At 70.9% G+C, this 53530-nt stretch carries 47 protein-coding genes (1 of these 47 running past the window's edge); 24 read left to right on the plus strand and 23 right to left on the minus strand.

Annotated features, from left to right (window positions below):
- Positions 1-1213: the 5' portion of a gamma-glutamyltransferase gene (locus AFL01nite_RS05295; protein WP_246119594.1), read on the minus strand. Its footprint begins 254 nt before the window's first position; the window shows 1213 of its 1467 coding nt (coding positions 1-1213); the start codon lies at positions 1211-1213; the stop codon falls past the left edge of the window.
- A 45-nt stretch (positions 1214-1258) separates the two neighbouring features.
- Positions 1259-1831: a dihydrofolate reductase family protein gene (locus tag AFL01nite_RS05300; RefSeq protein ID WP_146826160.1), complete on the minus strand. Its 573-nt coding sequence runs from the start codon at positions 1829-1831 to the stop codon at positions 1259-1261.
- Between the two features lie 147 nt (positions 1832-1978).
- Between AFL01nite_RS05300 and AFL01nite_RS05305 the strand changes: the two genes are divergently transcribed.
- Positions 1979-3154 carry an MFS transporter gene (locus AFL01nite_RS05305; RefSeq protein WP_186813821.1) on the plus strand — a complete coding sequence of 392 codons (1176 nt, stop codon included), beginning with the start codon at positions 1979-1981 and terminating at the stop codon, positions 3152-3154.
- Between the two features lie 160 nt (positions 3155-3314).
- Here the strand turns inward: AFL01nite_RS05305 and AFL01nite_RS05310 are convergent, their stop codons facing one another.
- The 4 genes from AFL01nite_RS05310 to AFL01nite_RS05325 are packed head-to-tail and all read right to left on the minus strand — an operon-like array spanning position 3315 to position 7084.
- On the minus strand, positions 3315-4280 hold the full coding sequence (locus tag AFL01nite_RS05310) for a sulfate/molybdate ABC transporter ATP-binding protein (RefSeq protein WP_146826162.1): 966 nt from the start codon (positions 4278-4280) through the stop codon (positions 3315-3317).
- Between the two features lie 11 nt (positions 4281-4291).
- Positions 4292-5155 (minus strand): sulfate ABC transporter permease, encoded by an 864-nt coding sequence (locus tag AFL01nite_RS05315; RefSeq protein WP_246119595.1) that lies wholly within the window; start codon positions 5153-5155, stop codon positions 4292-4294.
- Positions 5148-5984: a sulfate ABC transporter permease subunit CysT gene (gene cysT, locus AFL01nite_RS05320; RefSeq protein ID WP_246119596.1), complete on the minus strand. Its 837-nt coding sequence runs from the start codon at positions 5982-5984 to the stop codon at positions 5148-5150. The genes AFL01nite_RS05315 and cysT overlap by 8 nt, the downstream gene beginning before the upstream one ends.
- A 17-nt stretch (positions 5985-6001) precedes the next feature.
- Positions 6002-7084, minus strand: a complete 1083-nt coding sequence (locus AFL01nite_RS05325; RefSeq protein WP_146826164.1) for a sulfate ABC transporter substrate-binding protein — start codon at positions 7082-7084, stop codon at positions 6002-6004.
- Between the two features lie 184 nt (positions 7085-7268).
- On the opposite strand from AFL01nite_RS05325, the gene AFL01nite_RS05330 reads away from it, so the two are divergent.
- Entirely contained in the window at positions 7269-9485 is a 2217-nt protein-coding gene (locus AFL01nite_RS05330; protein ID WP_146826166.1) for an NADP-dependent isocitrate dehydrogenase, read from the plus strand.
- 59 nt (positions 9486-9544) lie between these two features.
- On the opposite strand, the gene AFL01nite_RS05335 is transcribed toward AFL01nite_RS05330, so the two are convergent.
- The 5 genes from AFL01nite_RS05335 to galK all read right to left on the minus strand — a co-directional run bounded on the left by AFL01nite_RS05335 (position 9545) and on the right by galK (position 15158).
- The gene (locus AFL01nite_RS05335; RefSeq protein WP_146826277.1) at positions 9545-10966 is read right to left on the minus strand and encodes a DHA2 family efflux MFS transporter permease subunit; all 1422 of its coding nucleotides are present in this window, start codon (positions 10964-10966) and stop codon (positions 9545-9547) included.
- 83 nt (positions 10967-11049) lie between these two features.
- A complete protein-coding gene (locus AFL01nite_RS05340; protein WP_146826168.1) occupies positions 11050-12150 on the minus strand; it encodes a GNAT family N-acetyltransferase in 1101 nt (366 codons plus the stop codon).
- Positions 12147-12986, minus strand: coding sequence for a prephenate dehydratase (locus AFL01nite_RS05345; protein ID WP_146826170.1), 840 nt, complete (start codon positions 12984-12986; stop codon positions 12147-12149). Before AFL01nite_RS05345 ends, AFL01nite_RS05340 begins: the two co-directional genes overlap by 4 nt.
- On the minus strand, positions 12983-13969 hold the full coding sequence (locus AFL01nite_RS05350) for a hypothetical protein (protein WP_146826172.1): 987 nt from the start codon (positions 13967-13969) through the stop codon (positions 12983-12985). Before AFL01nite_RS05350 ends, AFL01nite_RS05345 begins: the two co-directional genes overlap by 4 nt.
- A gap of 100 nt (positions 13970-14069) precedes the next feature.
- A complete protein-coding gene (gene galK / locus AFL01nite_RS05355; protein WP_186813822.1) occupies positions 14070-15158 on the minus strand; it encodes a galactokinase in 1089 nt (362 codons plus the stop codon).
- 62 nt (positions 15159-15220) lie between these two features.
- On the opposite strand from galK, the gene trpS reads away from it, so the two are divergent.
- Positions 15221-16240 (plus strand): tryptophan--tRNA ligase, encoded by a 1020-nt coding sequence (gene trpS / locus AFL01nite_RS05360; protein WP_146826175.1) that lies wholly within the window; start codon positions 15221-15223, stop codon positions 16238-16240.
- Complete coding sequence (locus tag AFL01nite_RS05365; protein WP_246119597.1) at positions 16237-16749, plus strand: 2'-5' RNA ligase family protein; 513 nt, start codon at positions 16237-16239, stop codon at positions 16747-16749. Before trpS ends, AFL01nite_RS05365 begins: the two co-directional genes overlap by 4 nt.
- 1 nt (position 16750) lies before the next feature.
- Here the strand turns inward: AFL01nite_RS05365 and AFL01nite_RS05370 are convergent, their stop codons facing one another.
- A complete protein-coding gene (locus AFL01nite_RS05370) occupies positions 16751-17629 on the minus strand; it encodes a LysR family transcriptional regulator (protein WP_146826177.1) in 879 nt (292 codons plus the stop codon).
- 81 nt (positions 17630-17710) lie between these two features.
- On the opposite strand from AFL01nite_RS05370, the gene AFL01nite_RS05375 reads away from it, so the two are divergent.
- From AFL01nite_RS05375 to AFL01nite_RS05410, 8 genes are all read left to right on the plus strand, one after another.
- Positions 17711-18427, plus strand: coding sequence for a succinate dehydrogenase cytochrome b subunit (locus tag AFL01nite_RS05375; RefSeq protein WP_246119598.1), 717 nt, complete (start codon positions 17711-17713; stop codon positions 18425-18427).
- A gap of 7 nt (positions 18428-18434) precedes the next feature.
- The gene (locus AFL01nite_RS05380) at positions 18435-20393 is read left to right on the plus strand and encodes a fumarate reductase/succinate dehydrogenase flavoprotein subunit (RefSeq protein ID WP_222593398.1); all 1959 of its coding nucleotides are present in this window, start codon (positions 18435-18437) and stop codon (positions 20391-20393) included.
- Complete coding sequence (locus AFL01nite_RS05385; RefSeq protein ID WP_146826181.1) at positions 20390-21130, plus strand: succinate dehydrogenase/fumarate reductase iron-sulfur subunit; 741 nt, start codon at positions 20390-20392, stop codon at positions 21128-21130. Before AFL01nite_RS05380 ends, AFL01nite_RS05385 begins: the two co-directional genes overlap by 4 nt.
- 136 nt (positions 21131-21266) lie before the next feature.
- Positions 21267-22574 (plus strand): hypothetical protein, encoded by a 1308-nt coding sequence (locus tag AFL01nite_RS05390; protein WP_146826183.1) that lies wholly within the window; start codon positions 21267-21269, stop codon positions 22572-22574.
- A gap of 248 nt (positions 22575-22822) precedes the next feature.
- The gene (locus tag AFL01nite_RS05395) at positions 22823-25612 is read left to right on the plus strand and encodes a carboxypeptidase-like regulatory domain-containing protein (RefSeq protein ID WP_146826185.1); all 2790 of its coding nucleotides are present in this window, start codon (positions 22823-22825) and stop codon (positions 25610-25612) included.
- A gap of 78 nt (positions 25613-25690) precedes the next feature.
- Complete coding sequence (locus AFL01nite_RS05400; protein ID WP_146826187.1) at positions 25691-27361, plus strand: O-antigen ligase family protein; 1671 nt, start codon at positions 25691-25693, stop codon at positions 27359-27361.
- A gap of 79 nt (positions 27362-27440) precedes the next feature.
- Complete coding sequence (locus AFL01nite_RS05405; RefSeq protein WP_186813823.1) at positions 27441-27857, plus strand: MarR family transcriptional regulator; 417 nt, start codon at positions 27441-27443, stop codon at positions 27855-27857.
- Complete coding sequence (locus tag AFL01nite_RS05410; protein ID WP_146826191.1) at positions 27854-29152, plus strand: MFS transporter; 1299 nt, start codon at positions 27854-27856, stop codon at positions 29150-29152. Before AFL01nite_RS05405 ends, AFL01nite_RS05410 begins: the two co-directional genes overlap by 4 nt.
- Here the strand turns inward: AFL01nite_RS05410 and AFL01nite_RS05415 are convergent.
- The gene (locus AFL01nite_RS05415; protein ID WP_146826193.1) at positions 29084-30088 is read right to left on the minus strand and encodes an EamA family transporter; all 1005 of its coding nucleotides are present in this window, start codon (positions 30086-30088) and stop codon (positions 29084-29086) included. The two genes, AFL01nite_RS05410 and AFL01nite_RS05415, sit on opposite strands and share 69 nt — an antisense overlap.
- A gap of 39 nt (positions 30089-30127) precedes the next feature.
- Here AFL01nite_RS05415 and AFL01nite_RS05420 point away from each other — a divergent pair, with 39 nt between their 5' ends.
- The gene (locus AFL01nite_RS05420; RefSeq protein WP_146826195.1) at positions 30128-30658 is read left to right on the plus strand and encodes a CGNR zinc finger domain-containing protein; all 531 of its coding nucleotides are present in this window, start codon (positions 30128-30130) and stop codon (positions 30656-30658) included.
- Between the two features lie 16 nt (positions 30659-30674).
- On the opposite strand, the gene AFL01nite_RS05425 is transcribed toward AFL01nite_RS05420, so the two are convergent.
- Positions 30675-31283, minus strand: a complete 609-nt coding sequence (locus AFL01nite_RS05425; RefSeq protein WP_186813824.1) for a vitamin K epoxide reductase family protein — start codon at positions 31281-31283, stop codon at positions 30675-30677.
- A gap of 103 nt (positions 31284-31386) precedes the next feature.
- Between AFL01nite_RS05425 and AFL01nite_RS05430 the strand changes: the two genes are divergently transcribed.
- Both AFL01nite_RS05430 and AFL01nite_RS05435 read left to right on the plus strand, forming a co-directional pair.
- Complete coding sequence (locus AFL01nite_RS05430; RefSeq protein WP_146826199.1) at positions 31387-32553, plus strand: amidohydrolase; 1167 nt, start codon at positions 31387-31389, stop codon at positions 32551-32553.
- Between the two features lie 42 nt (positions 32554-32595).
- Positions 32596-33060 (plus strand): hypothetical protein, encoded by a 465-nt coding sequence (locus tag AFL01nite_RS05435; RefSeq protein WP_146826201.1) that lies wholly within the window; start codon positions 32596-32598, stop codon positions 33058-33060.
- Here AFL01nite_RS05435 and AFL01nite_RS05440 read toward each other — a convergent pair whose 3' ends face one another.
- Positions 33061-33531 carry a universal stress protein gene (locus tag AFL01nite_RS05440; protein ID WP_146826203.1) on the minus strand — a complete coding sequence of 157 codons (471 nt, stop codon included), beginning with the start codon at positions 33529-33531 and terminating at the stop codon, positions 33061-33063.
- Positions 33532-33684: 153 nt separating this feature from the next.
- Between AFL01nite_RS05440 and AFL01nite_RS05445 the strand changes: the two genes are divergently transcribed.
- From AFL01nite_RS05445 to AFL01nite_RS05485, 9 genes are all read left to right on the plus strand, one after another.
- The gene (locus AFL01nite_RS05445) at positions 33685-34731 is read left to right on the plus strand and encodes a BMP family lipoprotein (RefSeq protein ID WP_246119599.1); all 1047 of its coding nucleotides are present in this window, start codon (positions 33685-33687) and stop codon (positions 34729-34731) included.
- 101 nt (positions 34732-34832) lie between these two features.
- Positions 34833-36395 (plus strand): ABC transporter ATP-binding protein, encoded by a 1563-nt coding sequence (locus AFL01nite_RS05450; protein WP_222593399.1) that lies wholly within the window; start codon positions 34833-34835, stop codon positions 36393-36395.
- Complete coding sequence (locus tag AFL01nite_RS05455; RefSeq protein ID WP_146826207.1) at positions 36392-37489, plus strand: ABC transporter permease; 1098 nt, start codon at positions 36392-36394, stop codon at positions 37487-37489. The genes AFL01nite_RS05450 and AFL01nite_RS05455 overlap by 4 nt, the downstream gene beginning before the upstream one ends.
- A gap of 76 nt (positions 37490-37565) precedes the next feature.
- On the plus strand, positions 37566-38825 hold the full coding sequence (locus AFL01nite_RS05460) for an ABC transporter permease (RefSeq protein WP_146826209.1): 1260 nt from the start codon (positions 37566-37568) through the stop codon (positions 38823-38825).
- Complete coding sequence (locus tag AFL01nite_RS05465; RefSeq protein ID WP_146826211.1) at positions 38822-39244, plus strand: cytidine deaminase; 423 nt, start codon at positions 38822-38824, stop codon at positions 39242-39244. Before AFL01nite_RS05460 ends, AFL01nite_RS05465 begins: the two co-directional genes overlap by 4 nt.
- Positions 39241-40419 carry a cytochrome P450 gene (locus AFL01nite_RS05470; protein WP_146826213.1) on the plus strand — a complete coding sequence of 393 codons (1179 nt, stop codon included), beginning with the start codon at positions 39241-39243 and terminating at the stop codon, positions 40417-40419. The genes AFL01nite_RS05465 and AFL01nite_RS05470 overlap by 4 nt, the downstream gene beginning before the upstream one ends.
- Before the next feature lie 17 nt (positions 40420-40436).
- Positions 40437-41720 carry a thymidine phosphorylase gene (locus AFL01nite_RS05475; protein WP_146826285.1) on the plus strand — a complete coding sequence of 428 codons (1284 nt, stop codon included), beginning with the start codon at positions 40437-40439 and terminating at the stop codon, positions 41718-41720.
- 72 nt (positions 41721-41792) lie between these two features.
- Entirely contained in the window at positions 41793-42248 is a 456-nt protein-coding gene (locus AFL01nite_RS05480; RefSeq protein ID WP_146826215.1) for a MaoC family dehydratase, read from the plus strand.
- A gap of 1 nt (position 42249) precedes the next feature.
- Positions 42250-43335, plus strand: a complete 1086-nt coding sequence (locus AFL01nite_RS05485; RefSeq protein ID WP_146826216.1) for an adenosine deaminase — start codon at positions 42250-42252, stop codon at positions 43333-43335.
- A 2-nt stretch (positions 43336-43337) separates the two neighbouring features.
- Here AFL01nite_RS05485 and AFL01nite_RS05490 read toward each other — a convergent pair whose 3' ends face one another.
- From AFL01nite_RS05490 to AFL01nite_RS05525, 8 genes are all read right to left on the minus strand, one after another.
- Complete coding sequence (locus tag AFL01nite_RS05490) at positions 43338-43910, minus strand: uridine kinase family protein (protein ID WP_146826219.1); 573 nt, start codon at positions 43908-43910, stop codon at positions 43338-43340.
- Positions 43911-43953: 43 nt separating this feature from the next.
- A complete protein-coding gene (locus tag AFL01nite_RS05495; protein WP_146826221.1) occupies positions 43954-44808 on the minus strand; it encodes an aldehyde dehydrogenase family protein in 855 nt (284 codons plus the stop codon).
- Between the two features lie 76 nt (positions 44809-44884).
- The gene (locus tag AFL01nite_RS05500; RefSeq protein WP_146826223.1) at positions 44885-46324 is read right to left on the minus strand and encodes an aldehyde dehydrogenase family protein; all 1440 of its coding nucleotides are present in this window, start codon (positions 46322-46324) and stop codon (positions 44885-44887) included.
- Positions 46325-46329: 5 nt separating this feature from the next.
- Complete coding sequence (deoC, locus tag AFL01nite_RS05505; RefSeq protein ID WP_146826225.1) at positions 46330-47235, minus strand: deoxyribose-phosphate aldolase; 906 nt, start codon at positions 47233-47235, stop codon at positions 46330-46332.
- Positions 47232-49340, minus strand: a complete 2109-nt coding sequence (tkt, locus tag AFL01nite_RS05510) for a transketolase (RefSeq protein ID WP_146826227.1) — start codon at positions 49338-49340, stop codon at positions 47232-47234. Before tkt ends, deoC begins: the two co-directional genes overlap by 4 nt.
- 67 nt (positions 49341-49407) lie before the next feature.
- Positions 49408-50559, minus strand: coding sequence for an ROK family transcriptional regulator (locus AFL01nite_RS05515; RefSeq protein ID WP_186813825.1), 1152 nt, complete (start codon positions 50557-50559; stop codon positions 49408-49410).
- Positions 50560-50931: 372 nt separating this feature from the next.
- Positions 50932-52548: a phospho-sugar mutase gene (locus AFL01nite_RS05520; RefSeq protein ID WP_146826231.1), complete on the minus strand. Its 1617-nt coding sequence runs from the start codon at positions 52546-52548 to the stop codon at positions 50932-50934.
- 104 nt (positions 52549-52652) lie between these two features.
- Positions 52653-53444, minus strand: a complete 792-nt coding sequence (locus AFL01nite_RS05525; RefSeq protein WP_146826233.1) for a purine-nucleoside phosphorylase — start codon at positions 53442-53444, stop codon at positions 52653-52655.
- Positions 53445-53530: the final 86 nt, after the last annotated feature.

Below are 53530 nucleotides of genomic sequence, written 5' to 3' on the forward strand. Positions count from 1 at the left end.
CGGCGCCGGGGGACCCGATCGCGAGGATGCCGCCGTCGACGTGGCGCCCGACCGTGGGCGCCATGTTCGAGAGCAGCCGCGACCCGAAGGGCAGGCCGTGCAGGCCGCGCGGGTTGAGCTCCTGCTCGCCGAGGCAGTTGTTCAGCCAGATGCCGGTGTCGCGGGCGATCATCCCCGAGCTGTAACCCGACGAGATGGTCACGGCGCACGCCGTGCCGTCGGTGTCCGTCGTCGAGACGTGCGCGGTGGAGCCGGACTCGAGCGCGCCGAGAGCGTCGCGATCGACCAGGTCGAGGAACGCCGCGGCGTCGCGCTCGAGGTCGTCGGTGTGGTCGAAGACCCGGAGCCGCTCGCCCAGGACGCGCCGCTGGACCCGCAGGAGGTGGTCGCGCTCACTCAGGCCGTGGCCCGCCATGAGCCGCAGCATCGCCGCGACGCAGACGCCCCCGACGGCCGGCGGCGGGTTCGTGCCGAGGGTCCAGCCCTCCATCCGCGCCGTCAGGGCGGGACGCACGACGGGTGCGTAGGCGGCGAGGTCGGACGGCCCGAGGAGCCCGCCGCGCTCCAGCACGTCCGCCGCGATGGCGTGGCCGAGCTCGCCGGTGTAGAACTCCTGCGGGCCGCGACGGGCGACCAGGTCGAGCGAGTCGGCCAGGTGGGGCAGCACGAGGTGGTGGTCGGCGACCTGCCCGTCGGGGCCGTGGACGACCGCGTGACTCGTCTCGTCCCAGCCGAAGATCGCCTCGTGCACGTAGTCGAGGTAGTACCGCGAGGCGGCGCTCAGCCAGAAGCCGTTGCGGGCGACGTCGACGGCCGGAGCGACGAGCTCGGCCCAGGGCAGCTGGCCCCAGCGCCGGTGAGCCTCGCCGAACGCCGCGATGGCTCCGTGGGTCGCGACGGACCCGGGGCCGATCGTGATCGTGACGCCGCCGCCGTAGGGGTTGTGCACGTCCCACGTGCCCTGACCCAGCCGCTCGGGCACGTCGCGCCCGGGCATGTCCATCCAGCCGTCGATCGTCACGGGGGAAGAGCCGTCGGGCGGCTGGATCGTCAGGAACCCGCCCGCGCTGGGCGACACCATCCCCACCTCGTTCGCCATCGTGACGAAGGCGGCCGCAAGGGCCGCGTCGATGGCGTTGCCGCCGGCCCGGACCATCGCCTCACCCGCATCCGCCGCAGCGGTGTTCGGGGCGGCGATGGCGACGCTGGTCACGCGCTCAGGGTACGGGTCCGGCGCCGGGTCGGCGCGCTGCGCGGCTCAGCCACCCACGCGGTAGGTCAGGTGGGCGAACTGACCGCGCTGCTCGACGCTCGTCAGGTGCAGCCGGTCGGCGCCGAGTCGGCGGGGCAGCAGCGGCTGCCCGGCGCCCAGCGTGACGGGCGCGACGCTGATCTGGATCTCGTCCAGCGCGCCGGCGTCGGCGAACTGTCCCACGAGGTCGCCGCCGCCCATGACCCACACGTCTCGGTCGCCGGCCCGGTCGCGGATGGCGTCGAGGTGGCGCGTCACGTCGCCGGACACCACCGTCAGGTCGGCGCCCGGGGGAGTGGGCAGGTCGCGGGAGGTGAACAGGAAGGCAGGCTTGGTCGAGATCGCGCTCGTCCAGGCGGCAGGGTCCTTCAGGGCGCCGGTCTCGCGCAGCAGCCACTCGTACGTCGACGAGCCGAGCACCGTCACGCCGATCCCCTCGAGGAACGCGCTGAAGTGATCGGCGTGCTCGGGAGCGTCGGGGGTGCCGCCGTCGACCTCGAACAGCCAGGACAGGGAGTGGTCGCGGTCGGCCAGGTAGCCGTCCAGGGTCGCGGCCGTGTTGAAGACGAAGCGGGTCATGTGTCGATCCTCGCGGCCGGGTCCGACGGTTCGCAAGGACGTCCGCAGGGCCGCGGCCCGACGGGCGTGACGTGATTCGCACGCCGGTCGCGGAATGGTCCCGGGGCCGGGAGCCTTGGAAGAGAAGTGGCGACCCAGACCGACGTGATGACCCGACCCCGCCATGTGGCGCTCGCCCTGCTGGCCCTCGCGCTGGGCGGCTTCGCCATCGGCACCACGGAGTTCGTGACGATGGGCCTGCTGCCCGACGTCGCGGCCGGCATCGACGAGGACATCCCCACGACCGGCCACATCATCTCCTCCTACGCGCTCGGCGTGGTGGTGGGAGCGCCGCTCATCGTGTCCCTGGCCGCACGGATGCCCAAGCGGGCCCTGCTGCTGTGGCTGCTCGCCGGCCTCGCGCTCGGCAACGCGCTGACGGCCGTCGCGAGCGGGTACGTCCCCGTCCTGCTGGCGCGCTTCGTCGCCGGCCTTCCGCACGGCGCGTACTTCGGTGTCGCGTCGCTGGTGGCGGCCTCGCTGGTCCCCGCGGGGCGCCGTGGCCGAGCGATCAGCATGGTGATGATGGGCCTGTCGGTGGCCACCGTCGTCGGCGTCCCCGCCAGCACGTGGCTGGGCCAGGCGCTGTCCTGGCGCGCCGCCTACGCCCTGGTCGTCGTGATCGCCGTGGCCGCGGCAGCCCTCGTGGTGGCGTTCGTGCCGGTGGTGCCCGGCGATCCGCGCGCCACCATCCTCAGCGAGCTGTTCGCCCTGCGGGAGCCCGCCGTGATCGCCGCGTTCCTCACCGGCGTCGTCGGCTTCGGCGGCGTGTTCGCGATGTACAGCTACATCGCGCCGATCGTCACCGACGAGGTCGGCCTCGCGTCCGGCGTCATCCCGCTGTTCCTGCTGGTCTTCGGCTTCGGTTCCGTCACCGGCACGTGGGCGGCCGGCCGGCTGGCCGACTGGGACAACGTCCGCCAGGTCGTCGGCGGTCTCGTCGCGACCGTCGTGGTCCTGGTGCTGTTCCACCAGTTCGTCGAGCTGGTCGCCGTGGCCCTGCTCGGCGTCTTCCTCATCGGCGCGCTCGGCAGCATCATCGCGGTCGGCCTGCAGATCCGGCTGATGACGGCGGCCGGCGACGCCCAGATGCTCGGCGCCGCCCTCAACCACGCGAGCCTCAACATCGCGAACGGGCTGGGGGCCTGGCTCGGCGGTTTGGTGATCGCCGCCGGCCACGGGTACGCCGCGCCGGCCCTCGTGGGTGTCGCTCTGGCGGCGGCCGGCCTCGTGGTGTTCCTGCTGGGCCTGCGGTGGGCCCCGGTGCGCCGACTCCCGCAGTGAGGGCGGCCGGGCGGTGACCCGACCGCCCTCGTCTCCACCGTCCCGTGGAGATCGCGATCGCCGGAGCAGGGATCCGGCGAGCGTCTGCGGTCCAGAGCTGGGCTCTGAGACGTGGGTCACACTGTAACCGGGAGTTGCCGCGCCGTCGAGCGTCTTTCCGTCAGACGAGGGTGAGCGCGCCGTCCATCGGGCGGAGCCACACGAGCGAGCCCTCGCCCACGCCCAGTCCCGACGCCTCGGCCCGCGTCAGCGAGACCAGCACCCGGTCCTCGAACCGCGGATCGGTGGGCGTGACCTCGAGCCGGACCTCGAAGCCCACGCGGGTCCAGCGGGTGATCCGGCCCTCCACCGCCGAGGAGATCTCGATCGGCGACACCGCGATGTCGTGCGGCCGGATCGAGCGGTCGCCGAGCTGGGTGACGGGGCCGAGGAAGCTGAGCACGAACTCGTTGGCGGGTCGGTCGTAGAGGTCGTCGGGCGAGCCGATTTGCTCGATGCGTCCCTCGTTGATCACGACGATCGAGTCGGAGACCTCGAGCGCCTCCTCCTGGTCGTGGGTGACGAACACGGTCGTCACGTGGACCTCGTCGTGCAGCCGGCGCAGCCAGTCACGCAGCTCCTTGCGGACCTTCGCGTCCAGCGCGCCGAACGGCTCGTCCAGCAGCAGCACGCTCGGCTCGATCGCGAGCGCGCGGGCCAGGGCCATGCGCTGGCGCTGGCCGCCCGAGAGCTGCGACGGGAGGCGGTCGGCGAACTGGCTCAGGTGCACCAGCTCGAGCAGCTCGGCGACCTTGGCCTTGATCTCGTGCTTGGGTCGCTTGCGGATCTCGAGCCCGAACGCCACGTTCTTGGCGACGGTCATGTGCTTGAACGCGGCGTAGTGCTGGAAGACGAAGCCGACGTTGCGCTTCTGCGGCGGCAGCTGGGTGGCGTTGACGCCCTCGATCTCGACGGTGCCCTCGTCGGCGTTCTCCAGGCCCGCGATGATCCGCAGCAGGGTGGACTTGCCGCCGCCCGAGGGGCCCAGCAGTGCCGTCAGCTGGCCCGTCGGGATCGACAGGTCGATGTTCTCGAGCGCGACGAAGTCGCCGAACCGCTTGCCGACGCCCTGGATCTCAATGCTCATGGGGTGACCTTTCAGTGCCCCGCCGCGCGCGCACGCAGGATGGAGACGACGATGATGCACGCGACCGAGACGGAGGCGAGGAGGAAGGCGATCGCGTACGCGCCCTCCTGGTTGAAGTTCAGGTAGCTCTCCTCGACCGCGAGGGTCGCTGTGCGGGTCTCGCCGAGGATGTTGCCCGAGACGACCTTGACCGCACCGAACTCGCCCAGCGAGCGCGCCAGGGTGAGGACGACGCCGTAGACGATCGCCCAGCGGATGCCCGGCAGCGTGATGCGCCAGAACGTCTGCCAGCCATTGGCCCCGAGTGACTGCGCCGCCTGCTCCTGCTCGATGCCGACCTCGCCGAGCACGGGCACGACCTCGCGGATCACCAGGGGCAGGGCGACGAACGCCGTCGCCAGGATGATGCCCGGGGTCGAGAAGATGATCTGCAGGCCCCAGCTCTCCAAGGTGGGCCCGAACCAGCCGCCACGCCCGCCGTAGACCAGCACGAGGGCCAGGCCGACCACGATCGGCGAGATCGCCAGCGGCAGGTCGAGCAGCGCGCTCAGCACCCGCTTGCCGGGGAACTCGGTGCGGACCAGCAGCAGCGAGACGCTGACGCCGAAGACCGTGTTGATGACGGTGGCGACGACGGCGGCGACGACGGTGAGCCGCATCGCGTGGACGATGTCGGGGTCCTCGAAGAGGGTGCGCAGGGCGTCCAGCCCGTTCTCGAAGGTGTGGGTGACGACGAGCGACACCGGCCACGCGACGAGCAGGAACAGGTACGCGACGACGAGGAGCCGGACGAGGTAGGTGACCGGTCCCTTCCGGGCCCGGCGCTGTCGCGTCGGGGCGGACGGCTCGGGGGGTGCCACGATCGTGTCAATCACGCCGGGCCACCCGTCGCTGGATGACGTCTAGGGCGACGATGACGAGCAGCGACACGACCAGCAGCAGCGTCGCCACCGAGGCGGCCGCCGCCGGGTTGTCGTTCTCGATCGCGCCGAGGATGCGCACGGAGGCGACCTCGGACTCGAACGGCAGGTTGCCCGAGAGCAGGACCAGCGAGCCGTACTCGCCGACGCCGCGGGCGAAGGACAACGTGGCACCGGCGGCGATCGCCGGGGCCAGGCTCGGCAGGATGATCCGGCGGAAGGTCGTGAAGCGGCTCGCGCCCAGCGACGCGGCGGCCTCCTCGATGTCGAGGTCGAGCGACTCGAGCACCGGCTGGACCATGCGCACGATGAACGGCAGCGTGACGAACAGGAACGCCAGGTACACCGACCACGAGGTGTTGGCGACGTTGATGCCCAGCGGGCTGTCGTTGCCGTAGAGGGACAGCAGGACGAGGCCGGCGACGATCGTCGGCAGGGCGAAGGGGATGTCGATCAGCACGTCCAGGGCGGACCTGCCCCAGAACCGGTCGCGCACGAGCACCCAGGCGATCGCGGTGCCCATGAACACGTTGACGACGGTGACCGCCGTCGCGGCCAGCAGGGTCAGGACGATGGCCCGCGACGTCTGCTCGTTCGTGATCGCGGACCAGAAGTTCGTCCATCCGCCCTCGGTGGCGGTGACGATGACCGCCGCGAGCGGGATCAGGACCAGCAGGCTGAACCAGGTCATGGTCAGGCCCAGCCCGATACCCGAGGTGCGCGTCAGGGTGACGGAGCCGGCTGGCCGGGAGAGGCCCGGCCAGCCGGTCGTGGTGGTGCTCACGAGAGTGTCCTCATCTCTCAGCCGGCAGCCTTGCCGGACTTGGAGATGGACTTCGTGACGATGCCGACGGGCTTGCCGTCCTTGCCGTCGCCGAAGAGCTTGTCCTTGACCTCGCCCCAGCCGGGTCCGCCGAAGTTCTTCTCCAGCGTGATCAGGTTCTTGACGGCGGGGAAGGGGTCGTCGGCGCTCGGCGCGCCCTTGATGTCGGCCGGCTTCACGCCCACCGCGTCGAGGTCGGCGACGCCGGGCTGGGCGGTGTTCAGCGGACGGAAGCCCTTGAGCGCGAACTGCTTCTGGCCCTCGGTGCTCAGCACGAAGTCGAGCCAGTCGGAAGCGACCGGGGACGCCTCCTTGAGGACGGCACCGGGGTTCTCGATCAGCAGCGTGGTCTCGGGGATGACGTACTCGAAGCCCTCGCCGTTCTGTGCGGCCAGGATCGCCTCGTTCTCGTAGGCGAGCAGGACGTCGCCGGTGCCGCTGAGGAACGACTGCGTCGCGTCGCGGCCGCTGTTGGTCAGCGAGACCACGTTGGCGAACACGTCGTCGATGAACTGCGTGGCCTCCTGCTCGGAGCCGCCGTTCTCGGTGATGTGGCCCCAGGCGGCGAGCGCGTTCCAGCGGGCGGCGCCGGACGAGGCCGGGTTGGCCGTGACGATCTCGACGCCCGGCTTGGTCAGGTCGTCCCAGCCCTGGATGTTCTTCGGGTTGCCCTCGCGGACGCCGAGCACGACGACCGAGGTCGAGACGATGCCCTGGTTGGCGCCGTCGTCCCACGTCTCGTCGACGAGGCCCTCGTCGACCAGGCGGTCGACGTCGGTGCCGACCGACAGGTGGACGTAGTCGGCCTTGAGGCCGTCGACGACCGCGCGGCTCTGGTCGCCCGAGGGTCCGTACGACGTCTTGAACCTCGTGCCCTCGCCCTCGTCGGTCTTCGTGAACTTCGCGGCGATGGCCTTGTTGGCGGCCTCCGGCACGGCGAAGCCGACCAGGTTGATGGTCTCCCCGGAGTCGGAGGCGTCCGATGCGCAGCTGGCGAGCAGGGCGGCCAGGGTCAGGCCCACGGCCGTGGTGAGCAGGCGGGGGTGCGTGAGCCGAGTCATCGGCGTTCTCCTGTCGTGTCGGGCACCGGACGGTGCGTCGAGAAGTCACCGTAGGCCGACGGGAGCCGATTCAGGAGCATGTTCATATTGTGGACCGGTTAACTACACAATGAGCGGTCCGCTAGGGGTCGCCGAGCGCCGGGCGACCCGAGCGGTGACCGGCCGACCCGGTAGTTTGGGGGGCGTGACGGACTCGACGATCATCTACACGCACACCGACGAGGCTCCCGCCCTCGCCACCTACTCCTTCCTGCCGATCCTCGAGGCGTACGCCTCGCAGGCCGGCGTCAAGGTCGAGACCCGGGACATCTCGCTCGCCGGCCGCCTCATCGCGGCCGTCAGTGACCTGTTGCCCGAGAGCCAGCGCGGGGCCGACGCCCTCGCCGAGCTCGGCGACCTGGCGCAGCGGCCCGAGGCGAACATCATCAAGCTGCCGAACGTCTCGGCCTCGGTCCCGCAGCTCAAGGCGGCGATCGCCGAGCTGCGCGAGCAGGGCTACGAGATGCCGGAGTACCCCGAGGACCCGCAGACCGACGAGGAGCGCGACATCCGCGCCCGCTACGACAAGGTCAAGGGCTCGGCGGTCAACCCGGTCCTGCGCGAGGGCAACTCCGACCGCCGCGCGCCCGTCTCGGTCAAGAACTACGCCAAGCAGCACCCGCACTCGATGGGTGCCTGGTCGGCGGACTCGAAGACCAACGTGGCCACCATGGGCGTCGACGACTTCCGTGACAACGAGAAGTCCGTGATCCTCGACGCCGACGACACGCTCCGCATCGAGCTGGTCGGCCAGGACGGCACGACCACGGTGCTCAAGGAGTCGCTGCCGGTCATCGCCGACGAGATCGTCGACGCCACGAAGATCAACGTGGCCGCGCTGCAGGAGTTCCTGACGGCACAGATCGCGAAGGCCAAGGCCGACGGTGTGCTGTTCTCGGTGCACCTCAAGGCCACGATGATGAAGGTCTCCGACCCGATCATCTTCGGCCACGTCGTGCGCGCCTTCTTCCCGAAGACGTTCGCGCAGTACGGCGCCGACCTCGCCGCTGCGGGCCTGAGCCCCAACGACGGTCTCGGCGGCATCCTGGCCGGCCTCGCGTCGCTGCCGAACGCCGCGGAGATCAAGGCGTCGTTCGACGCCGAGCTGGCCGACGGCCCGGAGCTGGCGATGGTCGATTCCGACAAGGGCATCACCAACCTGCACGTGCCGAGCGACGTCATCGTCGACGCCTCGATGCCGGCGATGATCCGCACCTCGGGTCACATGTGGGGCCCGGACGGCCAGGAGGCCGACACCCTCGCGGTGATCCCCGACAGCTCGTACGCGGGCGTCTACCAGGTCGTCATCGACGACTGCCGCGCCCACGGCGCGTTCGACCCGTCGACGATGGGCACGGTCCCGAACGTCGGCCTCATGGCGCAGAAGGCCGAGGAGTACGGCTCCCACGACAAGACCTTCGAGATCCCCGCAGCCGGCACGGTGCGCGTGGTCAACGCCGCCGGCGACGTGCTGATGGAGCACGCGGTCGAGCAGGGCGACATCTGGCGCGCCTGCCAGACCAAGGACGTCCCGGTCCGCGACTGGGTCAAGCTGGCCGTCAACCGCGCCCGCGCCACGGGCGACCCGGCGATCTTCTGGCTCGACGAGTCGCGCGCCCACGACGCCAACCTGATCGCCAAGGTCAACGAGTACCTGGCCGATCACGACACCGACGGCCTCGACATCCGCGTCATGTCGCCGGTCGAGGCCACGAAGGTCACGGTCGAGCGCCTGCGTCAGGGCCTCAACACGATCAGCGTCACCGGCAACGTGCTGCGCGACTACAACACCGACCTGTTCCCGATCCTCGAGCTCGGCACCAGCGCCAAGATGCTGTCGGTCGTGCCGCTGATCAACGGCGGTGGCCTGTTCGAGACCGGTGCCGGCGGTTCGGCGCCCAAGCACGTGCAGCAGCTCGTCAAGGAGAACTACCTGCGCTGGGACTCGCTCGGTGAGTTCTTCGCCCTCGTCCCGAGCCTGGAGCACTACGCCACGACGACGGGCAACGCGAAGGCGCAGGTCCTGGCCGACGCGCTCGACCGCGCGACCGCGAGCTTCCTCGAGCACGACCGCTCGCCGGGCCGCAAGCTCGGCACGATCGACAACCGTGGGTCGCACTTCTACGTGGCGCTCTACTGGGCCCAGGAGCTGGCGCAGCAGGGCGACGACGCCGAGCTGGCGTCCGCCTTCGGTCCGCTGGCCGAGAAGCTGGCGAGCCAGGAGCAGACGATCGTCGACGAGCTGCTCGCCGTGCAGGGCCAGCCCGCCGACATCGGCGGCTACTACCAGCCCGACCCGCAGAAGGCCGAGAAGATCATGCGGCCGAGCACGACGTTCAACGAGGCGCTCGCCTCGCTCTGAGCCTGATCACACGAAGGGGCGGCCGGGATCTCCCGGCCGCCCCTTTCGTCTGTCCGCGCTCAGGGCTCGGTCGGTCGCGCGTGGCTCGGCGGAGCGAAGAACTGCACGACGACCAGGCCCACGGCGAACGCCAGCGCCGGGACGAGGATCGCCTCGGACATGGCGTCCGAGAACGGGCCGGCCAGCTCGGCGGGCAGGCGCGCGTCGCCGGTGCCCCGGGACGCGGCCTCGCCGGCGCCGGGCAGGTGCACCGCCAGCCGGCTCGAGATGGCCGCGGCGATCGCGGCGGAGCCGAGCACCGCGCCGACCTGACGGGTGGTGTTGTAGACGCCCGAGCCGGCGCCGGCCGAGGACATCGGCAGGTTGCGCGTGGCGGTGGAGGCCAGCGGCGCCCACAGGAACGCGTTGCCGAGGCCCAGCAGCGCGTTCAGCGCCAGCAACTGCCACAGCGGGGTGTCGGGCGCGATCACCCAGGTCGTGCCGAGCAGCGCGATCGCGGAGGTGGCGAACCCGACCGAGGCCAGGCGGCGCGGGGGCAGGCGGTCGCTCATCCTGCCGACGACCGGCGCCATCGCCGCGGTCACGACCGCCATGGGCACGAAGAGCAGGCCCGACTGGGTGGCGTCGTAGCCCAGCACCGTCTGCGTCCAGAGCATGAACGGGAACGCCATCGCCGTCACCGAGAACGAGACGGTGGAGATGGCGACGTTGGAGACCGAGAAGTTGCGGTCGCGGAACAGCGCCAGCGGCACCAGCGGCTCGCGCCGGTTGCGCGCCTGCCACCCCACGAAGACGGCCAGCACCGCCAGGCCGGCCCCGATCAGCAGCGGCACGGAGATCCAGCCGGTGACCGTGCCCCAGTCGTACTCCTCGCCCTCCTGGATGCCGAAGACGATGAGGAACATCGCCACCGCGCTCAGGGCCACACCAAGCCAGTCGAAGCTGTGCGTGTGCGTGCCGAGGTCGGGCACGAGCCGCATCGCCAGCACGAAGCCGACGACGCCGACGGGGACGTTGATGAAGAAGATCCACTCCCAGCCGGCCGTGTCGACCAGCACGCCGCCGAGGACCGGGCCGACGAGCGTCGCGACGCCGGCGGTGGCGCCCCACAGCGCCATCGCGCGGCCGCGGCTGTCGGCCGGGAAGGTGCGCGTGATGACGGCCATCGTCTGGGGCGTCATCATCGACGCGCCCAGGCCCTGGAACACGCGGGCGATGATGAGTCCCTCGACCGAGCCGGTCAGGCCGCACCACAGCGACGACAGCGTGAAGACGGTCAGGCCGACGAGGTAGACGCGCTTGGGTCCGAAGCGGTCGCCCAGCCGGCCGGTGATCAGCAGCGGCACGGCGTAGGCCAGCAGGTAGGCGCTGGTGACCCAGATGACCGAGTTGTAGTCGGTGGCCAGGTCGTCGCGGATGGCCGGCGTCGCCACCGACACGATGGTCGAGTCGACCAGGATCATGAAGAAGCCGATGACCATCGCCCACAGGGCGGGCCAGGGGTTGTCGGGGAGCGTCCGGTCGGGCGCGCCGGGGGAACTCACCCGGGGAATCTACGCCCGGTTCAGCGGAGCCGCTCGTGGAGGTGGTGGTCGGTGACCGTGCCGTCGGCCAGCCGGGCGGTGCCGTGCTCGGTGCCGTAGTGCGCGAAGCCGAGGGACTCCGCGATGCGCCGGCTGCCGGTGTTGCCCTCGGCCGCCACGATCGCGAGGCGCCGGCGATCGAGTCCGTCCGGATCGAAGGCGTGGTCGACGACGGCTCGCGCGGCCTCGGTCATCACGCCCTGGCGTCGCGCGTCGGGGTGGGTCCAGTAGCCGATCTCGCCGACTCCGCCGGCGGGGTCGTCCAGCCCCATGACGTTGATCGTGCCGAGGAGGCGGTCGTCACCGTCGGCGATCGCCCAGGTCTCGTTGCGCCCGATCGCGGCCTTCCACCATGCGTCGTGGATGTACGCGAGGGCGTCCGCGGGGCCGTACGGCTCGGGCAGGTGCGACAGGAAGTGCCGGGTGCTGGGGTCGGTGCACGCCTCGACGATGCGGGGCGCGTCGGCCGTGCGGAGGGGACGCAGCGTGAACCGGTCGGTGCGCAGGGTCGACTCGCGCCACGTCGTGCGGGGCACCGGGGCGTCACCGAACCGGATTGATCCGGTCCACCCGTCGAGGATCCGGCCGCGCTCCAGCAGCAGGTCGGGCTGGGTGCCGTGCAGACGGAACCCGCACGCGTGCGCGACGCGCAGGCTGCCCAGGTTGCCGACGTGGGCGTGCCACTGCACGGCCTCCTTGCCGGCCTCGACGAAGGCATGGTCGATCGCGAGCGCGACAGCGGCGGTCATGACCCCGTGGCCGCGGCAGTCGGGGTGCAGGCCGAAGCCGATGTCGGCCAGGACGCCCTTGCCGCGGACGTCGACGTTGCCCGCGTACCGGCCCTCGAACTCGATCGCCCAGCACATCGCCACGCCGTCGTTCCAGTTCTTCGGGACGACCTCGAGCGCGAACTGCTCGCTCATGCTGCGCGAGTGCGGCGTGGGCACGGCGGTCCAGCGGACGAACTCGGGGTCCTGCGCCATCTCCAGCGCGCGGTCGACGTCGGCCGGGGTGTGGGCGCGGAGCGTGACGACCCCGTCGCTGAGGACCGGGACGTTGAGCGGCCAGCCGGGGCCCGTCACGTGTTCGTGGCCCGGAACGGGTCGGCGGGGTAGGCCCCCAGCACCTTGATCTCGGTGGTGAAGAACTGCAGCTCCTCCAAGGCGCGCGCCAGCCCGGGGTCGTCGGGGTGTCCGTCGACCTCGGCGAGGAACATCGTGGCCGCGAACTCGCCGCCGACCATGTAGCTCTCGAGCTTGGTCATGTTGATGCCGTTGGTCGCGAAGCCGCCGAGGGCCTTGTAGAGGGCGGCGGGCAGGTTGCGGACGTTGAAGATGAAGGTCGTGACGACCGGGCCGTTGCCGGCGGGTGCGCGGCGGTCCTCGCGCGACAGCAGCACGAAGCGGGTCGTGTTGTGGGCCTCGTCCTCGAGGTCGGTCGCGAGGACCTCGAGACCGTAGATGCCCGCGGCCAGCGGGGGAGAGATCGCGGCGGCCGAGACGTCGTTCGCCTCGGCGATCTCGCGGGCGGCGCCGGCGGTGTCGCCCGAGACCAGCGGCGTCCACCCGTGCTCACGGATGATCCGGCGGCACTGGCCGAGGGCGTGCACGTGGCTGTGCACGGTCTTGATCGTGTCGAGCGTCGTGCCGGCCGTGCCCATGAGGGCGTACTTGATCGGCAGGAAGTGCTCGCCGACGATGTGCAGCCCGCTGGTGGGCAGGAAGTGGTGGATGTCGGCCACCCGGCCGGCGAGCGAGTTGTCGATCGGGATCATCGCGAGGTCGCACTGCCCCGAGCTGACGGCCGCGAACGCGTCCTCGAACGATGCGCACGGCACCGCCTCGGCGTCGGGGTGGTGGAGGTCGATGACCAGGTGGGAGTTCGAGCCGGGCTCTCCCTGGTAGGCAATGCGCGTCACCGGCCCAGCGTACGGCCGCCGCTCGCCGGGTCCGACCCGGTGGGGACGGATCTTTCGACCTTTGGCCCACCTCGGGCCCGGATCTTGGGTCGGTTCGGCCCATATGTGGGCTGAACCGACCCAAGATCGACGCGGTGCAGTCCTGCCGCGCGCCGCAGTTGATCGATGACGACCTGCCGCTCGTGGCGAATCGCGAAGGAGGAGAACGCGAGGGTGCGTCGGCCGTCGATGACGATCTCGTTGGCCCGGTGCAGGTCGTCGCTCCACTGTTGGACCGAGAGGTGGGGAATGCCGTGGATCTCGATGGCCAGGTTGAGCTGGGGCAGCCACACGTCGAGGTAGTACCGCCCCTCCGGGCCTCGCATCGGCGCCTGCCGCTCAGGGGCCGGCAAGCCGGCCAGGACCCGGATCTCGTCGAAGTCGCGTTCGGGCAGTGACTGGATCCCGCCGTGCGCGTCGACGATCGACTGGATGATCACCGCGCGATACCTGCAGGGCCCCCGCCGGCTCAGGGCGTCGCGCATCCGGCGCAGGACCGTCAGGCGCTGCTGAAACGCCGCCAGGACCAGAAGTCGCGCGCGCGATTTCGACTCCGACCAGCTCGCCGCGTCGACGATGCTGCGCTCGAGCGTGGTGACGCGTGGCTCGCGATCCATGACGTCACGGGAGTCGAGCATCGTGCTCCAGTGGAAGACCGCGTCCAGGTCCGGTGCTTTCGACCCCGCCGGGAGGACGACGTGGACGCGGTCAGGCGGGAAGTCGGTGAAGCCGAGCCGGCGCGCCGCGGTGAGCCCGCCCAACGCCGATCCCGCCGGGCTTGCGGCCAGGACCACGCGCTCGAGTTGGTCCTGCGTCAGCGGCCCGTTGTGCGTGACGATGACGCCGCGGGCGGGTCGTCGCCACGTCCCGGCGCGGAGGTGGCGTCGGACGGTCGCGCGGTCGAACCTCGCGATGGCTTGGGCAGTGGTGAGGACGTCGGGCATGGACCGACACTCGGCTGCGCCGCCGCCGCTGGCCATGGCTCAGGTCAGGCTGTGGATGAGGGAGGTCGACGTGGGCCAAAGGTCGAAAGATCCGTCCTCGTCAGGGGAGGCGGGCGGCGGCGGGGGAGGAGTGGACGGTGAAGACGTCCGGGGCGGCCCAGGAGCGGGCGGCGAAGGCGGCCTCGACGCGGGCGCGGAGGTGGTCGACGCGCTTGGGGGGGAGGAGGGCGATCGCGCTGCCGCCGAAGCCGCCGCCGGTCATGCGGGCGCCGAGGGCGTCGGAGGCGAGGGCCGCCTCGACGGCGACGTCGAGCTCCTCGCAGGAGACGGCGAAGTCGTCGCGCAGCGAGGCGTGCGAGGAGGTCAGCATGGCGCCGAACGCCGTCCAGTCGCGGCGGCGCAGCGCGGTGACGGCGCCGCGGACGCGGGTGGACTCGGTCAGCACGTGCCGGGCCCGGGCCTTGGCCGTCTCGTCCGTCAGCGACAGCAGGCCGTCGAGCCCGATCGCGGCCAGCCGCTCGAGGCCCAGCTCGGACGCGATCTCCGCGCACTCGCGTCGCCGCTCGGCGTACTCGCCGGCCGCCAGCTCGTGGTGCACGCCGGTGTCGATGACGGCCAGGACGAGTCCGTCGTCGCCCCAGTCGGCCGGCACGGGCTCGGCCGCGGGCGGGTCGGACCCGAAGTCGAGGTGCACGGCATGGCCGGCCTCGGCGAACAGCACGGCGTACTGGTCCATGAGGCCGGTCGGGGCGCCGACGAAGTCGTTCTCGGCGCGCTGCGCGATCCGGGCCAGCTCCTCGCGCGAGCGGCTCGCGCCGGCGAGGTCGTCCAGGGCGAGGGCGACGCCGCAGGTCAGCGCCGCTGACGAGGACAGGCCCGCGCCCACGGGCAGCGTGGACTCCAGCACGAGGTCGGCACCGGTCACGGCGACGCCTGCGTCCCGCAGCGCCCAGACGACGCCGGCGGCGTACGCGGACCAGTCCGAGAGGTCTCCGGGAGCGACGTCGACGGCGAAGGAGGCACGCTCGCCGCGGCTCCAGACGTTGACCGTCCCGTCCGTGCGGAGGCGGGCCTTGACCAGCAGGGAGCGGTCGATCGCGATGGGCAGCGTGGCCCCGCCGTTGTGGTCGAGGTGCTCGCCGATCAGGTTGACCCGGCCGGGAACCCGCCACCGGCGCACGTCGTCCACGCGCTTCACCCTACTCACAGGCGTCTCCCGCCCCCACGGTGGCGGCTGGCACAATCGTCCCCATGTCACGCCTCCCCCGAGCGTTGTCCGGCGCCCAGCCGACGGCCGATTCGTACCACCTCGGCAACTACATCGGCGCGTTCATGAACTGGGTGACGCTGCAGGACGACTTCGAGGCGTTCTACTTCATCCCCGACATGCACGCGATCACCGTCGACTACGACCCGGCGATGCTGGCGCAGCGCACGTACGTGGCCGCCGCGCAGATGATCGCCGCGGGCGTCGACCCCGAGCGCAGCGCCCTGTTCGTGCAGAGCCACGTGCCCGAGCACGCCCAGCTGGCGTGGATCCTCAACGGCGTCACGGGCTTCGGCGAGGCCAGCCGCATGACCCAGTTCAAGGACAAGAGCGCCAAGTCCGGCACCGAGTTCGCCAGCGTCGGCCTCTTCACCTACCCGATCCTCATGGCGGCCGACATCCTCGTCTACCAGGCCGACAAGGTCCCGGTCGGCGAGGACCAGCGCCAGCACGTCGAGCTCACCCGCAATCTCGCGCAGCGGTTCAACCACCGCTTCGGTGAGACCTTCACCGTCCCCGAGGCGCACATCGTCAAGGAGACCGCGAAGATCTACGACCTGCAGGAGCCCACCAACAAGATGAGCGGGTCGAACCCGGTGCACACCGGCGTCATTGACCTCACGGACACGCCGAAGCAGGCCGCGAAGAAGATCAAGTCGGCCGTCACCGACTCCGAGACCGAGATCCGGTTCGACCCGAAGGCCAAGCCGGGCGTGTCGAACCTGCTGACGATCTACTCGGTGCTCACCGGTCGCACGATCGACGACATCGTCGTCGAGTACGCGGGCAAGCAGTACGGCCACCTGAAGGTCGACCTCGCCGAGATCGTCGGCCAGCTCGTGGGCGACTTCGGCGCCCGCACGCGCGAGCTGCTGGAGGACAGGGGCGAGCTCGACCGCATCCTGGCCGCGGGCGCGTCCCGGGCCCGCGAGGTCGCCTCGCCCACGCTCGACCTCGTCTACGAGCGCTCGGGCTTCGCCCAGCCGCTGGGCGGTCGTCCGTGACCGTCACCGTCGGCGTCTCGATCGCCATCCCGGAGCCGTTCGGCGAGGCGCTGCGCGAGAAGCGGCGCTCGTTCGGCGACATGATGGCCGACCGCATCCCCAGCCACATCACGCTCGCGCCGCCGCTGGTGGTGGAGGAGTCGGGGATCGATGCGATCGGTGCCGACCTGGGTGAGCTCGCCGCGGGCTTCTCGCCGTTCACCGTCAGCCTGCTGGGCACGGGCACGTTCCGCCCGATCAGTCCGGTGGTGTTCGTCGCGGTCAGCGAGGGCATCGCCCAGATCGAGATCCTCGCCCAGGGGGTCCGGGGGGCCATCGGCGCGCCCGACCCGGAGTTCCCGTTCCACCCGCACGTCACGATCGCGCACAACGTCGACGACGCCTCGCTCGACCGCGCGCTGGAGGAGCTGATCGACTTCCGCTGCTCCTTCGAGGTCGACGCGATCCACCTCTACGTCGACGACGCCGACCGCGGCTGGGTGCCCACCGCGTCCTTCCCGCTGGGCTGAGTCAGCCCTCGAGGGCCTCGACCAGCACGGCGCGGAACGCCCGAGCGGCCAGCGGCAGCGTGTCGAGCGGCCGGTGCGCGACGGCGATGCTGCGCGACAGCGGCGGGTTCTCGAGGCGCGTGCGGCGCAGGCCGGTGCGGGTGCCCATGACGATGTCGGGGACGACGGCATGGCCCAGGCCCGACTCGACGAACCGCAGCACCGAGCCCATCTCGCCGCCCTCGACCGACAGCCGGGGCTCGAACCCGGCGGCGTGGCAGGCGCGGAACGTGACGTCGCGCAGGTCGTACCCCTCGCGGAACATGACCAGCGGCAGGTCCTCGAGTTCGGCCACGTCCATCTGGTCGGGCATGTCGGCCTCGGCGGGGCTGGCCAGCACGAGGCGCTCGGTGTAGACGACCGCGGTCTCCAGGTCGGGGATCTGCGAGGCCAGCGGCACGATCAGCAGGGCGAGGTCGATCCGCCCCGTCGAGAGCTCGGCGGTGAGGTCGCGCGACCCCGCCTCGTGCACCTCGAGGTCGATCGCCGGGTGCTCGGCGCGGAACTGCCGCAGCACCGGCGCGAGCAGGCCCTCGACCATCGACGGGGTGGCGCCCATCCGCACCCGCCCGCGCTGCAGCGAGGCGACCTCGTGCACCGACCGGGTGGCGTTCTCGGCCTCGATCAGGATGCGCTGGGCGTGGGGGAGGAGGGCCTCGCCGGCGCTGGTCAGCTCGACCCCGGCCCGGGCCCTCACGAGCAGCCGGGTGCCGAGCGAGTTCTCCAGGGCGAGGATCTGCTTGGACAGTGTGGGCTGCGAGACGCCGAGCGAATCGGCGGCTCGCGTGAAGCTCTTCTCGTCGGCGACGGCCACGAAGTAGGCCAGGTGGCGCAGTTGCACCGACCCATCATAGCCGTCGTCTATGAATGTCGGCCTTACTTCGACTTCGCGTGAATCGTCGAACGGGCCTAACCTGTCGCCGTGGCCACTTCCCAGATGACGCGCCTGCCCGCACAGCGGAGCACGGTCGCGCTGAAGTTTCTGATGGCGGTGACCGGCCTGATCATGGTCGGGTACCTGCTCCTGCACATGTACGGCAACCTCAAGGTCTTCGCGGGCCAGGAGGCGCTGGACGACTACTCGCACCACCTGCGCACCCTGGGCCAGCCGTACCTGCCCTTCGGTGGTGCGCTGTGGATCATCCGCGTCCTGCTGCTGGCCTCGATCATCGGCCACGCCTACGCGGCCGTGATGCTGTGGCGCCGCAACCGCAAGGCGGCGGGGTTCGTCGGCGGCAAGCGCTACCACTCGCCGCGCGGCTCGCGCGGCATCCAGCGCAGTTACGCCTCGTTCACCCTGCGCTGGGGCGGCGTCGTGATCCTGCTGTTCGTGATCTACCACCTGCTGCACCTCACCGGGAACCAGATCCACCCCGGCGGCGCGAGCGACAGCCCCTACGAGCGCCTCGTCAACGGCTTCGAGATCTGGTGGGTCGTGCTGTCCTACACGATCGCGCTGCTGGCCGTCGGCCTGCACCTGTGGCACGGCGTGTGGAGCGCCCTCACCACGCTGGGCGCCAACCACAGCGGCACCCGCGTCGGCTCGCGCCTGACGCCGCTGTCGTGGATCGTCGCGGGCGTCATCACCATCGGCTTCCTGATTCCCCCCTGGGCGATCCTGCTCGGGATCGTCGACTGAGAGAGACATGAACATGGCTTTGGACTTTCACGTCGTCGGCGACGAGATCCGCGACACCGCCGCTCCGGCGGGCCCCATCGAGAAGCGCTGGGACGAGCACCGGGCGCACATGAACCTGGTCAACCCGGCCAACCGCCGCAAGCTCAGCGTGATCATGGTCGGCACCGGCCTGGCCGGGGCGTCCGCCGCGGCCACGCTCGGCGAGGCCGGCTACCACGTCAAGGCGTTCTGCTACCAGGACAGCCCGCGCCGCGCCCACTCGATCGCCGCCCAGGGCGGCATCAACGCGGCGAAGAACTACCGCAACGACGGCGACTCGATCTACCGCCTCTTCTACGACACGGTCAAGGGCGGCGACTTCCGCGCCCGCGAGTCGAACGTCTACCGCCTCGCGCAGGTCTCGGTGAACATCATCGACCAGTGCGTCGCGCAGGGCGTCCCGTTCGCCCGCGAGTACGGCGGCCTGCTCGACAACCGCTCCTTCGGCGGCGTCCAGGTGTCGCGCACGTTCTACGCCCGCGGTCAGACGGGTCAGCAGCTGCTGATCGGCGCCTACCAGGCCCTCGAGCGCCAGATCGGCCTCGGCACGGTCGAGATGAACACGCGGCACGAGATGCTCGAGCTGATCATGGTGCCCGACGCCGACGGCACCGAGCGTGCCCGCGGCATCATCGTGCGCGACATGGTCACCGGCGACATCGAGACCCACCTGGCCGACGCGGTCGTGCTGGCCACCGGCGGCTACGGAAACGTCTTCTTCCTCTCGACGAACGCCATGGGCAGCAACGTCACGGCCACGTGGCGCGCGCACCGCAAGGGCGCCTACTTCGCGAACCCCTGCTACACGCAGATCCACCCCACCTGCATCCCCGTCTCGGGCGACTACCAGAGCAAGCTCACGCTGATGAGCGAGTCGCTGCGCAACGACGGCCGCATCTGGGTGCCGAAGAAGGCCGGCGACGACCGCCTCCCCTCGGACATCCCCGAGGACGAGCGCGACTACTACCTCGAGCGCATCTACCCGGCGTTCGGCAACCTGGTCCCGCGCGACATCGCCTCGCGTGCGGCCAAGTACCAGTGCGACGCCGGCAAGGGCGTGGGCCCGGGCGGACTCGGTGTCTTCCTGGACTTCGCCGAGGCCATCGAGCGCCTCGGTCGCCCGGCCGTCGAGGCCAAGTACGGCAACCTCTTCGACATGTACGCCCGGATCACCGGCGAGGACCCGTACACGCAGCCGATGCGCATCTACCCGGCCGTGCACTACACGATGGGCGGCCTGTGGGTCGACTACGACCTGCAGAGCAACCTGACCGGGCTGTTCGTCGCCGGTGAGGCCAACTTCTCGGACCACGGCGCCAACCGCCTCGGCGCCTCGGCGCTGATGCAGGGCCTGGCCGACGGCTACTTCGTGCTGCCGTACACGCTGGCCAACTACCTGTCGCACGCGCCGTACGAGAAGGTCCCCGAGGACCACCCGCGCGTCGTCGAGGCCCAGCAGGCCGTCGAGGAGCGGGTGCAGAAGCTGCTCTCGATCAACGGCACCCGCACGGTCGACTCCTTCCACAAGGAGCTCGGCCAGATCATGTGGGACTACTGCGGCATGGAGCGCACGGAGGAGGGCCTGATCAAGGCCATCCAGATGATCCGCGACCTCAAGGCGGAGTTCTGGAGCAACGTCAAGGTCACCGGCGAGGCCGAGGAGTTCAACCAGACGCTCGAGCGGGCCAACCGCGTGGGCGACTTCTTCGAGCTCGGTGAGCTGATGTGCATCGACGCGCTGAACCGCCGCGAGTCCTGCGGCGGCCACTTCCGTGGCGAGAGCCAGACCGAGGACGGCGAAGCCCTCCGCCACGACGACGAGTTCGCCTACGTCGCCGCGTGGGAGTTCGCCGACAGCCAGCCCATCCTGCACAAGGAGCCGCTGGAATACGAGTACGTCGAGATGAAGGCCAGGAGCTACAAGTGAAGATCACCGTTCGTGTCTGGCGCCAGAAGAACGCCGAGTCCAAGGGTGAGATGGTCACCTACGGCCTGGAGGACGTCAGTGAGCACATGTCGTTCCTCGAGATGCTCGACGTCCTCAATGAGCAGCTGACCCTCGCCGGCGATGAGCCCGTCGCGTTCGACTCCGACTGTCGCGAGGGCATCTGCGGCACGTGCGGCGTCGTGATCAACGGCATCCCGCACGGTCCCGAGGTCACCACGACGTGCCAGCTGCACATGCGCACGTTCCACGACGGCGACGTCATCGACATCGAGCCGTGGCGTGCCGGGGCCTTCCCCGTCGTCAAGGACCTCGTCGTCGACCGCGGCGCGTTCGACCGGATCATCCAGGCCGGTGGCTACATCACCGCGCCCACCGGCTCGGCGCCCGAGGCCAACAACATCGCGGTGCCGAAGGAGGACGCCGACCACGCGTTCGAGGCGGCCACGTGCATCGGCTGCGGTGCGTGCGTCGCGGCGTGCCCCAACGGCTCGGCGATGCTGTTTACCGCTGCGAAGATCACCCACCTGGGTCTGCTGCCGCAGGGCCAGCCCGAGCGCGACTCCCGCGTCCTGGGCATGGTCGAGCAGATGGACTTCGAGGGCTTCGGCGGCTGCACGAACATCGGCGAGTGCACCGCGGCGTGCCCCAAGGGCATCCCGCTCGACGTCATCAGCCACCTGTACCGCGACATGCGCAACGCCCTCACCAAGGCGTGAGCTGACGCAGTACCGATCGAAGGGGTCCACCGCGAGGTGGGCCCCTTCGTCGTCGGTGGATCGGTTCCCAACGTCACGCGTGTGACGTAGGGTGCCGGAAGTCGGTACGAACGTGTCACTTTCTTTCGGGGGAACCATGAATCACTCGCTACGGCGCATCGCGCTCGTGTTGCTGGGGCTGGTCGCCGGCCTGCTGATCGCACCGGTCGGCGCCGCGCAGGCGGCCACCGCCGGGACGGTCTCCGGCACCGTCACGGCGGCGCCGGGACTCCCGGCGGACGCCGACGTCTGGGTCGGCGTGCAGCGCCGGCTGGCGTCCGGCCACTGGGTGACGGTCAACCGCGGCACGGCCGCGAAGGTCGGCGGCACGTACTCCCTGCCGCTCGCCGATGCGGGCACCTACCGGGTGCAGGCGCAGGTCTTCGACCAGAGCAGCTCGGACTTCCGCACCGTCTCGGTGTCGAAGGGGGTCAAGCGGACGGGGGTGAACCTGCAGCTCCTGCCGAACCGCGAGATCTCCGGGCGCGTCTCGACCGAGGGCTTCACCCTTGCCGGCTTGGATCCCGATGGACCGCTGCTCGTCTCGGCCGACACCACGCGTGAGCCGTCGTGGTCGACGGAGGTCGCCGCAACCGCGCTGGTGGCGGCCGACGGCACCTACACCCTCTCGGTCCCGCGGCCCTACGACGAGGTCCGGGTCCGGTACCACCAGCGTCCGTGCCCGGACGACCCGGCCGAGGAGTGCGAGTTCGGCGAGGCGCTCGACGTGCTGACAGCGTTCTGGGACGGAACGACGTACGGCGCCCCGAGCTTCGACCAGGCGACCGCGGTCGACCTGAGCGGCGGAAGCGTCACTGCGAAGGACGTCACCCTGACGCTGGCGACGAAGTTCACCACGGTCACGAAGCCGCGGATCACGGGCACCCCGCGACTGGGTGCGACGCTCACCGCCCAGCCGGGCAGCTACGCGCCGGCGGCGACCTCCGTGGTCTACGAGTGGTACGCGGGCAGTGCGTCGGTGCTGGGCGAGTACGACGCGCTCGTGGGCACCGGTCGGACGTTCACGGTCACCTCCGACGTCATCGGCGACTCCCTCATGGTCCGAGCCCGTCCGGTCCGAGCCGGGTACGAGGGCCCGAACCTCGCGTCCGCCTACGTCTTCGCGAAGAGCCGCAGCTCCCTCTCCGTCAAGGCCAAGCCCGGCAAGCGCAAGGCCACCTTCACCGTGCGGGTCAAGGCGCCCGACATCGACACCGCGCGGATCTACGGCAAGGCCTCGGTCTACGCCAAGGGCAAGCGCATCAAGACCGTGACGGTTCGAGGCGGCAAGGCCACGATCAAGATCGCGAAGCAGAAGAAGGGCAAGCGCACCTACACGATCCGCTGGTCGGGCAACAAGTCGATCACCTCGGCGACGAAGTCGCTGAAGGTCAGGATCCGCTGAGCTGAGACGCTGGGGCCCGCCCGTTCGGCGGGCCCTTCGTCGCGCCGCAGCGCGCGATCGCCAGGGGCCGGACCTTCTCGAGTAGTTGATTCACCTGAGGTCGCTGCCGCGACCGTAAGACTCTGTCTCCGTCGAGAAGAATAGCCAACGAGATCAGCAGATTTCGCGACGACGGCCGTGCTGCGATGGGATGATCTCGGGACCGGTGCCGCTCAGGATGCGAAGCCCCGAACGAAAGTCCGCTGCTGATGCGCCTGCACACACGCCTCTTCGTTGTTCTCCTTGCCGCCGCCTCTGTGATCGTGGGTGTCCTTGTGGCGGCTCCCGTCCAAGCGGCTGCGACGAGCTCGATCGTCGGCACCATCACGCTGCCAGACGGGTCCGAATTCGGAGCGGGCCTCTCGGTGGAGCTCGTTCAGGATCAGTTCGGCGATGGTTCGCACGACTACATCGACGGCCACGCGTTCGACGGTGGAGAAGCCGCCTACTCCTATCGCTTCGATGGCCTCGACGCCGGGACTTATCAAGTCAGGGTCTTGGCGTCTTCACACTACGTTCCGGCCAACTCCCCGTGGATCGAGCTCGCCGCTGGGGAGCGTCGCGCCAACGTCAATGTGACCATGGTCAAGGGCGCTGGCGTCAGTGGGACGCTCGTGGCACCGGGGTTGGAGTCAGCGAGCTCGTTCACGATCGAGCAGCGCACGGCGCTGGGTGCATGGGAACAGGTCGACGAACTGGAGGCTTGGGAGCGAGGTGTGAAGGACTTCTCCTTCGACCAGTTGGAGGCCGGGACGTACCGGGTCGGAGTCGTCCCGGTCTGGCAGGACGAACTCGGTTACGTGAAGACGATGAGCGCGCCCTTCACATTGGCGACCGGTCAACTCAAGACCGGCCTCTCGATCAAACTCGACAAGGGCCCGCGGTTCTCGGGACGGGTGAGCATGAGTGGTTCCTCGAGTCTTCCGCCTGAGTTCGCGGACGAGGACTGGTCGTCGCATGTCCGTCTGGAGCAGTACAAAGCTGGTGAGGACGGCTCAATGGGATGGAACGAGCCGGACGAACTGCCCGGAATGACGTCAGCGTCCGTCGTGTCGGACGGCTCCTTCACACTCATCGCCCCTGGAGCAGGGACGTATCGGGTGGTCTTCACTGCGGGGAACGACCAGTACTGGTCGGAGCCGACTTCGGCCGCGACCGTCGTGGTCGGGCAGGAGGTGCGGCGCGACGTCGCGATCCGTCCCAGTGCTGCTGTCTCCGGCTCGGTGAGTTCGCCCGGACTGTCTTGGGAGAGCGATGAGGATGAAGGTCTTGAGGCCGGTGTCAATATCGAGATCCAACAGTTGGTGGGAGAACGGTGGGGTGTCGTGGGGTCGTCCCACCTCTGGAGGGCCGGGGCTTACACGGTCTACGTTCCGGGTGCGACTCCCGGATCGGTCCGTCTGCGGTTCATCCCAGGTCACCAGCCGGCCGCCGCCCGCGTGTTCTGGAACGGCACGGTCAACGGGACGGCCTTCGGCGCTGAGGCGCGAATGATCAATCTGACGGCGGGGTCGAAAGCGGTGGGACGTGACGTAACGCTTCGTCCAGCAGGCAGGATCAGCGGGACCATCACAGCCGCCACGCGGCCGAAGTCGGTTCGGGCGCTGTCGCAGTCCGGCGAACTCGTCACTGAGGCGTCGCTCGAGGGCAACGAGGACGGAACGTGGAGCTATGACATCGATGGTCTCGCCGCGGGGTCCTACGCCATCGCTTTCGAGCGCTCCAGCACGTTGACACGGTACGCGGCTCAGTATCACGCAGGAGTCGACGAGACACGTGGTGTCTCGGCGGCGACGGTCGTCACCCTCGGATGGGGCTCGACGACGGCCGGCGTGAGCGCCACGTATTGGACCGGCGGGACCATTCGGGGCACGGTCAAGAGAAGGGACGGATCCGCGGCCGTGGGCTGCTGGGTCGAGGCTTACGACACGAGCGGAGTTCGTGTGGCACGGCGTGCGTCAACTCAGGAGGACGGTGGTTTCCTAGTCCAGGGACTCAGCACGGGTCAGTACAAGGTGCGAGTTACGAAGAGCTGCGTCGGTTCCACCTTCTACCTGGACCAGCACTCGACCACGTACACCTCGACGTCCGCCGACTTGGGCGACACCGTGCAGGTCCGGACCGGGGCCCCCACTCTGCTACCACGTGTCCTGCAGCTCGTCGACGGGACTCAGGTTACTCCGGCGATCCGGAACACGGTGGCGCCGAAGGTTTCAGGTGTCCCTGCGGTGGGCCAGGTGCTGACCGCGGTGGTGGGTTCCTGGAGTGTGAGCGGGGTGTCCCCATCCGTCCAGTGGCGTCGTGACAGCGCTCCGATCGCGGGCGCAACTGGTACGACGTACGTGCTCACGGCCACAGATCTCGGCCGAAGGATCAGTGTCAGAGTGACGGCCTCGAAATCAGGCCATCAGCCGGCTACCGCCGACTCGAACGTGCTCGGTCCTGTGTCACCGGGAGTGCTCAGGACCACCGAGAAGCCCCTCCTGACGGGCACGGCCAAGGTGGGTTCCACCCTCAGCGCATCAGTGGGATCCTGGTCCGTGGCTGGAGCTAAACCGAGCTTCCAGTGGCTGCGCAACGGCGCGGTGATCGGCGGAGCCACGAAGTCCACGTATCGGCTCGTCGCCGCGGACCGTGGCAGTCGAATCAGTGTGCGCGTAGCGGCGACGGTCGCCGGGTATGCCCCCGCGCCGGTGACGACGAGTGCGACCGCCGTGGTCAAGCAAGCGGTGGCAATGAAGGTCAACGCCAGGGGTGCGAAGAAGAAGGCCACGCTCACCGTCAAGCTATCCGGACGCGGACTCCCGGCATCGGCCGTGAACGGGAAGGTCACGATCTTCCTCAAGGGCAAGAAGGTCGCGACGGGGAAGGTTCGCAAGGGCAAGGTGAAGGTCGTGGTGAAGAAACAAAAGAAAGGCAAACGCACCTACGTCGTCAAGTACCTCGGGAACAGCACCGTGCTTCCGCTGTCCCGGACCGTCAAGGCCACCGTCAAGTAGGTGGTCGCGACACCTGCCGCCCGTCCGGCCCTCAGTCCACCGGTGGGGTCCGGGCGGGCGACGGCTTCCCTGGTCCTCGTGGCCGCGTCGGTTGTCGTGTTCATGCCCGGTGGCTTCGACCGGTTCGTCTGGCCCAAGTTGGCGTTCGCGGCGCTGGCCGTCGGGGTGGGTATGTGGGCACCCGGGTCAGGGCGCCTGCCCCGGACGATCTGGATTCCGGTGGCCGCCGCCCTGGCGGCGATCGTGGTCTCAGCGGCCGCGAGCGCAGCACCACTCTCGTCGCTCCTCGGCAGGTGGCCGAGGTACGAGGGCCTTCCGGTGCTCCTGCTCTACGTCGGCAGCGCCGTGCTCGGCGCTCACCTGCTCGGTACCGGGGACAGGGGGCGCGCGGAGTTCTTCCGTCGCGCCCTCGTCGTGGCGGCGGCGTTGATGGCCGTCGTTGCCTGGGCCGAGATCGCCGGCTTCGCACCATTGGGACGAGGTGACGTGGAACGGTCCGGGGGGCTCTTGGGCAACGCCACCGACCAAGCGGTCGTCGCCCTCATGATCGCGGCCGTTCTGGTGGTGCCGGCGCTTGCGCGTGAGACGTGGGCCCTGGTCGGGATCGTCTGTGCCGGATCGGTCGTCGCGGTGTCCGGATCGCGAGCCGTTCTGCTCGCGACGGTCGTCGTGGTGGCGGTCCATGTGCTCGCCCGTCGCGATCGATCGGCTCTCGTTCTGCTGCCGGCCACCGCAGTTGTCGGCCTGACGGCAGTGTGCGTGCCGGTGGTGCGGAACAGGCTCCTCGATGCCGCGACCTTCGATGTCCGGCGGGTGCTCTGGGCCGACAGCATCGACCTCCTCGGTCATCATCTGCTTCTGGGCGTCGGTCCCAGCGGGTACGTCGACGCGATCGGGGCGCACCTGTCCGACGGCTGGCTCGACGTCGCGAGCGCGGCAGGGGGAGCGCCGGACTCGCCTCATGTGTGGGTTCTGCAGGCGTGGAATGCCGGGGGCGTGGTGGGACTTGCGGCTGTGCTCGTCCTCGCCGTCGTCGTCCTCGTGCGGGGGCTGCGTCGCGTGCAACAAGAGGAGCAGGACGGTTTCGCGATCGGCGCGTTCGCGGCCGTGTTGGCGTACGGACTCGTCCTGTTGACCCACTTCACGATCGCCGGGACGGTCGTCCTCGCCGCGTTCCTTGCTGGAGCGCTGGTCGCGGAGGGCGGTGTCGTCCCGCGGTCCACCGTCCTCGCCAGCTCCGTTCTTGCAACGCTCTTCGTCCCGTGGGCGTTGGCCGCCTCGGTCGCGGATGTCCAGGTGCAACTGGGTGTCACGCACGCCATGAGCGGGGACGCCGTCGCGGCGGACCGCGAGTTCGCTGCGGCGGCGGGAACCCGAGGCTGGGATTCGGACGTCGCGATGCTCGCCGCGCAGTCGCTGGCGGGTGCTTTGTCCTCAGATCCCGAGGCCGTGGACCTCACCATCGACTGGGCCGATCGCAGCCTCGAGCGCACCCCGGACACCTACGCCACGAGGTTGGCGCGGGCGGTGGCACTCAACGCGTCCGGCCGACAGGGCGAGGCCCTGCAGGCTCTGGACGAACTGGTCGCCGATGCACCGGCCGAGGCCGACCCGCGCATCCAGCGAGCAATCGCCCGCTTGTCGACGGGGGACGTGGGGGGCGCTCGGACCGACGTCGAGCAGGCCGAAAGAATCGATCGAGATCATCCGGCAATCGCCCCGATCAAGCGTGTTCTCGCCTCGCAGTGAGATCGACACAGATCCTCCGAGACTGTGAGGGTGAGCGGCATCTCTTTCGTTAGCATGGTTAATGAACTATGCTAAGGACATGCCCACCGATTCGCAGCGTCTCGCGCAGGCGGTGGCCCGACTCAACCGACGGTTGCGCCAGGAGCGCCAGTCCGACCTGACCGCCACCCAGCTCTCCGTGCTGGGGTCCGTGCGCGTCCTCGGACCCGCGACGCCCAGCCAGATCGCCGCGCGCGAGCGCGTCTCCCAGCCGTCGGTCGCCCGGACCCTCAAGTGCCTGCTCGAGGACGCGTACGTCCTCAAGAACCCCCACCCCGACGACGGCCGCCAGGTCCTGATCTCGATGTCCGACCTCGGCGAGAAGGTCCTGGCCGAGGAGCGGCAGCGCCGCGACCTGTGGCTCGACCGACGCCTCACCACCTTCACCGCGGCCGAGCGCGCACGACTCCGGGAAGCCACCGACCTCTTGGTCCGGCTCGCGGAGGACGACGCTTGAGTCCCACGTTCCGCAGCCTGTCGATCCGCAACTACCGCGTCTACGCCATGGGCGCCCTGGTGTCGAACATCGGCACCTGGATGCAGCGGGTGGCGCAGGACTGGCTCATCCTCGTGCTCACCGGCAGCGGCACGGCGCTGGGCATCACCACCGGCCTGCAGCTGCTGCCCGCCCTGCTGTTCAGCCCCGTCGCGGGGGTCGTGGCGGACCGGTTCCCCAAGCAGCAGGTCCTCAAGGTCACCCAGCTGGCGATGGCGATCCCGGCCGCTCTCCTCGGCGTGCTGGCGATCACCGGCGCGGTCGAGGCGTGGCACGTCTACGTCATCGCGTTCGTCTTCGGTGTCGGCGCGGCGTTCGATGCGCCGGCACGCCAGTCCTTCGTCTCGGAGATGGTCGGCCAGGACCACCTCGCCAACGCGGTCGGCCTGAACTCCGCGTCCTTCAACACCGCGCGCATGATCGGCCCGGCGCTCGCCGGCCTGCTCATCGCCGCGCTCGGCAGCGGCGTCTCCGCGACCGGCTGGGTCATCCTCGCCAACGCCGCCAGCTACCTGGCGGTGATCGCGTCGCTGACCGCCCTCGACGTGCGGCGGCTGCGCCCCTCGCCGGTGTCCGGCAGTCGCAAGGGTGCCGTCCGCGAGGGTGTCCGGTACGTGCGGTCCCGGCCTGATCTCGTGCTCCTGCTGACCTGTGTGTTCTTCGTCGGCACCTTCGGGATGAACTTCCAGATGACGTCCGCGCTGATGGCCACCGAGGTCTACGGCAAGGGCGCCAGTGAGTACGGGATCCTCGGCTCGATCCTCGCCGTCGGCTCGCTGGCCGGTGCGCTGCTCGCGGCCCGCCGCACGCGGCCGCGCCTGATCTTCGTGGTCGTGGCCGGGATGACGTTCGGCCTCGCCGAGATCGCCGCGGGCCTCATGCCGAGCTACCTGACGTTCGCGCTGATCCTGCCGCTGCTGGGCGTGTCGTCGCTGACGATGGTCACGTCCGCCAACGGGCTGATCCAGATGACGTCGGCGCCGGAGATGCGCGGACGGGTGGCGGCGCTCTACCTCATGGTCTTCATGGGCGGCACCCCGCTGGGCGCGCCGCTGATCGGCTGGATCGGCGAGGCGTTCGGCGCGCGCTGGACGATGATCCTGGGCGGCACGATGTCGGCCCTGGGGATCGCGGTGGCGACGGCGCTCTACGCCCGCACGCACCACCTGTCCGCGCGGGGCCGGATCTCACCGGCCGTGCGGCGACTGATGCATCGGCAGGGGCTCGACCAGGAGGTTCTCGTCGGGGCCGACTGAGCCCACGCGGCGCTCGCCGAGCTTGACCACGACGACCCCGCCGAGGACGAGCAGCGCCCCGACGAACTGGCCCGGCCCGGGCTGCTGGTCCAGCAGGACCCACGCGAACACCAGGGCGGCTGCGACCTCCGAGAGCGCCACGAACGAGGCGAGGCGGGAGCCGAGGCGGCGTGCCGCGGCGATGCCCGTGACGTAGGCCAGGGCCGCCGTCACGAGGCCGAGCAGGACGACGGGGACCCACCACGGCACCGTGCCGATCGTGAAGGTGACCGGAGCGGTGGTCATCGTCAGGGGCAGCCAGCCGACCAGGGCCGTGGCCCAGAAGACGACGGAGGCGACCATCAGCCCGGCCGCCGCGAGAGTGAGGGGCGGGAGCCCGCTCGTGTCATCGGCCGAGATGACGAAGTACGCCGCGGCGCCCACCATCGCGCCCAGCGCCAGCAGCACGCCGACGACGTCGATCGCGGCGCCGCCCACGTCCAGCAGCAGCACGAGACCGCCGGCCGCGACGACCGCGCCGACCACGGTCAGGCGGCCGGGGCGCTGCCCGCCGGCCCACCACATCCAGCACACGACCGCGACGGGCGCGGTGTACTCGATCAACAGGGCCACGGCGACGTCCAGGCGCGCGACCGCCATGAAGTAGAAGAGCTGGGCACCGGCGACGGCCAGGAGCCCGTACAGGACGATCGTCCGTGCGTGGGTGCGCAGCAGCCGGGTGCGCCCGCGGACGGCGAGGGCGCCGGGGACGGCCAGCACGAGCGCGGCCATGGTGACGCGCATTGCGACGGCCGCGCCGGCCGACCACCCGGCGTCCATCAGGCCGCGAGCCAGGGTGCCCGACAGCCCGAACGCCACCGCGGACGTCAGCGCCAGCGCCAGGCCGGTGGCGGTCCGACGTGTCGGCCGGACGATGTCAGGGGTGTCGGTGCTCATGAGTCCTGACGGTACGGCGTGGTGTCGTAAGGTGTCAACATGGTCTTCACTCCTGACGTCTCCGACGCCCTCGGAGCCGCTGCCGAACTGGCCAACTCCGCGGGGGAGCGCGACACCCTCGAGGCGCTCGACGACCTGACCGAGTTCTTCGACCGCTGGGCCTTCACCGGCGCGCGTCCGCGGACCCGCGCCGATCTCGAGGCCGTCCGTGCCATCCGACCGCGGTTGCGTGAGCTGCTCACTGCCGAGCGCGGCGACGCGGTGGGCCTGGTCAACGCGGTGCTCGCCGAGCAGCAGGCCGTGCCCCGGCTGGTGCGGCACGACCGCCTCGACTGGCACGTGCACGCCATCGCCGACGACCGCCCGCTGCACGAGCGGGTGCTCGTCGAGACCGCCATGGCGATGATCGACGTCATCCGCGCCGACGAGATGGACCGGCTCGGCACCTGTGCAGCCAGCGACTGCGACGACGTCGTCGTCGACTTCTCCCGCAATCGGTCCCGCAAGTTCTGCAGCACCACGTGCGGCAACCGCGAGGCTCAGGCCGCCCACCGGGCGCGGAGGGGGTGAAGGAGTCCCCGAAGGGCTAGGAGAAGACCGAGCTGCCGAACTCGATGAAGATCAGGCCGGTGACGATGACGTACCAGAGCAGCACCACCAGCAGCGTCCAGTTGCTGAGGAATCGCGCGACGCGGGACCCGGGACGCCACAGGTTGAGGCTCGCCCGGGTGACCAGGACGAAGATCGGGATCACCACGATCCACACGGCGACGCAGTAGAGGCACAGCAGGCCGATGTCGTAGATCGCCTGGTACTGCAGCCACGTGACGAAGAGGACGCCCGCCGTCACGCCGACCTGGACGCCGGCCCACATCCACCGCGGGAGCGAGATCCCGCTGACGTGGACGACGCCGAGCGCGAGCAGGACCGAGAACCCGATCATCCCCAGCATCGAGTTCGGGATGCCGAAGGCCGAGGCCTCCTCCGAGCTCATGACGCCGCTGCAGCTGGCCCACCGCGACACATCGCACAAGAAGCCCGCGACCTCGTCGGCATCGCCGTTGGCGACGTCGAGCTTCTGCTGCAGGAGCTGCAGCTTGTCGTACGTCAGGACGGTCGCGGCGATCAAGCCGACGACCCCGGCGACGATCATCGCCCATCGCGTCACGACGTCGGGCCTGAAGGTTTTCTCCATGGCGTGAGAGTAACGGGGGCCCGGGAGCGCCCGGTGTGAAGTTCGCCGCCCGGGCATGAGACGTCCCTCGGGGCGCACGCGACAGGCGTAGACTCGACAGGTCATGACCCTTCACGAAACCATCGCGCGCGCCGTGGAGACGGTGACCCCGGACCTCATCGAACTGCGACGCGACCTCCACGCCTTCCCCGAGCTCTCGTGGCAGGAGGAGCGCACCACCGACCTCGTCTTCGCGTGGATGGACAAGCTCGGGCTCAGCCCCCAGCGGTTCGAGGGCACGGGCCTTTCCGTGGACATCGGCCCCACCGGCGGTCCCATCGTCGCCCTGCGCGCCGACCTGGACGCGCTGCCGATCCTCGACACCACGCAGGACCCGTGGCGCTCCAAGAACCCCGGCGTCGCGCACGCCTGCGGTCATGACGTGCACGTCTCGGCGCTCATCGGTGCCGCCACCGCCCTGGCCGAGGCCGACCGCACCGTCGGCCTCCCCACCCGGGTCCGCCTGATCTTCCAGCCCGCCGAGGAGGTCATGCCCGGCGGCGCGCTGCGGCTGCTGTCCGACGGCGCGCTCGCGGGCGTCAGCCGGATCTTCGCCCTGCACTGCGACCCGTCGCTCGACGTCGGCCGCGTCGGCATCCGCGAGGGTGCCATCACCGGCGCCTCCGACCAGATCCACGTCGTCCTCAACGGCCGCGGCGGCCACACCTCCCGGCCGCACCTCACCGAGGACCTCACGTTCGCGCTCGGGAGCCTCATCACCCAGCTGCCCGCGGTCCTGTCGCGCCGCTTCGACCCGCGCGCCGGCGCCAGCCTCGTCTGGGGCCAGGTCAGCGCCGGCAACGCCGCCAACGTCATCCCGGCGGTGGGCGAGCTCAAGGGCACGCTGCGCATGCTCGACGCGGCCGCCTGGCACGACGCCGAGCACCTCGTGCGCGGCATCATCGCCGACATCGTCGAGCCGTTCGGCGTCGGCGTCGACCTCACCTACACCCGGGGCGTGCCGCCGGTCGTCAACGACTTCAGCGTCACCGAGCGCCTGCGGGCCGCGGTCGCGACCGCCCTCGGCCCCGAGGGCGTGGCCAGCACGGCCCAGAGCCTCGGCGGCGAGGACTTCGCCTGGTACGTCGAGACGCTCCCCGGCACGATGGCGCGCCTCGGCACCCGCACGCCGGGCGGACCCACGTACGACCTGCACCAGGGCAACCTGCGCGTCGACGAGCGGGCGATCGCCGTCGGTGCGCTCGTGCTCGCCAACGCGGCCATCGCCTGACCGATCGTTGACGCGCCGGCGGGGCGCCGCTACGTTCCCCGCGTGCCGCGGTCCCTGCTCCGAGCCCTCGCGGCGACGGTCGTCCCGTTCGCGCTGCTCGCAGCGTGCGACCCCGGTTCGGAGGACGCCCCGGCCGCGCCGAGCGACTCGGTGCTGACACCGCCCGCGCGTTCCGCGCCGCCGGCCGAGCTGTCGCCGTTGGACCAGGTCAGGCTGCAGGAGCCCGTGCGATCGGGGTCCGTCGTCGCCGAGGAGGAAGGGAGCGGGCCGACCGAGACACGCTTCTTCCGGGCGGACGGCGGCTACGCGTTCCGGGTGATGTGCATCGGTGGCGGAACCCTGCGGGTGGACCTCGAAGTCGCGGACGAGCCGCTCTCCGTCACCTGCGACGGCACACCGGCGGGACTCTGGGTCAGGACGGACGGCGCGAGCACGGTGGCGTGGTCGATCCGCGCCGAGCCCACCCAGCGGTGGGGGATCGTCTGGTTCGAGCCGACCCCCGACTAGTCAGGCCTCGGGCTCGGCCTGGGCCGGGTCGTCGTCGCCGCGGACCACCACGACGGGGCACGAGGCGTTGCCGACGGCGTGCTCGCTGACCGATCCCAGCATCAGGCCCTTGAAGCCACCCAGGCCGCGGGGACCCACGACGAGCAGGGACGCGCCCTCGCTGGCCTCGACGATGACGGTGGCCGGCTGGCCGCGCTCGACGCGGAGGGTCACCTCGACGTCCGGGTGCTCGGCGAGGATCTCGCGCGTGGCCTCCTCGAGGCGCTCGCGCACGGCATCGGCGAAGTCGGAGGCCGGGGGCACGTAGCCGAACTCCTGGGTCTTGGGCTTGGGCGCGGTGCGCATGGTCCAGGCGCGGACGATGATGACCGGCAGGTGGGCCCGCTCGGCCAGCGCGAGGGCCCAGCGCAGGGCTTGGTCGGCGAAGTCAGAGCCGTCGTGTCCGACGACGATGGGTCCGGAGAAGGGCATGCCCCGATCCTAGGGCCCCGGGGTTTGATTACGGTTCGGTGACAGTTGCCACTGAGACTGCAGAGTCGGTCCGTGGTGGCCCCGCGGACGCTTACTGTCGTCCTGACATCGCGTGCGCCCTCGTGTCGGGGCGCAGCCCCCGAGGAGGAAAAAGTGCGTCGATTGAACAAGCTGACCGCAGCGGCCGCCGTGACCGCCCTGGTCTTCGCCGGAGCCGGCTGCTCGAAGAAGAGCAGCGACGACGAGAGCGCCGCCGGCGAGGACTGCGTCGAGAAGGGTGACGTCAAGGTCGGCATGGCCTTCGACGTGGGCGGTCGTGGAGACCAGTCCTTCAACGACTCGGCCGCCAAGGGCCTCGACAAGGCCGCGTGCGAGCTCGGCTTCGAGGTCAAGGACGCCGAGGCCCAGGACGGCGAGCCCGAGTCCGCTCGCGAGGAGCGCCTCCAGCAGCTCGTCGACGCCGGTTACAACCCGGTCGTCGCCGTCGGCTTCGCGTACTCCGCGTCGGTCGGCAAGATCGCCAAGGCCAACCCCGACGTCAACTTCGCCATCGTCGACGACGCCGTCGAGGGCGAGAACATCAGCAACCTGCTGTTCGCCGAGGAGCAGGGCTCGTTCCTGGTCGGCGCGGCTGCCGCGCTGAAGTCCGAGACCGGCACGATCGGCTTCGTCGGCGGTGTCGACACCGAGCTGATCAAGAAGTTCGAGGCTGGCTACAAGGCCGGCGCCAAGGCCGCCGACCCCAAGGTCAAGGTCCAGTCCGTCTACCTGAGCACCCCGCCGGACTTCAGCGGCTTCGGTGACCCGGCCAAGGGCAACACGGCCGCCACCGGCATGTTCGAGAAGGACGCCGACGTCGTCTACCACGCGGCCGGCGGCTCGGGCGGTGGCGTCTTCCAGGCGGCCACCGACGCCAAGAAGTGGGCCATCGGCGTCGACTCCGACCAGGCGAAGACGGCCGACGAGTCGGTCCGCGACAGCATCCTGACCTCGATGACGAAGAACATCGACGTCGCGGTGTACGACTTCCTCAAGGGCGTCGAGGGCGACGACATCAAGACGGGCCCGCAGGTCTACGACCTGAAGTCCGACGGTGTCGGCTACTCCACCACCGGCGGTCACGTCGACGACATCAAGGACAAGCTGGACGAGTACAAGCAGCAGATCATCGACGGGACCATCACGGTTCCCTCGAAGTGATCGGGTCCTCGAAGCACTGAGGCCCGGCGGCCCGGCCCTGCGCGATAGCGTGGGGCCGGGCCGCCTCCTTTGGGTCCGCTGAACCACCAGAAGGTGACATCGTGAGCAACACATCGACCGATCCCGGCGCCAGCGCCACCGGCGCACCGGACGTCGCGGTCCGCCTGCGCGGCATCGGCAAGACCTTCCCCGGCGTCGTCGCCAACCACGACGTCGACATCGACGTCCGTCGTGGCACGATCCACGCGATCGTGGGCGAGAACGGCGCCGGCAAGTCGACGCTGATGAAGATCCTCTACGGCGTGCAGAAGCCGGACTCGGGCACGATCGAGCTCGACGGCCAACCCGTCGTCCTCTCGAGCCCGTCGGACGCGATCGGCCACGGCGTGGGCATGGTGTTCCAGCACTTCATGCTGGCCGACAACCTCACCGTCCTCGAGAACGTCGTGCTCGGCGCCGAGAAGCTCCACGGCATCGGCGACGGCGCGCGCACGAAGATCCGCGAGATCTCCGCCGCCTACGGCCTCGGCATCGAGCCCGACGACCTGGTCGCCGACCTCGGCGTCGGCGCCCGCCAGCGCATCGAGATCCTCAAGGTCCTCTACCGCGGCGCGCGGATCATCATCCTCGACGAGCCCACCGCGGTCCTGGTGCCGCAGGAGGTCGACGAGCTCTTCGACAACCTGCGCGAGCTCAAGGCCGAGGGCCTGGCCGTCATCTTCATCTCCCACAAGCTCGACGAGGTCCTGTCGGTCGCCGACGAGGTCACGGTGATCCGTCGCGGCGCCACCGTCTCGACGGTGCCGGCCGACAGCGTCACGTCGCGCCAGCTGGCCGAGCTCATGGTCGGCTCCGAGCTGCCCAGCCCCAGCACCGAGCTCTCCACGGTCACCGACGTCGAGGTGCTCGAGGTCGTCGACCTGCACCTGCCCGACGCGCGGGGCGGCCGGCCGCTGCTCGACGGCATCTCCCTGAGGATCCACCGCGGCGAGATCCTCGGCATCGCCGGCGTCGAGGGCAACGGCCAGGCCGAGCTCGTCGAGGCGATCATGGGCATGCGTCCCGACGCGACGGGCCGCATCGAGCTCAACGACGGCGACATCGCCGGCTGGTCCACGCGTGAGCGCCGCGAGGCGGGCATCGGCTACATCCCCGAGGACCGGCACCGCCAGGGGCTGCTGCTCGACGCGCCGCTGTGGGAGAACCGCGTGCTGGGCCACCAGACCCGCGAGCCGAACATCGCCGGCCCGTTCATCGACCGCCGCGGCGCCCGCGACGACACCGAGCGGATCGTGCGCGAGTACGACGTGCGCTCGCCCGGCATCGACACCCTCGCCCGCGCCCTCTCCGGCGGCAACCAGCAGAAGCTGATCGTCGGCCGCGAGATGAGCAGCGAGCCGAGCCTGCTGATCGCCGCGCACCCCACGCGTGGCGTCGACGTCGGCGCCCAGGCCGCCATCTGGGACCACATCAAGCGCGCCCGGCGCGACGGCCTGGCGGTGCTGCTGATCTCGGCCGACCTCGACGAGCTGATCGGCCTGTCCGACACGATCGCCGTGCTGCTGCGTGGCCGTCTCGTCGGCACCTTCGACCCCGGCGACGTCACGCCGCAACAACTCGGCTCGGCGATGACCGGTGCCACCGACGAGGAGGAGACCGCATGACGGGGTCGCGGATGACGCGGATCGCGCTCGCGCTGGCCGCGCCGGCGCTGGCGCTGGTGACGGCGTTCCTGATCACGAGCCTCGTGCTGATCCTGGCCGGCGACGACTGGCTGGGCGTCTGGAGCCAGATCCTGAGCTGGCCCACCAACCGCACGATGGTCAACATCGTCAACTCGGCCACGGTGTACTACCTGTCCGCGGTCGCGGTGGCGATCGGGTTCCGCATGAACCTGTTCAACATCGGCGTCGACGGCCAGTACCGCATCGCCTCCTTCGCCGCGGCCTGGGTCGCCGGCGAGGCACTGCTGCCCGGCCCGCTGAACATCGTCCTGGCGCTGCTCGCGGGCATGTTCGTCGGCGCCATGTGGGCCGGCATCGCGGGTCTGCTGCGGGTCACCCGCGGCGTCTCCGAGGTCATCTCGACGATCATGCTGAACGCCATCGCCACGGCCGTCGTCGCGTACCTGCTGCGCAAGGTCGCCGTGCGCGAGGAGGGCAGCAACATCATCTCGACCAAACCGCTGCCCGAGGGCAGCCGCATCCCCGGCATCCCGTTCCTGGGCGGCGAGATCTACGGCTTCGTCGTCATCGCGGTCATCGTGGGCATCGCCTACTGGGTCCTGCTCAACCGCAGCCGCTTCGGCTTCGACCTGCGCGCCGCCGGCCAGTCCGAGAGCGCCGCCGTCGCGTCCGGCATCAACGTCAAGAAGATGATGCTGGTGACGATGCTCATGTCCGGCGCCATCGCGGGCCTCGTCGGCCTGCCGCTGCTGTTCGGCCAGGCCTACGCCTACGGCTCGACGTTCCAGTCGGGCCTGGGCTTCGCCGGCATCGCCATCGCCCTGCTGGGCCGCAACCACCCGATCGGCATCGCCATCGGCGCTCTGCTGTTCGCGTGGCTCGACCAGCAGTCCAACCCCCTGCAGATCCTGCTCGACGTCTCGCCCGACATCGTCAAGGTCACGCAGGGCGTCATCGTGCTCACCGTCGTCATCGCGTACGAGGTGGTGCGCCGCTACGGGGTCCGCCTCGAGCAGCGCCACGTGGCGGCCGCCCTGGACCCGCAGTTCCAGCAGAAGGAGGTGTCGGCATGAGCGAGCGTCAGCGAGCGAGCAACAGGGCTCTCATGCCGTCACCGTCCTATCGTCTTTCCCTTGAGGAGGTGTCGGCATGAGCGTCCGCACCGATCCCATCGCCACCACGCGTGGTCCGGCGAAGCGTTTCCACCTCACCTGGCCGTGGCTGCTGATCGGCCTGGCCGGCATCCTCGTCGTGATGTCGCTGCTGCGCCTCGTCACCGGCGTCGACGACCTCGACTCCTCGGGCACCATCCGCGCCACGTTGATCGCGGCCGTCCCGATCGGGCTGGCCGGCCTCGGCGGCCTGTGGTCCGAGCGGGCCGGCGTCGTCAACATCGGCCTCGAGGGCATGATGATCCTCGGCACCTTCGGTGCGGGCTACTTCGGCTACTTCTACGGTCCGTGGCAGGGCGTGCTCGGCGCGATCCTGCTGGGTGCCGCCGGCGGCCTCCTGCACGCGGTGGCCACGGTGTACTTCGGCGTCGACCACATCGTCTCGGGCGTCGCGATCAACATCATCGCGGCGGGCGCGGTGCAGTACCTCGCGGCGCTGGCGTTCAGCGGCGTGCAGGGCGGCGGCCAGACCCAGTCCCCGCAGATCGACCGACTGCCCAGCATCACGATCTCCGGGTTGTCCGACCCCTTGAGCGACATCGAGCAGAAGCACTGGTTCTTCATCTCGGACGTCGCCTCGGTCCTGCGCGCGCTGGTGACCAACATGTCGTCGCTCACGATCATCGCGATCGCGTTGTTCGTGCTGACCTGGTGGCTGTTGTGGCGCACGGCCTTCGGCCTGCGGCTGCGCTCGGTCGGCGAGTCGCCGGCCGCGGCCGAGTCGCTCGGCGTCAACGTCTACCGCTACAAGTTCATCGCGGTCATCGTGTCGGGCGGCCTCGCCGGCCTGGCGGGCGGCTTCCTGGCCCTCGTCGCCGCGAACGCGTTCCGCGACGGGCAGACCGGTGGCCGCGGCTACATCGGCCTGGCCGCCATGATCTTCGGCAACTGGCGACCGGGCGGCCTGTTCGCCGGCGCCACGCTGTTCGGCTACACCGACACGCTGCGCCTGCGCGGCGGCGGCGAGACCGTCCACGCGCTGCTGCTGCTGGTCGCGGTCTTCCTCGTGATGCTGGCGATCTGGCAGTTCCGCCAGCACGGCCGGCGCTCCGCGCTGATCGCGGCCGTCCTGGGCATCGTCGTCGCCGGCATCTACCTGCTGAGCGACGAGATCCCCAACGAGCTGGCCACGATGACGCCGTACGTCACGACGCTGCTAGTGCTCGCGGTCTTCAGCCAGAACCTGAGGATGCCCGCGGCCGACGGCAAGATCTATCGGAAGGGCAGTGCCGGATGAGCGGCTTCGGCTTCACCCCGGCGGACGCGCCGGTCGACTGGGACTCCCTGCAGAAGTACGCGGTCGAGGTCATGGGCCGCGCCTACGCGCCGTACTCGAAGTACAAGGTCGGCGCCGCCGGCCTCGTCGACGACGGCCGTGTCGTGCTGGGGTGCAACGTCGAGAACGCCGCGTACGGGGTCGCCCTGTGCGCCGAGTGCGGCATGGTCTCGGCCCTGCACTCCACCGGTGGCGGCCGCCTGCGCGCCGTCGTCTGCGTCGACGGTCAAGGCCGGCTGCTGATGCCCTGCGGCCGCTGCCGCCAGCTGCTGTGGGAGAACGGCGGCGCCACCTGCGAACTGCTGACTGCCTCGGGCGTGAAGACGATGGCCCAGGTGCTGCCCGACGCCTTCGACGCGGAGGACCTCGAACAGGCATGACCACCCTCACCGCCTTCGACCCCACCGACGCGGACTTCCTGCGCGATCCCTACCCGGCGCTGGCCGAGCTGCGTCGTCAGGGCTCGCTCGTCTGGCACGAGCCGTGGTCGACGTGGCTGGCCACCGACCACGCCACGGTCGGGGCCGTCCTGAAGAACCGTGCCTTCGGCCGGCTCTGGCACGACTGGGAGCCCGTCGAGGAGATGGAGCCGTTCAACTCCCTGCACCGCAACCAGCTCATGGAGAACGAGCCGCCGGCGCACACCCGGATGCGGCGGCTGCTGGCCGGCGCGTTCGGCCGGGGCCACGTCGAGCGGATGCGCCCGCGCATCGAGGCGCTCGCGGCCGACATGGTGGCCGCGCTGCCGGAGCGGTTCGACGTGCTGGCCGACTACGCAGAGCCCATGCCGGTCTACGTGATCTGCGACCTGCTCGGCGTGCCGCGCGAGGACCACGAGGACCTGCGCCGGTGGAGCCAGGCGATCGTCCACATGTACGAGAAGGACATCGACGAGGCCACGAAGGCCGAGGCGCTCGAGGCGAGCACGGCGTTCTCCGACTACGTGCGCGACGTCATCGCGATGCGCCGTCGTGAGCCTGGGGAGGACCTGGTCAGCGACCTCATCGCCGAGACCGACGCGGGGAAGGGCTTCTCCGACGACGAGCTCGTGGCCACGGTGGTACTGCTGCTCAATGCCGGGCACGAGGCCAGCGTCAACACCTTCGGCAACGGGTTCCACGCCCTGCTCACCCACCGCGACCAGCTCGCGCGGGTCACCAGCGGCGAGGTGCCCATCGAGATCGCGCTGGAGGAGCTCATCCGCTTCGACGCGCCGCTGCAGCTGTTCGAGCGCACCGCCACGAAGGACGTCGAGGTGGCCGGCCAGGTCGTCACGGCGGGCCAGAAGGTCGCCTGCCTCATGGGCTCGGCCAACCGCGACGCCGCGGTGTTCGACGACGCCGACCGCTTCGACGTCGGGCGCGACCCCAACCCGCACGTCGGGTTCGGGCTCGGCATCCACTTCTGCCTCGGCGCACCCCTGGCGCGCCTCGAGCTGAGCATCTCGCTGCGGGCGCTGCTCCAGCGATTCCCCGACCTCGTCCTCACGGGCGAGTCCCCGCGCCGCCCCACGTGGGTGCTGCGCGGCTACGAGAGCATCGAGGTGTCCGCATGACCGAGCGGCAGCGAGAGATGACCGAGAAGTTCGCCCCCACCGACGTCGTCATCGCCAAGCGCGACGGCCACGAGCTGACCGACGACCAGATCGACTGGGTCGTCGACGCGTACACGCGCGGGGTCGTGGCGCCCGAGCAGATGTCGGCCCTCGCGATGGCCATCCTGCTCAACGGCATGAACCGCCGGGAGACCGCCCGCTGGACCGCCGCGATGATCGCCACGGGCGAGCGGATGGACTTCTCGTCCCTGTCGCGCCCGACGGCCGACAAGCACAGCACCGGGGGAGTCGGCGACAAGATCACGCTGCCGCTGGCACCGCTCGTCGCCGCCTGCGGCGTGGCCGTGCCGCAGCTGTCGGGTCGCGGGCTCGGCCACACCGGCGGCACCCTCGACAAGCTCGAGGCCATCCCCGGCTGGCGTGCCGCGCTGTCGAACGACGAGATCATGACCCAGCTGGAGGACCTGGGCGCCGTCATCTGCGCCGCGGGCTCGGGCCTGGCTCCCGCCGACAAGAAGCTCTACGCGCTGCGCGACGTCACGGGCACCGTGGAGGCCATCCCGCTCATCGCCAGCTCGATCATGAGCAAGAAGATCGCCGAGGGCACGGGAGCGCTCGTGCTCGACGTCAAGGTCGGCTCGGGCGCCTTCATGAAGAACGAGCGCGACGCCCGCGAGCTGGCCGAGACGATGGTCGCCCTGGGCACCGACGCCGGCGTCCGCACGGTCGCGCTGCTGACGGACATGTCGGTTCCTCTGGGGCTCACGGCGGGCAACGCGCTCGAGGTGCGTGAGTCGGTCGAGGTGCTCGCCGGTGGCGGTCCCGCCGACGTCGTCGAGCTCACGGTCGCCCTGGCCCGCGAGATGCTCGCCGGTGCGGGCGTGACCGACGTCGACCCCGCCGAGGCGCTGGCCGACGGCCGCGCGATGGACGCCTGGAAGGCCATGATCCGCGCCCAGGACGGCGACCCCGACGCCCCGTTGCCCACCGCTCGCGAGACCGAGGTCGTCACGGCCGATGCCGACGGCGTGCTGACCTCGCTCGACGCGTACGCCGTCGGGGTGGCCGCGTGGCGTCTCGGTGCCGGGCGATCGCGGCCGGGCGAGTCCGTCCAGGCCGGCGCCGGCGTCGAGCTGCACGCCAAGCCCGGCGACACCGTGCGGGCGGGCCAGCCGCTGCTGACCCTGCACACGGACACCCCCGAGCGCTTCGAGCGCGCCCACCAGGCGCTCGAGGGCGGCTGGTCGATCGGCGAGACCGCGGCCGAGACCACGCCGCTCGTCATCGACCGCATCGGCTGACGGAGGCAAAGGGCGGGTTCCGGCCGCGCGTGCTCGGGCTGGGCAAAAGCTCCGCACGGTAGGTTCGTGACCATGCGCATCCTGAATGACCGAGCCGAGATCGCCGCAGCCTCAGGGTCGGAGCTGGGCGTCAGTTCATGGACCGAGATCCACCAGGACCGCATCGACATGTTCGCCGACGCGACCGGCGACCGACAGTGGATCCACGTCGATCCCGAGCGTGCGGCCGAGGGCCCGTTCGGCGCCACGATCGCGCACGGCTACCTCACGCTGTCGCTGCTGCCGTTCCTCGGCGCGCAGGTCTACGCGTTCGCCGGCGATCGCGCCCGCGTCAACTACGGGCTCAACCGCGTGCGCTTCATGGCACCGGTCCTGGTCGGCTCCAAGGTCCGCAACCGCGTCGAGGTCCTGGAGGTCCGCGACATCGAGAAGGGCCAGCAGGTCACGCTGCAGCACACCGTCGAGATCGAGGGCAACGAGAAGCCGGCGTGCATCGCCGAGACCGTCACCCTCCTGATGGACGCCTGACATGAAGGCCACGACGGAGCAGATCGCCGCGGTCCCGAAGGTCGCCCTGCACGAGCACCTCGACGGGGGCGTGCGCCCCGAGACGGTCGCCGAGATCGCCCTCGCGATCGGTCACGACCTGCCGGCGGATCCGGCGGAGCTGGGCCACTGGTTCGAGGAGGCGTCCTCGTCCGGGTCGCTCGTGCGGTACCTCGAGACGTTCCAGCACACCACCGGCGTCATGCAGCGCCCCGAGGACCTGACCCGCGTCGCCCGTGAGGCCGTGCTCGACCTGGCCGCGGACGGCGTGGTCTACGCCGAGCTGCGCTGGGCGCCCGAGCAGCACCAGAACGCCGGGCTGTCGATCGAGGAGGCCGTCGAGGCCGTCCAGGCCGGCATCGACGAGGGCGTCGAGCAGGTCCGCGCCGGGGGCCGGGCGATGGTCGTCGGCCAGCTGCTCACCGCCATGCGGCACGCCTCGCGCGGCATGGAGATCGCCCAGGTCGCGGTCGCCTACCGCGACCGCGGCGTCCTCGGCTTCGACATCGCCGGCGCCGAGGACGGCTTCCCGCCGATCCTGCACCTGGAGGCGTTCGAGTACCTGCGCCGCGAGAACATGCGGTTCACGATCCACGCCGGCGAGGCGTTCGGCCTCCCGTCGATCTGGCAGGCCGTGCAGCGCTGTGGCGCCGACCGGCTGGGTCACGGCGTGCGCATCGTCGACGACATCGACTTCACGGCGTCGCCCACGCCCACCCTCGGCCGGCTGGCGTCGTACATACGCGACTGCCGCATCCCGCTGGAGATGTGCCCGTCGTCCAACCTGCAGACGGGCGCCGTGCCGGGGATGACGTCGATCGCCGACCACCCGATCGGCCCGCTGGCCGAGCTGGGGTTCCGGGTCACGATCAACAGCGACAACCGGCTGATGAGCGGCACCTCGATCGGTCGCGAGATGAGCCTGCTGACCGACGCGTTCGGCTACAGCCTCGGCGACCTGCGCTGGTTCACCGTCAACGCCATGAAGAGCGCCTTCCTGCCGTTCGACGAGCGGCTCGTGCTGATCAACGACGTGATCAAGCCCGGGTTCGCCGCGTTGTCGAGCTGACGTCAGCGCGCGGTCAGGACGCGGTAGGCCCGCTTGGGGTGCATCGGCCGACAGCCGGCGGCGACGGCCGCGGCGATCACGTGCGGCTGGTCCTTCATCAGCCGCCAGCCGCGGCGCACGAGCGTCAGCGGGGGCTTGCGCGACTCGCGCAGGTCGCGCACGAGACGCAGCCAGAAGACCAGGGGACGGGGCCGCGTGAGGCAGAGGGCGTCGGCCAGCACGCCCGCGTCGCGGCACGGACCGACGATCTCGGTGGCGAACAGGCCCTCCGCGATGAAGCGGTCGCCGTTCAGCACGACCTCGTGGCTGCCGACCGCCCGGCTCACCGAGATGTCGTACACCGGCACCTGCGTCCGGCCCGCCGTGCAGAGCTCGACGATCGCGGCCATGGCGGCCTCGAGGTTCCACGAGCGCACGTCGTCCCAGTCGGCGATGCCGAGCGTGCTGCGGGGCAGGTCGGGGTGGTCGGCGTCGTGGTAGAAGTCGTCGAGCCGCAGCACGGTCCAGCCGAGTCTCTCGGCCAGGTGCGACTTCCCCGACCCGGAGGGACCGGCGAGGATCACGACGTGCGGCATGGGGTCGAGGCTATCGAGACGGGAGCGGACGTCCTCTGGCGCGTCAGACGCCGATCGGGTGCCAGACGGTCTTGTGCTCCAGGAACGGCGTGATCCGTGCCAGCGACTGCGCCGTGGGGGTGCCGGGGCGCAGGACGCGCTTGAGGTTCACGGCCGCCTCGACCTCGAGCTCGCGCGCCACGTCGGCGTCGTCGACCCCGGTCAGGTCGAGCGCGTTCACGTCGAGGTGGCCGGCCAGCCACGGACCGATCTCGGCGATGTCGCCGGTCAGGACGTTGACGACGCCGCCGGGCACGTCCGAGGTCGAGAGGATCTCGGACAGCGTGATCGCTGGCAGCGGCCGCGCCAGCGACGAGACGACGACGGCCGTGTTGCCGGACAGCAGCACCGGGGCGAGCACCTCGACCAGGCCGAGCAGCGACGAGTCCTGCGGCGCGGCGATCACCACGACGCCCGTCGGCTCCGGAGCGGTGAGGTTGAAGAAGGGCCCGTTCACCTGGTTGGCGTTGCCGGTGACCTGCGACAGCTTGTCGGCCCACCCGGCGTACCAGACCCAGGTGTCGACGGCCGCGTCGACGATCGCGCCGGCCCGCTTCTCCGAGACGCCCTCGGCGGCCCGGACCTCGGCGACCAGCTGGTCGCGACGACCCTCGAGCACCTCGGCGACGCGGTAGAGGATCTGGCCGCGGTTGTAGGGCGTGCGCTTCGACCAGCCGCCGAACGCCTTGCGCGCGGCGGTGACCGCGTCGCGGCCGTCCTTGCGTGACGCCTTCGAGGCGTTGGCCGCGAAGCGGCCCTTGGCGTCGGCGACCTCGTAGGTGCGGCCCGACTCCGAGCGGGGGAACGCCCCGCCGATGAACAGCTTGTACGTCTTGCGGACGTCGAGACGCTCACTCATGCCGCCACCTCCGTGGAAAGAGCAGGGTACGCCGGTGCCGGCATCGATTGAACTGGATTCACTCGCTGGCGCTCGCTCATCGTGTTCCCTCCAGGTAGGAGGCCAGCCCGTGCCGGCCGCCCTCGCGGCCGTAGCCGGACTCCTTGTAGCCGCCGAACGGGGAGGCGGGGTCGAACTGGTTGAACGTGTTGGCCCAGACCACGCCGGCGCGGAGCTTGTCGGCCATCGCCAGGATGCGCGAGCCCTTCTCGGTCCAGACGCCGGCCGACAGGCCGTAGGGGGTGTTGTTGGCCTTCTCGATCGCTTCGGCGGGCGTGCGGAAGGTCAGCACCGACAGCACCGGGCCGAAGATCTCCTCGCGGGCGATCCGGTGCGCCTGGGTGACGCCGGTGAAGATCGTCGGGGCGTACCAGTAGCCGCGCTCGGGCAGCTCGCACGGAGCACTCCAGCGGGCGGCTCCCTCGTCGTCGCCGGTGGCGGCGAGGTCGCGGATGCGGCCCAGCTGCTCGGCGGAGTTGATCGCGCCGACGTCGGTGTTCTTGTCGAGCGGGTCGCCCAGGCGCAGCGTGGCCATGCGGGCCTTGAGGCGGTCGAGGACCTCCTCGGCGACGCTCTCCTGCACGAGCAGGCGCGAGCCGGCGCAGCACACGTGGCCCTGGTTGAAGAAGATGCCCCGGACGATGCCCTCGATCGCCTGGTCCATCGGCGCGTCCTCGAACACGATGTTGGCGGCCTTGCCGCCGAGCTCGAGGGTGAGGCGCTTGTCGGTGCCGGCGATCGTGCGGGCGATCTCGCGGCCGACGGGGGTGGAGCCGGTGAAGGCGACCTTGTCCACGTCGGGGTGCGAGACGAGGTGGCGACCGGTCTCGCCGGCGCCGGTGACGATGTTGACGACACCGGCGGGCAACTCGGCCTGACGGCACACGTCGGCGAACAGCAGGGCGGTCAGCGGCGTGGTCTCGGCCGGCTTGAGGACGACGGTGTTGCCGGCTGCCAGGGCCGGTGCGACCTTCCACGCCAGCATCAGCAGCGGGAAGTTCCACGGGATGATCTGCGCGCCCACGCCGAGCGGCTGCGGGTTCGGGCCGAGGCCCGCGTGCTCGAGCTTGTCGGCCCAGCCCGCGTGGTAGAAGAACCACTGCGAGACCAGGGGCACGTCGACGTCGCGCGACTCCTTGATCGGCTTGCCGTTGTCGAGGGTCTCGAGCACGGCGAACTCGCGGCTGCGCTCGGCCAGGATCCGGGCGATGCGGAACAGGTACTTGGCGCGCTCTCGGCCGGGCATCGGTCCCCAGACGCGCTGGTAGGCCTTGCGGGCGGCGCGGACGGCGCGGTCGACGTCGGCCTGGTCGGCCTCGGCCACCTCGGCCAGGACCTCCTCGGTGGCCGGGTTGACCGTCTTGAAGGCGGTGCCGCCGCCGTCGGTGAACTCACCGTCGATGAACAGGCCGTAGCTGGCCGCCAGGTCGACGATGGAGCGCGACTCGGGCGCCGGTGCGTATTCGAACTTCGGCATGGGAATCAGTCCAAGGTCACGTAGTCGGGGCCGGAGTAACGGCCGGTGAGCATCTTCTGGCGCTGCAGGAGCAGGTCGTTGAGCAGCGACGAGGCGCCGAACCGGAACCAGTCCGGATCGAGCCAGTCCTCGCCGGCGACCTCGTTGACGACCACGAGGTACTTGATGGCGTCCTTGCTGGTGCGGATGCCGCCCGCGGGCTTGACGCCCACCTGGCGGCCGGTGGCGATGCGGTAGTCGCGGACCGCCTCGAGCATCAGCAGCGTCACCGGCAGGGTCGCCGCCGGCTGCACCTTGCCGGTGCTGGTCTTGATGAAGTCGGCGCCGGCGTCCATGGCGAGCCACGAGGCGCGACGGACGTTGTCGTACGTCTGCAGCTCGCCGGTCTCGAGGATCACCTTGAGGTGGGCGCTGCCGCAGGCCTGCTTCACGGCCACGATCTGCTCGTGGACGGTGGCGAGGTCGCCGGCCAGGAAGGCGCCACGGTCGATGACCATGTCGACCTCGTCGGCACCCGCGGCGACCGCGGCGGCCACGTCGGCCAGCTTGATGTCGAGCGGGGCGCGGCCGGACGGGAACGCGGTGGCCACCGAGGCCACGTGGAGGCGGTCGCCCACGACCTCACGGACGAACGGCACCATGTCGGGGTAGACGCACACGGCGGCGGCCGAGGGGCACGTCGGGTCGGTGGGATCGGGACGCAGCGCCTTGGTGGCGAGGGCCCGCACCTTCCCGGGGGTGTCGGCGCCCTCGAGCGTCGTCAGGTCGACCATCGAGATCGCCAGGTCGATCGCCCACTGCTTGGACGTCGTCTTGATCGAGCGGGTGGACAACGCGGCCGCGCGGGCCTCGAGTCCGACCTGGTCGACGCCGGGCAGGCGGTCCAGGCCGGCGGTCAGGGTCTTGGTCATCGGGCGGTCTCCTCCATCTGGTCCTCGCGGACGGTCGCGACGGTGCGATGCACCGCAGCCACGACCGCGTCGACGGTGATTCCACGCTCGGCGAGCACGAGATCACCGGCCCCGCTGGCGCCGAAGTCCTCGACGCTCACTATCTCACCGTTCGTGCCGACGTACCGGTGCCAGCCGGTGCCGGTGCCCGCCTCGACGCTGACCCGGGCGGTCACGGAGCGCGGCAGCACCGTCTCGCGGTAGGCCCGGTCCTGCTCGGCGAACCACTCCAGGCAGGGAGCCGAGACGACGCGCACGGCGACGCCCTCCGCGGCGAGCGCCTCGCGTGCCTGCATCGCCAGCCCCACCTCCGAGCCCGTGGCGATGACGATCGCATCGGGGGTGCCGTCGGCGTCGGCCAGCACGTAGGCGCCGCGCCGGGCGCCCGCGTCGGCGGGGACGAGGTCGCCCACGACGGGGACGCCCTGCCGGCTCAGGACGAGGCCCGTCGGCCGGTCGCTGGTGAGGATGCGCGACCACGCGTCGACGGTCTCGACCCAGTCCGCGGGTCGGACCACGTCGAGGCCCGGGATCGCGCGGTGCGACCACAGGTGCTCGACCGGCTGGTGCGTGGGCCCGTCCTCGCCGACGGCGACCGAGTCGTGCGTCCAGACGTAGGTGACGGGCAGGCCCATCAGGGCGGCCAGCCGGACGGAGGGGCGCATGTAGTCGGAGAAGACGAAGAACGTCGCACCGAACGGGTGCGAGTAGCCGCCGAGGGCGATGCCGTTGAGGATCGCGCCCATGGCGTGCTCGCGGATGCCGAAGTGGACCAGGGTGCCGTCGGGTCCGCCCGGCCACTCGTCGCCGGCGTAGCCCGTGGGCGTGAAGCTGCGAGCGCCGCTGATCGCGACGTTGTTGGTCTCGGCGAGGTCGGCCGAGCCGCCCCAGAGCCAGGGCAGCTCCGCGGAGATCGCGTTGAGCACGGCGCCGCCGGCGACACGCGTGGCGACCGCCTGCGGCTCGGCCCGGAGGGCGGCGAGCCTCTCGCGGGCCTGCGGCGTCACGTCGCGCTCGCGCAGGAGGTCGTGCAGGGCGGCGCGCTCGGGATCGGCGGCGCGCCACGTGTCATAGCGCTGCTCCCACTGCTCGCGGGCCGCGGCACCGCGCTCGCGCACCCGGCGTGCGTGGTCGAGCGCCTCCTGGGGCATGGCGAAGTGCTGGTCCGGGTCCAGGCCGAGCGCGACCTTGGTGGCGGCGACCTCGGGCTCGCCGGGGGCGCCGGAGTGAGCGCCCGCGGTGCCGCCCACGGTGGGCATGGGATGGCCGATGCGAGTGCGGAGTCGGACGAACACGGGACGGTCCGTGACGGCCAGGGCGGCGTCGTAACCCGCCCGGATCGCCGTGGGGTCCTCGGCGTCCTCGATCTCGACGATCGCCCAGCCGTACGCGCGGTAGCGGCCGACGACGTCCTCGGTGAACGCGATCGCGGTGTCGCCCTCGATCGAGATGCGGTTGTCGTCCCAGATCAGGACGAGCCCGTCGAGGCCGAGCGTGCCGGCCAGCGAGGACGCCTCCTGCGAGACGCCCTCGGCGAGGCAGCCGTCGCCGGCGACGCACCAGGTGCGGTACCGGAACAGGCCCCCGTCGGCAGTCGTGTCGGGCTGCAGCAGCGCGTGGGTGCGGCGCGCGGACATCGCCAGGCCCACCGCGTTGCCGACGCCCTGGCCGAGCGGGCCCGTGGTGGTCTCGACGCCCGGGGTGTGGCCCCACTCGGGGTGGCCCGGCGTGAGGCTGCCCAGCGCGCGCGCCTTCTTCAGGTCGTCGAGCTCGAGGCCGTAGCCGCTCAGGTAGTGCTGCAGGTACAGCGACAGGCTGGTGTGACCCGCGGACAGCACGAAACGGTCGCGGCCCTCCCAGTCGGGACGCGCGGGGTCGTGGCTCAGGTACTCCTGGAACAGGACGTACAGCGCGGGGGTGAGGCTGACGGCGGTGCCGGCGTGTCCGTTGCCCTTCGCCTGGACCACGTCCAGCGGCAGGACGCGTGCATGGCGGACCGCTTCGAGGTCGAGCGGGTCGTGCCAACCGTCGGGCAGGGCGGGGGAGGAGGTCGCGGAGGAGGCCACGGGTCCACGGTAGGGGGCTGCGCCTACTTTTGTCTAACTCTTCGCAAAAGTGAAGCGACGCGTCGGATCAGCCCCCGACGAGGGCCTCGACCCGGTCGGGGGCCAGGGCCGCGTCGGCCGCCATCTGGGCCGCGCCGAGCAGGCCGGCGTCGGCGCCCAGGGGTGAGGCGATGACGGACAGGTCGGTGGTGGCGAGCGGGTGCGAGCGCTCGAAGACGCGCTCGCGGACGCCGTCGACCAGCAGGTCGCCGGCCTCGGCGAGGTCGCCCCCGACGACGACCAGGGCGGGGTTGAGCACCCCGACCGCCTCGATCACCACGTCGCCGATCCGCCGTCCCGCTGCGCGGACGGCGGCCCTGGCGTCGCGGTCGCCGTGGGCCGCGAGCGCGACGACGTCGGCGGAGGTGCGGACGGGGTGCCCGAGCTCGCGCAGGTGGGCCGCGATGGCCCACGCGCCCGCGGAGGCCTCGGCGCACCCGCGCTGGCCGCAGCGGCACTTCGGTCCGTCGTCGTGCGGGATGTGGCCGAGGTCGCCGGCGCCGCCGCGGGTGCCGTGCAGGACCTGCCCGCGCGAGATGATGCCGGCTCCGATGCCCATGCCCACCTTGACCACCAGCAGGTCGTCGGCGCCGGGGACCGCGTCGGCGCGCAGGGCCCGGTGGACGCCGAGCGCGACGAGGTTCGCGTCCTTGTCGACCACGACCGGCGCGGAGACGTGCTCCGCGAGGCGGTCGGCGACGTCGACGCCGTCCCAGCCGTTCATGGTGGGCGGGCTGACCAGGCGGCCGGTGCGCTGGTCGACCGGCCCCGGGAGGCCGATGGCCACGCCGAGCACCGGGGGAGCGGCGGCGGTGACGAGCCGGTCGAAGGCGGCGACGACGCCCGCGAGGACGACCTCGGGCCCGTCGTCGATCGCGATGTCCTCGTCGAGGGCCGTCAGGACCCGTCCCGCGAGGTCGGCCAGGCCGTAGCGGGCGTGGCTGCTGCCGATGTCGGCGACCAGCAGGCTGCCGCGGTCCTCGGCGAGGTCGAACACGCCAGCCGGGCGCCCTCCGGTGCTGCGGTCGTCGGCCCGCGGCCGGAGCAGCCGCGCCCGGACGAGCAGGTCGAGCCGGTGCGTGGCGGTGGCGCGCGAGAGGCCGGACAGCTCGACGACCTGGGCGCGCGTCAACGGGCCGTGGCGACGGAAGAGCGCCAGCACCTCGCCGTGTCCCGACACCCGCCCTCCTCCGGTCGTGGCTCGTGATTCGTTCGCCGTCACCGTAGTACGTCCCTCCGACGCCGGACGGAAGTCGGTCGAAAGGTGGCCGCTCGAGTTGCGACCGCCTCGGTTGGCGCTGACGCTGGAGGGGAGTGGTGAGCACGTCCGACACCATGTTCGCTCAGGGAGGGGGCTCCATGATGCGCCGTCAACGACGACGTCATTGCCGTGCCGCCCGTGAGCGGACGCCACGGGTTCAACTCGCCCGTCCCGCGGACGCCGCCGCCGAGGACTCCCTCGTCGTGAGCGCGGCAAAGTCGCACTCCCTCGGCTCCTCTGCCGCATGACTCCGACGCCTCGGCGGCGGCCATCACTCGCAGGAAGAGAAGATCAGGACAGGCCCAGGTGGGCCGACAGGTCGGCGATGATCGCGTCGACCGTGGCCGCCGCGGTCTCACGCGCTGCGTCCAGCGACTCGTCGACGGCCACGACGGCCTCGACGTAGCACTTGAGCTTCGGCTCGGTGCCCGACGGACGACAGATGATCCGGCTGCCCCCGTCGAGTCCCAGGCGGATGCCGTCGGTGGGCGGGAGCCCGCGGTAGCCCAGCGCCAGGTCGTCGACCGACGAGACGGTGGCCCCGGCGAGCGTCCGCGGCGGCCGGGTGCGCAGCCGCTCCATCGCCGTGGCGATGACCGCCAGGTCGTCGACCCGCACGGCCAGCTGGCCGGTCGCGTGCCAGCCGTGGCGGCGGTAGATGTCGTCGAGCAGGTCCAGGAGCGTGCGGCCCTCCGCCTTCAGTGACGCCGCCAGCGACAGGATCAGCAGGGCGGCCGAGATGCCGTCCTTGTCACGCGCGATGTGCGGGGCGACGCAGTAGCCCAGCGCCTCCTCGTACCCGAAGACGAGCCCCTCCACCTTGCCGATCCACTTGAAGCCCGTGAGCGTCTGCTGCCAGGGCTGCCCGTGCGCCGCGGCCTGGCGGCCGAGCAGGTCGGACGAGACGATCGAGCACGCGTAGCTGCCCTCGACGCCGCGCGACAGCAGCGACTCGGCCAGCAGCACGCCGACCTGGTCGCCGGTGAGCATCCGGTGCCCGTCGGCCGTGCGGACGCCGACCGCGCACCGGTCGGCGTCGGGATCGTTGGCGATGACGACGTCCGCGTCGACCGAGGCGGCGAGCGCCAGCGCGAGGTCCATCGCGCCGGGCTCCTCGGGGTTCGGGAAGGCGACGGTCGGGAAGGCGGGGTCGGGCTGCGCCTGCTGCTCGACCACGAGGGGATCGGCGAAGCCGGCGCGCTCGGCGGCCGCGCCCAGCAGCCGGCCCCCGACGCCGTGCATCGGGGTGTAGGCCACGACGAGGTCGCGTGGCCCGTCGGGCACGAGGGCCGCGACGGCGTCGAGGTACGCCTCGGCCACGTCGGGCCCGAGCACCCTGTAACCCGTGTCGCGACCCAGCTCGTCGACCCGTCCGACGGCGTCGATGCACGCGGCGATCTCGGCGTCGGCGGGAGGCACGATCTGGCTCGTGTCGGCGAGGTAGACCTTGTACCCGTTGTCGCGCGGCGGGTTGTGCGAGGCGGTGACCATCACGCCGGCCGACGCCCCCAGGTGTCCGATCGCGAACGCCAGCACGGGGGTGGGGAGGTGCTCGGGCAGCAGCATCGCCCGGACACCCGCGGCCTGCATGATCTCGGCCGTGTCGCGGGCGAAGACGTCGGAGTTGGTGCGCGCGTCGTACCCGACGACCACGCTGGGGTCGGACGCCGTCCCGAGCAGGTGCTGCGCGAGCCCGGCGGCCGCGCGGGCCACGGTGACGCGGTTCATCCGCATGGGCCCGGCGCCCAGCTCGCCGCGGAGCCCGGCCGTGCCGAACTGCAGCCTCCCGGCGAACCGGGCGGCGATCTCGGCCCGCTCCCCGGCGTCGATCAGGGCGGTGAGCTCATCGCGGGTCTGCGGGTCGGGATCCTGCGAGATCCAGTCCCGGGCGAGGTCGAGCGAAGTCATCTGCTCACCGTATCGGTGCCCGGTCCGGCTCGAGGAAGCGCTGGGAGTGACGTTTGCGGGGCCGCCCACGGCGTGTCGGCCCCGCGAACGTCACTCCCAGCGCCTCAGACGCGCGGCAGGAGGTCGGCCAGCAGGGCGCCCATGCGCGAGGCGGCCGACTTGCCGGCCTCCAGCACTTCCTCGTGGTTGAGCGGTGCGTCCGAGATGCCGGCGGCGAGGTTGGTGACCAGCGAGATGCCCAGCACCTCCATGCCGGCCTCGCGGGCGGCGATCGCCTCGAGCGTGGTGGACATGCCGACGAGGTCGCCGCCGAGGATGCCGGCCATCCTGACCTCGGCCGGGGTCTCGTAGTGCGGTCCGGGGAACTGCACGTAGACGCCCTCGTCGATGCTCGGGTCGACCTCGCGGACGAGGTCGCGCAGGCGCTGGGCGTACAGGTCGGTGAGGTCGACGAAGTTCGCGCCGACGATCGGGGACGTGGCCGTCAGGTTGATGTGGTCGCGGATCAGCACGGGCGTGCCGGGCGTCCACGCGGGGTTGAGCCCGCCGCAGCCGTTCGTGAGGACCATCGTGCGCACGCCGGCGGCCCCGGCGGTGCGCACGCCGTGCACGACCGCGTCGACGCCCTTGCCCTCGTAGTAGTGGGTGCGGCCGAGGAACACCAGGGCGCGCAGGTCGCCCACGCGCACCGAGCGGATCGTGCCGCCGTGGCCGGCGACGGCGGGCTTGCTGAAGCCCGGCAGGTCCTCGGTGGGGATCTCGTACTCCGGCTCGCCGAGCGCGTCGGCGGCGGGCAGCCAGCCCGACCCCATCACGAGGGCGACGTCGTGGTCGCCCCCTCCGGTGCGGTCACGGAGGGCGTCGGCAGCGTCGCGGGCGAGGTCGTAGGGGCTCACCGTGTCACCCTAGCGACCGTCTTCGCGAGTGGCGCAGAAGCGCCCGCCACTCGCCGAGTGGCGGGCATTCTTGCGCCACTCGGCGA

The sequence above is a fragment of the Aeromicrobium flavum genome (genome assembly GCF_007992115.1).
GTDB classification, from domain to species: domain Bacteria; phylum Actinomycetota; class Actinomycetes; order Propionibacteriales; family Nocardioidaceae; genus Aeromicrobium; species Aeromicrobium flavum.

Excerpts from the sequence above, each read along its gene's own strand:
- AFL01nite_RS05425 (WP_186813824.1), bottom strand. The coding sequence starts at position 31,283 with ATGGAGAAAACCTTCAGGCCCGACGTCGTGACGCGATGGGCGATGATC.
- AFL01nite_RS05455 (WP_146826207.1), top strand. The coding sequence starts at position 36,392 with ATGACGGGGTCGCGGATGACGCGGATCGCGCTCGCGCTGGCCGCGCCG.
- AFL01nite_RS05500 (WP_146826223.1), bottom strand. The coding sequence starts at position 46,324 with ATGCCGAAGTTCGAATACGCACCGGCGCCCGAGTCGCGCTCCATCGTC.
- AFL01nite_RS05485 (WP_146826216.1), top strand. The coding sequence starts at position 42,250 with ATGAAGGCCACGACGGAGCAGATCGCCGCGGTCCCGAAGGTCGCCCTG.
- AFL01nite_RS05495 (WP_146826221.1), bottom strand. The coding sequence starts at position 44,808 with ATGAGTGAGCGTCTCGACGTCCGCAAGACGTACAAGCTGTTCATCGGC.
- AFL01nite_RS05310 (WP_146826162.1), bottom strand. The coding sequence starts at position 4,280 with ATGAGCATTGAGATCCAGGGCGTCGGCAAGCGGTTCGGCGACTTCGTC.
- deoC (WP_146826225.1), bottom strand. The coding sequence starts at position 47,235 with ATGACCAAGACCCTGACCGCCGGCCTGGACCGCCTGCCCGGCGTCGAC.
- AFL01nite_RS05490 (WP_146826219.1), bottom strand. The coding sequence starts at position 43,910 with ATGCCGCACGTCGTGATCCTCGCCGGTCCCTCCGGGTCGGGGAAGTCG.
- AFL01nite_RS05390 (WP_146826183.1), top strand. The coding sequence starts at position 21,267 with ATGAATCACTCGCTACGGCGCATCGCGCTCGTGTTGCTGGGGCTGGTC.
- AFL01nite_RS05350 (WP_146826172.1), bottom strand. The coding sequence starts at position 13,969 with ATGCCCGACGTCCTCACCACTGCCCAAGCCATCGCGAGGTTCGACCGC.
- AFL01nite_RS05325 (WP_146826164.1), bottom strand. The coding sequence starts at position 7,084 with ATGACTCGGCTCACGCACCCCCGCCTGCTCACCACGGCCGTGGGCCTG.
- AFL01nite_RS05335 (WP_146826277.1), bottom strand. The coding sequence starts at position 10,966 with ATGGTCATCGGCTTCTTCATGATCCTGGTCGACTCGACCATCGTGTCG.
- AFL01nite_RS05380 (WP_222593398.1), top strand. The coding sequence starts at position 18,435 with ATGAACATGGCTTTGGACTTTCACGTCGTCGGCGACGAGATCCGCGAC.
- trpS (WP_146826175.1), top strand. The coding sequence starts at position 15,221 with ATGTCACGCCTCCCCCGAGCGTTGTCCGGCGCCCAGCCGACGGCCGAT.
- AFL01nite_RS05440 (WP_146826203.1), bottom strand. The coding sequence starts at position 33,531 with ATGCCCTTCTCCGGACCCATCGTCGTCGGACACGACGGCTCTGACTTC.
- AFL01nite_RS05520 (WP_146826231.1), bottom strand. The coding sequence starts at position 52,548 with ATGACTTCGCTCGACCTCGCCCGGGACTGGATCTCGCAGGATCCCGAC.
- AFL01nite_RS05305 (WP_186813821.1), top strand. The coding sequence starts at position 1,979 with ATGACCCGACCCCGCCATGTGGCGCTCGCCCTGCTGGCCCTCGCGCTG.
- AFL01nite_RS05480 (WP_146826215.1), top strand. The coding sequence starts at position 41,793 with ATGCGCATCCTGAATGACCGAGCCGAGATCGCCGCAGCCTCAGGGTCG.
- AFL01nite_RS05460 (WP_146826209.1), top strand. The coding sequence starts at position 37,566 with ATGAGCGTCCGCACCGATCCCATCGCCACCACGCGTGGTCCGGCGAAG.
- AFL01nite_RS05475 (WP_146826285.1), top strand. The coding sequence starts at position 40,437 with ATGACCGAGAAGTTCGCCCCCACCGACGTCGTCATCGCCAAGCGCGAC.
- AFL01nite_RS05405 (WP_186813823.1), top strand. The coding sequence starts at position 27,441 with ATGCCCACCGATTCGCAGCGTCTCGCGCAGGCGGTGGCCCGACTCAAC.
- AFL01nite_RS05470 (WP_146826213.1), top strand. The coding sequence starts at position 39,241 with ATGACCACCCTCACCGCCTTCGACCCCACCGACGCGGACTTCCTGCGC.
- AFL01nite_RS05395 (WP_146826185.1), top strand. The coding sequence starts at position 22,823 with ATGCGCCTGCACACACGCCTCTTCGTTGTTCTCCTTGCCGCCGCCTCT.
- AFL01nite_RS05465 (WP_146826211.1), top strand. The coding sequence starts at position 38,822 with ATGAGCGGCTTCGGCTTCACCCCGGCGGACGCGCCGGTCGACTGGGAC.
- AFL01nite_RS05430 (WP_146826199.1), top strand. The coding sequence starts at position 31,387 with ATGACCCTTCACGAAACCATCGCGCGCGCCGTGGAGACGGTGACCCCG.
- AFL01nite_RS05415 (WP_146826193.1), bottom strand. The coding sequence starts at position 30,088 with ATGAGCACCGACACCCCTGACATCGTCCGGCCGACACGTCGGACCGCC.
- AFL01nite_RS05420 (WP_146826195.1), top strand. The coding sequence starts at position 30,128 with ATGGTCTTCACTCCTGACGTCTCCGACGCCCTCGGAGCCGCTGCCGAA.
- AFL01nite_RS05300 (WP_146826160.1), bottom strand. The coding sequence starts at position 1,831 with ATGACCCGCTTCGTCTTCAACACGGCCGCGACCCTGGACGGCTACCTG.